This window comes from Kitasatospora sp. NPDC091276, assembly GCF_040684355.1.
Classification (GTDB): domain Bacteria; phylum Actinomycetota; class Actinomycetes; order Streptomycetales; family Streptomycetaceae; genus Kitasatospora.
This window is the reverse complement of the sequence record NZ_JBFBFU010000042.1, coordinates 1-56,551: the sequence shown is the minus strand read 5'-3', so window position 1 is coordinate 56,551 and position 56,551 is coordinate 1. Positions and strand designations below refer to the sequence as shown.

Annotated in this window: 48 protein-coding genes (1 of these 48 cut by a window edge); 27 read left to right on the top strand and 21 right to left on the bottom strand. The window is 74.1% G+C overall.

The features are described from left to right. Positions 1-463, bottom strand: the 5' portion of a protein-coding gene (locus AB0O19_RS34715; protein ID WP_363625294.1) for a LuxR C-terminal-related transcriptional regulator. It extends 320 nt beyond the left edge of the window; 463 of the gene's 783 nt are visible here — the first part of the coding sequence; it begins with the start codon at positions 461-463; its stop codon lies off the left edge, out of view. A 159-nt stretch (positions 464-622) separates the two neighbouring features. Between AB0O19_RS34715 and AB0O19_RS34710 the strand changes: the two genes are divergently transcribed. Further along, positions 623-1,450 carry a TIGR03084 family metal-binding protein gene (locus AB0O19_RS34710; RefSeq protein WP_363625292.1) on the top strand — a complete coding sequence of 276 codons (828 nt, stop codon included), beginning with the start codon at positions 623-625 and terminating at the stop codon, positions 1,448-1,450. Positions 1,451-1,515: 65 nt separating this feature from the next. Here AB0O19_RS34710 and AB0O19_RS34705 read toward each other — a convergent pair whose 3' ends face one another. The 3 genes from AB0O19_RS34705 to AB0O19_RS34695 all read right to left on the bottom strand — a co-directional run bounded on the left by AB0O19_RS34705 (position 1,516) and on the right by AB0O19_RS34695 (position 7,315). Continuing rightward, the gene (locus AB0O19_RS34705; RefSeq protein WP_363625290.1) at positions 1,516-4,776 is read right to left on the bottom strand and encodes an error-prone DNA polymerase; all 3,261 of its coding nucleotides are present in this window, start codon (positions 4,774-4,776) and stop codon (positions 1,516-1,518) included. Between the two features lie 82 nt (positions 4,777-4,858). Next, the gene (locus AB0O19_RS34700; protein WP_363625288.1) at positions 4,859-6,562 is read right to left on the bottom strand and encodes a DNA polymerase Y family protein; all 1,704 of its coding nucleotides are present in this window, start codon (positions 6,560-6,562) and stop codon (positions 4,859-4,861) included. 3 nt (positions 6,563-6,565) lie between these two features. Then, positions 6,566-7,315, bottom strand: coding sequence for a hypothetical protein (locus AB0O19_RS34695; protein WP_363625286.1), 750 nt, complete (start codon positions 7,313-7,315; stop codon positions 6,566-6,568). Between the two features lie 200 nt (positions 7,316-7,515). Here AB0O19_RS34695 and AB0O19_RS34690 point away from each other — a divergent pair, with 200 nt between their 5' ends. From AB0O19_RS34690 to AB0O19_RS34680, 3 genes are all read left to right on the top strand, one after another. After that, a complete protein-coding gene (locus AB0O19_RS34690; RefSeq protein ID WP_363625284.1) occupies positions 7,516-8,106 on the top strand; it encodes a DinB family protein in 591 nt (196 codons plus the stop codon). Between the two features lie 249 nt (positions 8,107-8,355). Then, positions 8,356-9,465, top strand: coding sequence for an SUKH-4 family immunity protein (locus AB0O19_RS34685; protein ID WP_363625282.1), 1,110 nt, complete (start codon positions 8,356-8,358; stop codon positions 9,463-9,465). 40 nt (positions 9,466-9,505) lie between these two features. Beyond that, the gene (locus tag AB0O19_RS34680; protein ID WP_159398386.1) at positions 9,506-9,880 is read left to right on the top strand and encodes a hypothetical protein; all 375 of its coding nucleotides are present in this window, start codon (positions 9,506-9,508) and stop codon (positions 9,878-9,880) included. A 3-nt stretch (positions 9,881-9,883) separates the two neighbouring features. Here AB0O19_RS34680 and AB0O19_RS34675 read toward each other — a convergent pair whose 3' ends face one another. Together AB0O19_RS34675 and AB0O19_RS34670 are read right to left on the bottom strand one after the other, a co-directional pair. Next, the gene (locus AB0O19_RS34675; RefSeq protein WP_363625280.1) at positions 9,884-11,296 is read right to left on the bottom strand and encodes an MFS transporter; all 1,413 of its coding nucleotides are present in this window, start codon (positions 11,294-11,296) and stop codon (positions 9,884-9,886) included. 7 nt (positions 11,297-11,303) lie between these two features. After that, positions 11,304-12,203, bottom strand: a complete 900-nt coding sequence (locus tag AB0O19_RS34670; RefSeq protein WP_363625304.1) for a DMT family transporter — start codon at positions 12,201-12,203, stop codon at positions 11,304-11,306. A 211-nt stretch (positions 12,204-12,414) separates the two neighbouring features. Between AB0O19_RS34670 and AB0O19_RS34665 the strand changes: the two genes are divergently transcribed. From AB0O19_RS34665 to AB0O19_RS34655, 3 genes are all read left to right on the top strand, one after another. Next, the gene (locus AB0O19_RS34665) at positions 12,415-13,287 is read left to right on the top strand and encodes a LysR family transcriptional regulator (protein WP_363625302.1); all 873 of its coding nucleotides are present in this window, start codon (positions 12,415-12,417) and stop codon (positions 13,285-13,287) included. Positions 13,288-13,378: 91 nt separating this feature from the next. Next, complete coding sequence (locus AB0O19_RS34660) at positions 13,379-14,437, top strand: DUF2332 domain-containing protein (protein ID WP_363625278.1); 1,059 nt, start codon at positions 13,379-13,381, stop codon at positions 14,435-14,437. Between the two features lie 88 nt (positions 14,438-14,525). Beyond that, positions 14,526-15,293 carry a MerR family transcriptional regulator gene (locus AB0O19_RS34655; RefSeq protein ID WP_363625276.1) on the top strand — a complete coding sequence of 256 codons (768 nt, stop codon included), beginning with the start codon at positions 14,526-14,528 and terminating at the stop codon, positions 15,291-15,293. A gap of 42 nt (positions 15,294-15,335) precedes the next feature. Here the strand turns inward: AB0O19_RS34655 and AB0O19_RS34650 are convergent, their stop codons facing one another. Beyond that, positions 15,336-17,729 (bottom strand): FtsX-like permease family protein, encoded by a 2,394-nt coding sequence (locus tag AB0O19_RS34650; protein ID WP_363625274.1) that lies wholly within the window; start codon positions 17,727-17,729, stop codon positions 15,336-15,338. Positions 17,730-17,847: 118 nt separating this feature from the next. Next, positions 17,848-18,561, bottom strand: coding sequence for an ABC transporter ATP-binding protein (locus AB0O19_RS34645; RefSeq protein ID WP_363625272.1), 714 nt, complete (start codon positions 18,559-18,561; stop codon positions 17,848-17,850). 233 nt (positions 18,562-18,794) lie between these two features. Here AB0O19_RS34645 and AB0O19_RS34640 point away from each other — a divergent pair, with 233 nt between their 5' ends. The 4 genes from AB0O19_RS34640 to AB0O19_RS34625 all read left to right on the top strand — a co-directional run bounded on the left by AB0O19_RS34640 (position 18,795) and on the right by AB0O19_RS34625 (position 23,234). Continuing rightward, the gene (locus AB0O19_RS34640) at positions 18,795-20,246 is read left to right on the top strand and encodes a sensor domain-containing protein (RefSeq protein ID WP_363625270.1); all 1,452 of its coding nucleotides are present in this window, start codon (positions 18,795-18,797) and stop codon (positions 20,244-20,246) included. Continuing rightward, positions 20,198-20,845: a response regulator transcription factor gene (locus AB0O19_RS34635; RefSeq protein ID WP_363625268.1), complete on the top strand. Its 648-nt coding sequence runs from the start codon at positions 20,198-20,200 to the stop codon at positions 20,843-20,845. The genes AB0O19_RS34640 and AB0O19_RS34635 overlap by 49 nt, the downstream gene beginning before the upstream one ends. A gap of 326 nt (positions 20,846-21,171) precedes the next feature. Continuing rightward, a complete protein-coding gene (locus tag AB0O19_RS34630; protein ID WP_363625266.1) occupies positions 21,172-22,212 on the top strand; it encodes a 2-oxoglutarate and iron-dependent oxygenase domain-containing protein in 1,041 nt (346 codons plus the stop codon). 266 nt (positions 22,213-22,478) lie between these two features. Next, entirely contained in the window at positions 22,479-23,234 is a 756-nt protein-coding gene (locus AB0O19_RS34625) for a MerR family transcriptional regulator (RefSeq protein ID WP_363625264.1), read from the top strand. Positions 23,235-23,374: 140 nt separating this feature from the next. On the opposite strand, the gene AB0O19_RS34620 is transcribed toward AB0O19_RS34625, so the two are convergent. From AB0O19_RS34620 to AB0O19_RS34605, 4 genes are read right to left on the bottom strand one after another with little or no spacing between them, the layout of a single operon-like run. Further along, positions 23,375-25,567 carry a 3-hydroxyacyl-CoA dehydrogenase NAD-binding domain-containing protein gene (locus tag AB0O19_RS34620; protein WP_363625263.1) on the bottom strand — a complete coding sequence of 731 codons (2,193 nt, stop codon included), beginning with the start codon at positions 25,565-25,567 and terminating at the stop codon, positions 23,375-23,377. A gap of 38 nt (positions 25,568-25,605) precedes the next feature. Then, the gene (locus AB0O19_RS34615; RefSeq protein WP_363625262.1) at positions 25,606-26,820 is read right to left on the bottom strand and encodes an acetyl-CoA C-acetyltransferase; all 1,215 of its coding nucleotides are present in this window, start codon (positions 26,818-26,820) and stop codon (positions 25,606-25,608) included. A 40-nt stretch (positions 26,821-26,860) separates the two neighbouring features. Further along, entirely contained in the window at positions 26,861-28,003 is a 1,143-nt protein-coding gene (locus AB0O19_RS34610; RefSeq protein WP_363585678.1) for an acyl-CoA dehydrogenase family protein, read from the bottom strand. A gap of 2 nt (positions 28,004-28,005) precedes the next feature. After that, positions 28,006-29,178 (bottom strand): CaiB/BaiF CoA-transferase family protein, encoded by a 1,173-nt coding sequence (locus AB0O19_RS34605; protein WP_363625260.1) that lies wholly within the window; start codon positions 29,176-29,178, stop codon positions 28,006-28,008. Positions 29,179-29,390: 212 nt separating this feature from the next. On the opposite strand from AB0O19_RS34605, the gene AB0O19_RS34600 reads away from it, so the two are divergent. The 4 genes from AB0O19_RS34600 to AB0O19_RS34585 all read left to right on the top strand — a co-directional run bounded on the left by AB0O19_RS34600 (position 29,391) and on the right by AB0O19_RS34585 (position 33,783). Further along, entirely contained in the window at positions 29,391-29,852 is a 462-nt protein-coding gene (locus tag AB0O19_RS34600) for a hypothetical protein (protein WP_363625258.1), read from the top strand. A 78-nt stretch (positions 29,853-29,930) separates the two neighbouring features. Then, positions 29,931-32,057, top strand: a complete 2,127-nt coding sequence (locus AB0O19_RS34595; RefSeq protein ID WP_363625256.1) for a hypothetical protein — start codon at positions 29,931-29,933, stop codon at positions 32,055-32,057. A gap of 9 nt (positions 32,058-32,066) precedes the next feature. Beyond that, complete coding sequence (locus tag AB0O19_RS34590) at positions 32,067-33,146, top strand: hypothetical protein (RefSeq protein WP_363625254.1); 1,080 nt, start codon at positions 32,067-32,069, stop codon at positions 33,144-33,146. A 91-nt stretch (positions 33,147-33,237) separates the two neighbouring features. Further along, positions 33,238-33,783: a GNAT family N-acetyltransferase gene (locus tag AB0O19_RS34585; RefSeq protein ID WP_363625252.1), complete on the top strand. Its 546-nt coding sequence runs from the start codon at positions 33,238-33,240 to the stop codon at positions 33,781-33,783. Between the two features lie 106 nt (positions 33,784-33,889). On the opposite strand, the gene AB0O19_RS34580 is transcribed toward AB0O19_RS34585, so the two are convergent. Both AB0O19_RS34580 and AB0O19_RS34575 read right to left on the bottom strand, forming a co-directional pair. Next, a complete protein-coding gene (locus AB0O19_RS34580; RefSeq protein WP_363625250.1) occupies positions 33,890-34,273 on the bottom strand; it encodes a DUF5955 family protein in 384 nt (127 codons plus the stop codon). Positions 34,274-34,298: 25 nt separating this feature from the next. Beyond that, positions 34,299-36,098 carry a hypothetical protein gene (locus tag AB0O19_RS34575; RefSeq protein WP_363625248.1) on the bottom strand — a complete coding sequence of 600 codons (1,800 nt, stop codon included), beginning with the start codon at positions 36,096-36,098 and terminating at the stop codon, positions 34,299-34,301. Between the two features lie 377 nt (positions 36,099-36,475). Here AB0O19_RS34575 and AB0O19_RS34570 point away from each other — a divergent pair, with 377 nt between their 5' ends. The 3 genes from AB0O19_RS34570 to AB0O19_RS34560 all read left to right on the top strand — a co-directional run bounded on the left by AB0O19_RS34570 (position 36,476) and on the right by AB0O19_RS34560 (position 38,642). Next, complete coding sequence (locus AB0O19_RS34570; protein ID WP_363625246.1) at positions 36,476-37,675, top strand: histidine kinase; 1,200 nt, start codon at positions 36,476-36,478, stop codon at positions 37,673-37,675. Next, positions 37,672-37,815, top strand: coding sequence for a hypothetical protein (locus AB0O19_RS34565; protein ID WP_363625244.1), 144 nt, complete (start codon positions 37,672-37,674; stop codon positions 37,813-37,815). The genes AB0O19_RS34570 and AB0O19_RS34565 overlap by 4 nt, the downstream gene beginning before the upstream one ends. Before the next feature lie 179 nt (positions 37,816-37,994). Continuing rightward, the gene (locus tag AB0O19_RS34560; RefSeq protein WP_363371201.1) at positions 37,995-38,642 is read left to right on the top strand and encodes a Pr6Pr family membrane protein; all 648 of its coding nucleotides are present in this window, start codon (positions 37,995-37,997) and stop codon (positions 38,640-38,642) included. A gap of 86 nt (positions 38,643-38,728) precedes the next feature. Here AB0O19_RS34560 and AB0O19_RS34555 read toward each other — a convergent pair whose 3' ends face one another. Together AB0O19_RS34555 and AB0O19_RS34550 are read right to left on the bottom strand one after the other, a co-directional pair. Next, positions 38,729-39,103 carry a toxin Doc gene (locus AB0O19_RS34555; RefSeq protein ID WP_363625242.1) on the bottom strand — a complete coding sequence of 125 codons (375 nt, stop codon included), beginning with the start codon at positions 39,101-39,103 and terminating at the stop codon, positions 38,729-38,731. Between the two features lie 22 nt (positions 39,104-39,125). Further along, on the bottom strand, positions 39,126-39,338 hold the full coding sequence (locus tag AB0O19_RS34550; protein WP_063351004.1) for a hypothetical protein: 213 nt from the start codon (positions 39,336-39,338) through the stop codon (positions 39,126-39,128). A gap of 320 nt (positions 39,339-39,658) precedes the next feature. Between AB0O19_RS34550 and AB0O19_RS34545 the strand changes: the two genes are divergently transcribed. Further along, positions 39,659-41,092, top strand: a complete 1,434-nt coding sequence (locus AB0O19_RS34545) for a S41 family peptidase (protein ID WP_363625240.1) — start codon at positions 39,659-39,661, stop codon at positions 41,090-41,092. A 42-nt stretch (positions 41,093-41,134) separates the two neighbouring features. Here the strand turns inward: AB0O19_RS34545 and AB0O19_RS34540 are convergent, their stop codons facing one another. Continuing rightward, positions 41,135-42,742, bottom strand: a complete 1,608-nt coding sequence (locus AB0O19_RS34540) for an ABC-F family ATP-binding cassette domain-containing protein (protein ID WP_363585689.1) — start codon at positions 42,740-42,742, stop codon at positions 41,135-41,137. 528 nt (positions 42,743-43,270) lie between these two features. On the opposite strand from AB0O19_RS34540, the gene AB0O19_RS34535 reads away from it, so the two are divergent. From AB0O19_RS34535 to AB0O19_RS34520, 4 genes are all read left to right on the top strand, one after another. After that, positions 43,271-44,503, top strand: coding sequence for a hypothetical protein (locus AB0O19_RS34535; protein WP_363625238.1), 1,233 nt, complete (start codon positions 43,271-43,273; stop codon positions 44,501-44,503). 104 nt (positions 44,504-44,607) lie between these two features. Further along, positions 44,608-46,245: an ABC-F family ATP-binding cassette domain-containing protein gene (locus tag AB0O19_RS34530; protein ID WP_363625236.1), complete on the top strand. Its 1,638-nt coding sequence runs from the start codon at positions 44,608-44,610 to the stop codon at positions 46,243-46,245. Positions 46,246-46,366: 121 nt separating this feature from the next. Continuing rightward, on the top strand, positions 46,367-47,041 hold the full coding sequence (locus AB0O19_RS34525) for a nitroreductase family protein (RefSeq protein WP_363625235.1): 675 nt from the start codon (positions 46,367-46,369) through the stop codon (positions 47,039-47,041). A 140-nt stretch (positions 47,042-47,181) separates the two neighbouring features. Continuing rightward, positions 47,182-47,802 carry a GNAT family N-acetyltransferase gene (locus AB0O19_RS34520; RefSeq protein ID WP_363625233.1) on the top strand — a complete coding sequence of 207 codons (621 nt, stop codon included), beginning with the start codon at positions 47,182-47,184 and terminating at the stop codon, positions 47,800-47,802. A gap of 95 nt (positions 47,803-47,897) precedes the next feature. Here the strand turns inward: AB0O19_RS34520 and AB0O19_RS34515 are convergent, their stop codons facing one another. After that, complete coding sequence (locus AB0O19_RS34515; protein ID WP_363625232.1) at positions 47,898-48,851, bottom strand: aldo/keto reductase; 954 nt, start codon at positions 48,849-48,851, stop codon at positions 47,898-47,900. 507 nt (positions 48,852-49,358) lie between these two features. Here AB0O19_RS34515 and AB0O19_RS34510 point away from each other — a divergent pair. Further along, positions 49,359-49,955, top strand: a complete 597-nt coding sequence (locus AB0O19_RS34510; RefSeq protein WP_363625230.1) for a choice-of-anchor C family protein — start codon at positions 49,359-49,361, stop codon at positions 49,953-49,955. Positions 49,956-50,552: 597 nt separating this feature from the next. Further along, complete coding sequence (locus AB0O19_RS34505) at positions 50,553-52,070, top strand: carbohydrate binding domain-containing protein (RefSeq protein WP_363625228.1); 1,518 nt, start codon at positions 50,553-50,555, stop codon at positions 52,068-52,070. A 102-nt stretch (positions 52,071-52,172) separates the two neighbouring features. On the opposite strand, the gene AB0O19_RS34500 is transcribed toward AB0O19_RS34505, so the two are convergent. After that, a complete protein-coding gene (locus AB0O19_RS34500) occupies positions 52,173-52,679 on the bottom strand; it encodes a hypothetical protein (protein ID WP_363625226.1) in 507 nt (168 codons plus the stop codon). Positions 52,680-52,793: 114 nt separating this feature from the next. Then, positions 52,794-53,537 carry an SDR family oxidoreductase gene (locus AB0O19_RS34495; protein WP_363625224.1) on the bottom strand — a complete coding sequence of 248 codons (744 nt, stop codon included), beginning with the start codon at positions 53,535-53,537 and terminating at the stop codon, positions 52,794-52,796. A 98-nt stretch (positions 53,538-53,635) separates the two neighbouring features. Between AB0O19_RS34495 and AB0O19_RS34490 the strand changes: the two genes are divergently transcribed. After that, positions 53,636-54,217: a TetR/AcrR family transcriptional regulator gene (locus tag AB0O19_RS34490; RefSeq protein ID WP_363625222.1), complete on the top strand. Its 582-nt coding sequence runs from the start codon at positions 53,636-53,638 to the stop codon at positions 54,215-54,217. Between the two features lie 381 nt (positions 54,218-54,598). Here AB0O19_RS34490 and AB0O19_RS34485 read toward each other — a convergent pair whose 3' ends face one another. Beyond that, positions 54,599-55,192, bottom strand: coding sequence for a TetR/AcrR family transcriptional regulator (locus tag AB0O19_RS34485; protein ID WP_363625220.1), 594 nt, complete (start codon positions 55,190-55,192; stop codon positions 54,599-54,601). Positions 55,193-55,356: 164 nt separating this feature from the next. Between AB0O19_RS34485 and AB0O19_RS34480 the strand changes: the two genes are divergently transcribed. Next, on the top strand, positions 55,357-56,376 hold the full coding sequence (locus AB0O19_RS34480) for a hypothetical protein (RefSeq protein WP_363625218.1): 1,020 nt from the start codon (positions 55,357-55,359) through the stop codon (positions 56,374-56,376). Positions 56,377-56,551 lie beyond the last annotated feature (175 nt).

Sequence of the window (56,551 nt, the reverse complement as noted above, 5' to 3'; positions counted from 1 at the left end):
CGCGCAGCGACGCGTACACCACGCCGTACACGGTGTCGCCGTGCAGCAGCGGCACGGTGAGCATCGCGTACAGGTCCTCGGCGCTGACGGCGGCGTCGTGGTCGTGCGAGATCGTGGTGGCGGCACGGTAGTCGGGCACCCAGCTGGGCGCCCGCTCGGCCAGTGCCCGCCCGCCCAGGCCGGTGCCGGTCGGGACGGCCCGGTCGTGCAGCAGGTCGGCCCGGGTGCCGGCCCAGTGGCGCAGCACCATGCCCGCGTCGCTCTCCCGGGGCCCGGACGACGGCTGCGGCACGCCGACCAGTCCGACGTCGGCCCCGCACTCGGCCACCACCCGCCGCGCGAGGTCGCCGAGCACGGCGTCCCGCACCAACTCGGCGGCGCGGGCGGCGAGCCCGGGATCGTCCGGGTGCGCCGGGGTGGTGAGGGTGTCCGCGGCCCCGGGGCCCGTCTTCGCCCTTGTCATCGCGAGATTGTCACACGCGGCACGGCCGCTGGCGAGAGTGCTGACGTGGGTGTTCCCCGCGTCTTCGACGGAGTGGCGGGCGCGGCGGCCGGTCCGGGCGTAGGGTGCGGCCGTGGCTTACCGGCGGGTAACGCGCCGGACCCGGAAGGAGGGAAACCGATGACGGACCCGAACGCCCCGACGACGCCCGCGGCGGACGTCCTGACCGCGCTGCTGGACGACCTGCGGGCCGAGAGCGCGGCGCTGGACGCCCTGGTGGCCGGGCTGGACCCGGCCGGCTGGGCGCGCCCGACGCCCGCCGAGGGCTGGACGATCGCGCACCAGATCGCCCACCTCGCCTGGACCGACGACTGGACGGCGCTGGCCGCGCGCGACGCGGACGGCTTCGCCGCCGCTCGCGACGAGCGTTTCGGCACGCTGCCGGCCGCCGGCGTCGACCCGGTGGACGAGGGCGCGGCCGGCGGCGCGGCCGCCGCACCCGCGGACCTGCTCGCCCGCTGGCGCGCCGGCCGGGAGGAGGTGTCGGCCGCACTGGCCGCCACCCCGGCCGGCACCCGGCTGCCGTGGTTCGGCCCGCCGATGAAGCCCGCCTCGATGGCCACCGCCCGGCTGATGGAGACCTGGGCGCACGGCCAGGACGTCGCCGACGCGCTCGGCGCCGCCCGCGAGCCCACCACCCGGCTGCGGCACATCGCCCACCTGGGGCTGCGCACCCTCGGCTTCGCGTTCACCCTGCACGGGCTGCCCGCCCCCGAGTCGCCCGTCCGGCTCGAACTGACCGCGCCCGACGGCGGCCTGTGGACCTTCGGGCCGGACGGCGCCACGGACCGGGTGACGGGCCCGGCCCTGGACTTCTGCCTCCTGGTGACCCAGCGCCGCCACCGCGACGACCTCGCCCTCACCGCCACCGGCCCCACCGCGACCGCCTGGCTCCCCATCGCCCAGGTCTTCGCCGGCGCCCCGGGCAAGGGGCGGACGCCCGCCTGAGCTGACCGGGTCGCCATCTGCGGCGGTGCGGACGGCAGGCCTGGAGGCCACCCCCCCTGCCCCGCTCAGAGTCCGATCCGCAGCGGGGTGAGCCGGGTGGCGATCAGGTTGGTGGCGCCGCGGTCGCGCTCGATGCGGCCGTGGACCAGCAGGCCGGCCCGGTCGAGGGCCGTGCGGCGCTGGGACTCCCAGACCGGGCGGTTGCAGACCACGTTGATCAGGCCGGTCTCGTCCTCCAGGCTGAGGAAGAGCACCCCGCCGGCCGTCGGCGGCCGCTGCCGGTGGGTGACCAGGCCGCCGACCACCACCTCCGATCCCGGTGCCGCGTCCGGGAGTTCGGCGGCGGACAGGGCGCCGCCGCGCTCCAGGCGGGCGCGCAGGTGCTGGAGCGGGTGGCTGGTGGCGGAGGTTCCGGTGGCCCACAGGTCGGCGATGGTCTCCTCGACCGGGCTCATGCCGGGCAGCGGCGGCGCCTCCGTCCCGGGGGTGGTCCCCGGGATCAGTGCGGCCGAGATACCGGCGAACGCACCGGCGGTCCACAGTGCCTGACGTCTCGTCAACCCGAAGCAGTCGAAGGCGCCCGCCGTCGCCAGCGCCTCCAGCGCCGGCGCGGGCAGACCGGTACGGCGCGCGAAGTCCTCCAGGTCGGCGTACGGTTGACCGGCCGCGATCGCCGCGGCCTGCGGGGCGCCGATGCCGCGCACCGTCTCCAGGCCCAGCCGGATCGCCGGCTGCGGGCGGCCCGCGGTCAGCGGCGGCTCCGGCGTCGGCCCCCGGTACGGCTCCAGGGTGGGGCGCGGCGCGCTGGCGTTGACGTCCACCCCGCGCACCCGCACGCCGTGCCGCCGGGCGTCCGCGACCAGGCTCAGCGGCGAGTAGAAGCCCATCGGCTGGTTGGCCAGCAGGGCGCAGGTGAAGGCCGCCGGGAAGTGGTACTTGAGCCAGGCGCTGGCGTACACCAGGTAGGCGAAGCTGATCGCGTGGCTCTCCGGGAAGCCGTAGTTGGAGAACGCCTCGATCTTGCCGTAGACGTCCTCGGCGACCTCCTCGGGGATGCCGCGCTCGGCCATCCCGCCGAGCAGCCGCTCGCGCAGCCGGGCGACCCGCTCGTGCGAGCGCTTGGCGCCCATCGCCTGCCGCAGCCGGTCCGCCTCGGCGGGCGTGAACCCGGCGCAGTCGATGGCGAGTTGCATCATCTGCTCCTGGAACAGCGGCACCCCGAGGGTCTTGCCGAGCGCGTTCTCCATCAACGGGTGCGGGCAGCCGGCCGGTTCGGCGCCCGCCCGGCGGCGCAGGTACGGGTGGACGGAGCCGCCCTGGATCGGGCCGGGCCGGATCAGCGCGACCTCGACCACCAGGTCGTAGAAGTGGTCCGGCTTGAGCCGGGGCAGCGTCGCCATCTGGGCCCGCGACTCGACCTGGAACACGCCGACGGTGTCCGCCCGGCGCAGCATCGCGTACACGCCCGCGTCGCCGTCCGGGATGGTGGCCAGGTCGTAGCGCAGGCCGTGGTGCTCGGCGACCAGGTCGCAGGCGTCGTGCAGCGCGGCGAGCATGCCGAGGCCGAGCAGGTCGATCTTCACCAGCCCGGCGCCGGCCGTGGACTCCTTGTCCCACTGCAGCACCGAGCGCCCGGGCATCCGGGCCCACTCGGTCGGGCAGATCTCGCCGATCGGCTCCCTGGTGAGCACCATGCCGCCCGAGTGGATGCCCAGGTGGCGCGGCAGGCCGTGGAGTTGGCCGGCGAGCGAGAGCACGTCGGCGGGGATCACGGCGTCCGCGCCGGGCGCGGAGCGGAAGTCGGTCTGCCGGCTGAACGCGTCCACCTGGCCCTGCGGGTAGCCGAGCACCCTGGCCGCGTCGCGGATCGCCAGCCGGGGCCGGTAGGTGATCACGTTGGCGACCTGCGCGGCGTGCTCGCGGCCGTAGCGGCGGTAGACGTACTGGATGACCTCCTCGCGGCGGCGGTTCTCGATGTCCAGGTCGATGTCGGGCGGCCCGTCCCGGGCGGTGGACAGGAAGCGTTCGAACAGCAGCTTGTAGTGGACCGGGTCGACGGCGGTGATCCCCAGGGCGTAGCAGACCGCCGAGTTGGCGGCCGAGCCGCGGCCCTGGCACCAGATGTCCTGGCTCCGGCAGAAGTCGACGATGTCGTGCACGATCAGGAAGTAGCCGGCCAGGTCGAGGTCCTCGATGACGTCCAGCTCCAGGGCCAGCTGGCGTCGGGCGGCGGCGTTGCCGGGCCCGAAGCGGGCCGGGCCGTCGGCGGCGACCAGGGCGCGCAGGTGGCTGATCTCGCTCTCGCCCTCCGGGACGGGGAAGCCCGGGAGCTCCGGGTCCAGCCTGGTGAAGTCGAAGGCGCAGGAACGGCCGAGTTCGGCGGTGGCCCGCCGCACCCCCGGGAAGCGGGCCAGCCGGGCGGCCATCTCCCGGCCGGAGCGCAGGTGCGCGGTGCCCGCGGCCCGCGTCCAGCCGACCGCGTCCTGGAGGGTGCGGCGCCCGCGCAGCGCGGCCAGGCTCTGTGCCAGCCGGCCCTGGGCCGGGCCGGCGTGGTGGGCGTTGGTGGAGGCGACCACCGGGAGGCCCTGCTCGGCGGCGAGCGCGGCGAGGGCGTCATTGCGCCGGTCGTCGCCGGGAAGCCACTGGTCGATCAGCTCCACGTGGACGTTGTCGCGGCCGAACGCCTCGGTCAGGGTGCGGAGTTGGTGCCCAGCCGTGCCGTCATCGAGTTTTGCCGGGACGCGGCCGAGGCGGCAGCCGGTGAGCACCGCCCAGTGCCCGTCGTGCGCCCCGGCCAGTGCCGCGAGGTCGTACGCCGGGCGGCCCTTCGCGCCGCCGGCCAGCTGGGCGGCGGCGATCGCGGCGGACAGCCGGCGGTAGCCGGCCGGGTCGCGGGCCAGCACCAGCAAGTGTTCCACCTCTGAACTGTTATGACGGATCGTCAGTTCGGCTCCGAACGCGGTGGCCACGCCCGTCCCCCGGGCCGCCTCGGCCAGCCGGACCGCGCCGTACAGGCCGTCGTGGTCGGTGATCGCCAGCGTCTCCACGCCCAGCCGGGCCGCCTCGGCGACCAGGTCCTCCGGGTCGCTGGCGCCGTCCAGGAAGCTGAAGGCGGAGTGGACGTGCAGTTCGGCCCAGGGCTCGCCGCCGTCGCCGGGGGCTCCGGGGGCGGGCTCCTCCTGGGCGGGGGCGGGGGCTCCGGGGGTGGGGGCGGGCTCCTCCTGGGCGGGGCGGCGCAGGGGGACGACCGTACGGTCCGGCGCGGCGCCGGTCAGGCGGCGGTGCAGCTCGCTCCAGGGGAGGGTGGGGTGGCTGGTGAAGCCCATCGGGGGTCGCCTTCGTTCTCGCGGTTCGTCACCTCTCCCCCCTCGGATCCCCCCCTCGGATCCCCCCTCGGGCCGGCGGCCGTCAGTCGTAGCCGGCCTCCAGGTACCACGCGCCCCCCTCCACCGTGAGCAGCAGCGCCCGGCCACCGCCCAGCACGACCTGGAACCGGGCCCGGCGGCGGGCGAGCGACTGGTCCCACCAGTACTCGACCGCCGGCCAGGGGCCGGTCCAGCCGTCCACCCGCTCCTGTCGCCCCTGCTGCCCCTGCCCCTCCCGGCCCGACGGACCCTCCTGGAACACCACCAGGGCCGGCCGGGCCGACACCCCCGCCCGGCCGTCCACCGTGACCGGCAGCCCGGCCTCGTCCAGCACCCGCACCGGCACCGGTTCCCGCAGCACCACCGCCGGCCACACGTCCGGCAGCCGCCCGGGCCAGGGCGCGCCGGCCGGCCCCGCCGCCTCGTACGGCTCGCCCCACGGCACCTTGACCGCCTGCTCACCCGGACCGCGCCCGCCGGCCGGCTCGATCCGGCGCAGCCCGGCGTGTCCGAGCACCGCCTGCACCCGGGCCACCGCCCGCTCCACCCGGTCGTCCGCGACCGCCTGGCCCCACAGCGCCAACTGACGGCCCTGGTCCGGGGAGAGGCCGTCGGGGGCCAGCCGGAGCCGGGCGAACCCGGCGTCGGGCGCCTCCCCGGACGCGGCGAACGTGCCCGCGCCCTGCCAGGCCTGGAGCTGCCAGCGGACCCGCTCGGCCAGCGCCGTCGCCGACAGCCCGCCCTCGTGCCGCCACAGCCGCGAGGCCGTCCGCCCGTCCGCGCAGGCCACCTCGACGGCCACCCGGCGGCAGGTCAGCCCGGCCCCGGCCAGCCGCTGGTGCAGCTGCTCGGCCAGTGTGCGGGCGACGAACACCAGCGGCTCCGCCAGCGGCTCGGGCGGGTCGAAGCGCTGCTCGACGGCGAGGTCCGGCTCCTGGTCGCGCGGCACCAGCGGACGCGGCTGCAAGCCCCGGGCCAGCCGGTGCGCCACCGCCCCGGCCGGGCCGAAGCGGTCCACGACCGCCTCGGGCGGCAGCGCGGCGAACGCCCCGACGGTCGGCAGGCCGAGCCGCCCCAGCACCTCCGCCAGCGTCTCGTCGCCGAGCACGCCCACCGGGTACGGCGCGAGGAACTCCGCCGTCCGCCCGGCCGGCACCAGCACTCCGGCGCGGGCGGCGAGCACGGCGGCGAACAGGCCGTCGGCGACCCCGACCTGGGCGGGCGGGGGCGGGGGGTGCTCGGTCGCGGTGGGGGCGGGGGGCGTGGCGGCAGGGGTCGCGGGGGGTGTGGTGGCGGGGGTGGCGTCCGTGCCGGGCACGGAGACCGCGCCGGGGGCGGCGTCCGGGACCGGCTCCCGCGCCAGCGCGTCCGCCACCGCCGTCCGGACCTTGGCCGCCAGCGCCTCCTCACCGCCGAAGTAGCGGCCCGGCCCCTTCACCGGGATCGCGCACTGGCCCGGGCGGACCACCTCCACCCGGGGCGTGAACGCCTCCACCGCCGCGACCACCGGCTCGAAGCGGCCGGTCTCCGCCTCCGGGTCGCGGTCGCGCAGCTCCAGCGCCGGGCAGAGCCGCTGGGCCAGCTTGAGCCGCTGCCCCTGCCGCACCCCGGCCGCCCGGGCACCCGCCGAGCAGGCGAGGATCCGCCCGCCCTCGGTCACCGCCACCGGGTCGTCGCCGGTGACGGCCGCCACCGGCCAGTCCGGGCACCAGACCACCAGCACCCGCGGTGTCCTGTCGTCCGCCATCGCTCACACCACCGCTACCCGTTCGAGCGGCTGCCCGACGACCCCGGGCCGCCCCGGAACGGGGCGCTCCAGGACGGGACGCTCCAGGACGGGGCGCTCCAGGACGGGGCGCTCCAGGGTCGGCCGGTCCAGGACCGGTCTGTCCGGGACCGCCCGTACCGCGCCGTGCTCGTCCGGCAGCCAGAGCCGGGCGGTCCGCCCGCGCACCGCCGAACCGCGCCCCTCGGCCACCACCTCCACCTGCCGCCGGGCGAGCTGCCCGTAACCGTCCCCCAGCCCGAACCAGCGCCCGGACCGGACCCCGAGCCGCAGGGCCGCCCCCGGCCACGGCCCGGCCACCAGCAGCACGCAGCCGCTGCGCCGCAACACCGCCGCCAGCCGGGTGGCCAGCTTCGGCGGCACCGGGCCGTCCGGGCGCAGCATGACCAGTTCGACCGCGCCGGTCAGCACCGACACCACCTCGGCCCAGTGCGGCCCCGGGTCGTCCGCGACCAGCAGCCGCCGCAGGTCCAGCCCGTATCCCTCGGCCGCGGCCAGCCCCAGGTCCGGCAACCCGACGGCCGCCGCCCAGCCGCCCTCGGTCTCCTTCACCCCGGCTGCCAGCGCCAGCAGCAGCCCGGTGTCCCCGCCCGCCACCGACACCGCCGTCCCCCGCCGCAGCCCGCCGTCCGGCAGCACCTCCCGCAGCGCCGGCACCACCGGCACCACGCCCCGCCCGGCCCGCCCTTCCGCCGGCACGGCGGCCGACGCCACCGGCCGGAGCGTCGGTCGCTCGGCGATGGAATCGAAAGCAGGTTCGAAAACGGACACAACCCCAGGATCGAACATTCGTTCGTAAAGATTCAAGTCCACACCCTCCCCGCCCCACCCGTCACACTCCGTAGTTCCCCTTGCCGGCCCCTGGGTGCGCGGAATTCGGTGGACAGGTCCGACGCGATCAACAGACTGATGCCATGACGGCAACCGATCCCAGGACCGACCTCCGGATCTATCTCCAGGACGCCCGCGACGTCCTGCTGTGGAAGCTCGACGGCCTCTCCGAATACGACCTCCGGCGCCCGCTGACCCCGACCGGGACCAATCTGCTGGGGCTGGTCAAACACGTCACCGGGGCCGAGGCGATGTACTTCGGCGACACCTTCGGGCGGCCGTTCCCCGAACCGACGCCGCTGTGGTTCACCGGCGACGCCGAGCCGAACGCCGACCTGTGGGCGCGGGCGGACGAGACCACGGAGGAGATCACCGGACGCTACCGCCGGGTCTGGGCGCACACCGACGCCACCATCGAGGCGCTGCCGCTGGACGCGATCGGCCGGATACCGTTCGGCCGGCGGGCCGAGCAGACCTTGCACCGGGTCCTCGTCCACATGATCGCCGAGACCCACCGCCACGCCGGCCACGCCGACCTCCTCCGCGAACTCGTCGACGACACCACCGGCCAGCGCCCGGACGGGATCAACACCGCCCCCGGCGACGCGGCCTGGTGGCAGGCCCACCACGCCCGCGTGGAGCGGGCCGCCCGGGAGGCCGGCGGGCTCGTCTGACCCGCCCCGTACGGCGCCCGGGTGGGGTGGGGGCGGATCCGGGAAACCGGCTCGCCCTGGTCCGCCCTGGTACGGCTGGAGCCCTGCGGTGGCTTGCGGCGGCTTGCGGCGGCTTGCCCGCTCTGGTGTCGGACGGGGCGACTAGGGTCTGGGGGTCAAGGGTCGGGGCGGTGGAGGGCGGGGGACGTGGGGGGCATGGGGGACGCGGGGTGTGCGCGGGTGGCGGCGGACGGGTTGCCGAGTGGGGTGGTGCATCCGGGGAGCCGGGAGTTCCTGATCCGGGAGGGGCTGCCGCTCTCGGGTGCGTTCCTGGACTTCGGGGTGCTCGGCGACGGGCCGCCTCCGGCGTTGCCGGAGGCGGAGCGGCTGTTCGTCCTGGGCGAGACGGAGTACTGCGCGCCGTTCGCCGCGGCCGGCGGCCTGGTGCTGCTCGACGGAACGACCGGCGAGGTGTTCCTCGGCGAACCCGGCCCGCGGCGGGACCTGTTGGCCTCCGGCCTGCCCGCGCTGGCCGGGCTGGTGCGGGAGGTGGAGGCGGTCGCCGAGTCGGCCCGGCGGGCGGACGCGCTGGACGGGCGGCGCGGCCCCGCGGTGGTCGCCGAGGTGACGGCCGGGGCCGAACGGCGGATGCGGGAGATCGACCCCGGGCTGTTCGGACGGTCCGCGACGCCGCCCGCGCACTGGGGCACGGCGCTGCTCGTGCGAGCACTGGGCTGGGGCGCGCTGCCGGGCGGTCCGGGCGGTCCGGCGTACGAGGTCGGCCCGGAGCTGGTGGCGGAGCTCGCCGCGCTGACGGGCCAGGAGGGCGGCCCGGGCCTGGTGCACCGCTACCGGGCGCAGGAGCTCCCCGCCGGGCTGGTGCACGAGCCGACCCGACGGCTGCTGACCGAGATCGGACTGCCGCTGGGCGGGGCGATGTTCGGGGTCTGCGAGGAACCGCTGGTCACGATGGCGGAGGCGTACCCGGAGTACTTCGACGGCGAGGAGGAGCGCCCGTACCAGCGGGAGTTCCTGGCCCTCGGGGACTGGCCGACGGATCTGACGATCGCCCTGGACGGTGTCACCGGCCGCCTGGAGCTGCCGGACTGGTACGACGACGGCCAGCCGGAGGCCTACCTCAACCGCGACCTGTCCGCCCTGCTGTACGCGCTGTGGACGTACGAGCGGCTGCGCGCCGAGTGGGAGCGCTGGGACTGCGGGCGGGGCCGGGACACCTGGGCGGTGTTCGACCCGCAGTCGCTGCTGAGCACCGTGGTGGACCGGCTCGTCGAGGCCGTCGACCCGGAGGCGTTCGCCTCGCCCGGGTGCTCGTGGCGGCTGCTCGCCGAGGACGCGCACATGGGCGGCCTGCTCGGGTGATCACCGGGCGCCCCGGCTGGGGCGCCGGTACGCTGCCCCGGTGACGAACATCCGTACGGCGACCGGGCGACGGCGGGCGGTGCTGCTCACCTTCGGCGCCGTCCTGTCCCTCGCGGCGGCGGGCTCGCTGTACGGGCTGCTGTACGTGCGGTCACTGGACTTCGGCGAGCGCTGCGAACAGGGCCTGGTACCCGGCGGCGGACGGCTGCTGGAGACGGGCGCGTCCTGGCTGCCGCCGGACGCGTGGTGCCGGTTCGAGGACGGGAGCATGTCCACCACGCCGTTCTGGGCGCTGCTGCTGTTCTACGCCCTGCTGACCCTGGTCGTCTGGTCGGTGACCGCGCTGCTGCGGATCCACCGCCCGCGCCCGCACCTGGGGCTGGACTGGCAGCCGGGGCACGGGCCGGGCTGGTAGGTCTCAGGCCTGTCGAGGCTGCGCGGGGAGCTGGGTGGGGAGCTGGGTGGGGAGCTGGGTGGGAGTCTGCGCGGGGACGGGGCCTTCGGAGGCTTCGGCTTCGGCTTCGGCTTCGGGGAGCCGGCGGCGGGTGCGGATCGGGGAGAGGAAGACCGGCAGGAAGGCCACCGCGAGGACGGCTCCGCCGCACCAGAGGGTGGCCCGCAGGCCGACGAGTTCGCCGAGCAGCCCGGACAGCGCGGAGCCGATCGCGAGCGCTCCGGTGAGCAGGAAGCGGAAGGTGGCATTCATCCGGCCGAGGAGCGCGTCCGGGGTCATCCGCTGGCGCAGGCTCACCCCGAGGACGTTGTCCATCCCGGTCTTGAGCGAGACCAGCAGCCAGCCCGCCCCCGCCGCGAACAGCCAGGGGCCGTGCCCGATCAGCGGCACCAGCAGCCCGGCGGGCGCCACGCAGCCGCCGGCCAGGCCGAGCGTGCGCCCGTAGCCGAGTCGGGCGGCGATCGGGCGGGCGCAGCGCGAGCCGAGCAGGATGCCGACCCCGCCGACCGCCCAGAACAGGCCCAACGCCCAGGCGGAAAGGCCCAGTTCCCGCACGAACAGCACCGGGAGCAGCGTGTTGACGAGTTGGAAGCCCAGGTTGGTGAGGGCCGCGGTGAGGGCGAGCGCGCGCAGTTCCCGGTTGCCGAGGACGTGCCGCAGCCCCTCGGCGATCTGCGCTCCGAGCCCGCCGCCCCTGCCCCTGCCCCTGCCCTTGCCCCTGCCCTTGCCCCTGTCGGCGTCCCCGCCCTCGCCCCTGCCCCTATGCCTGTCTCTGTCGGCGATCGGTTCGGGGGCGGGGGTGCGGCGCAGCCCGATCAGGCGAAGCGCCGAGCCGAGGTGGCTGAGCGCGGTCGCGACGATCGCGAACGGCGCGGTGAGCAGTTGGACCAGCAGGCCGCCCGCGCCGCGCCCGGCGACGTTGCCGACCGCCATCAGGCCGACGACGGCGGCGTTCGCCTGCACCAGGTGCCCGCGGCCGACCAACCGGGGCAGCACGCTCTGCGAGCCGACGTCGAAGAAGACCGTCGCGCAGCCGGTGAGCAGCGCGACCGTGTACAGCTGCCAGAGGGTGAGCCCGCCCAGCCACCAGGCGAGCGGGATGGAGGCGTACAGCGCGGCCTTCACCAGGTCGGCGACGATCAGCACGCGGCGGTGGCGCATCCGGTCCACCCAGGCGCCGGCGGGCAGGCCGATGAGCAGGAAGGCGAGGGTGCTCAGGGTGGCGAGGACGCCGACCCGCCCCGGGCTCGCGTCGAGCGCCTCGACGGCGATCAGCGGGACGGCGACGTAGCCGACGTTGGTGCCGAGTTGGGCGAGGGCGGTCGCGGTGAAGAGGGTGCGGAAGTCGGCGGTTCGCCAGAGGGAGTGGGGGTGCATGGTCCGTTCAGTCGCGGGAAGCGGTGGGGGTCGGCATGAGGGCGGGGGCCTGGGCCCTGTGATGTTTCGTCAGGAAAACACCGGCGAGTACGACGATCATTCCGGCGACGGTCCGGATCGTCAGCTCCTCGCCGAGGACGAGCGCGCCGAGCGCGGTGGAGACCACCGGCAGCAGATAGCCGACGGTGGCCGCACTGGTGGGGCCCTCCGTGGCGATGAGGCGGTAGTTTAGGTGGAACGTGAGCCCGGTGCAGGCGACGCCGAGGACGGCGACGGCGACGAGTCCGAGCGGATCGGCGCCCGCTACCGGGTCGAGCGAGCCGCCGACCGGCAGCGCGAGCGTGCTCAGCCCGGCCGCGGCGGTGAGCTGGGCGGCGGAGAGGGCCAACGGGGCCGCCCCCGTGCCGGTGAGGGCACGGGCCATGTAGGCGAAGGCGATGGCGTAGCTGGCCGCCGCACCGAGCAGGGCGAGTGCGGGCAGGGCGGGGAGGCCACCGCCGTCCCGCCACGGGGAGAAGATCAGCAGCACGCCCGCGAAGCCGAGCACCAGACCACCTGACCGCAGCGGGCCGCGGGCACGTTCGGCGCCGAGGGCGAGACCGACCAGCAGGGACCAGAGCGGGGTGGTCGCGTGCAGCACCCCGGCCAGGCCGGAACCTACGCCGCGCTCGCCGTACGCGGTCAGGAGGAACGGCAGCGCGTTGCAGAGCAGCGCCGCCAGCGTGAGCCGGCGCCAGACGGCGGCACCGCGCGGCAGGCGCTGCCGGGCGGAACGGGCGAGCAGCAGCAGGACGGTGGCGCCGAGGACCGAGCGGAGCACGGTGATCTGCACGGGGGTGAGCCCGTGCTGGAGCGCGAGCCGGATCCAGAGGAAGCCCGAGCCCCAGAACAGGGCGAGAACGGCCATCCGCAGCACGGGCGGTGCTCCTTCTGTCGAGGTGACGGTTTCGGGGGGGCGGGGAGCCGTGTCGGGGGGTGTCGGGGGGCGGTGTCGGGGGGCGGGGTCGGGGGGCGGGGTGTTCAACGACGGTCCCGCGACGGGATCCGGTAGCACAAGCGAAATGTTCTTCACCACCTTTAAGCTGAGCTACATGACTGAGGTGCTCGACGTCCGACGGATGCAGGTCCTGCGGGCCGTGGTCGACCACGGCTCGGTGAGCGCGGCGGCCGGTGCGCTCGGCTACACCCCGTCCGCCGTCAGCCAGCAGGTGGCGGCGCTGGAGCGGGAGACCGGGACGGCCCTGCTGGAACGCGTCGGGCGCGGCGTTCGGCCGACCGCCGCCGGACTGCTGCTCGCCGGGCACGCCGCCGTCATCGAGCGGCAGGTCGCGGAGGCCGGCGCGGCGCTGGCCGACCTGCGGGCCGGGCGCAGCGGCAGCCTGACCGTGCGCTACTTCGCCACGGCCGGCGCCGCGTTGGTGGCCCCGGCGGTGGCCGCGTTCCGCCGGACGCACCCGGGCGTACGGCTCGACCTCGGCATGACCGACCCGGAGGACCCGCTCACCAAGGTGCTGGACGGCCGGGCCGACCTCGCGGTGGTGGTCCGGTCCGACGGCGCCGCGCACCCGGGCCTGCGGCTGGTCCACCTGCGCGACGACCCGTACCGGGCGGTGCTGCCCAAGGGCCACCGGCTCGCCGCGAAACGCGTCCTGGACCTCGCCGAGCTCGCGGACGAGCCCTGGGTGGGGGCCGAGCCGCCCGGCCCGTGCCGGGAGGTCGTCCGGGGGGCCTGCGACGCGGCCGGGTTCGGGCCGTCCGTCGCGGTGGACAGCGCCGACTACGCGACGGCGCAGGGCTTCGTCGCGGCCGGACTGGGCGTCGCCCTGGTCCCCGCCCTCGGGCTCGCCCAGCGCCACCCGGGCGTCACCGTGCGCCGGCTCCGTGGCCCGGAGCCGGTCCGTGCGCTGCACGCCGCAGTGCGCGAGGGCGCCTGGGGACAGCCGGTGCTCGGCGCGCTGGTGTCCGCGCTACGGGCGGCGGCGCAGCCGTAGGACCACCGGCCTGACCGGAAAGGCACGGACAGGGCTGCGCCAATTCGTTGAAGAGAGCTGAAGAGAGCTGAAGAGAAAGGAAGTACGGAACGTGGACAGTGCTATCGGGGACCTCTACCGGGCCTTCGCGGAGCGGGAGGCGCGCGGCAACTCGGCGAGCTACCAGGGCCTCGCCGAACGCGCCGCCGGGGACGACGAGTTGTGCGCCCTGCTGGACGGTCTGCCGGCCCCGAAGCGGCAGCCGAACCTGCTGTTCGGCTCGGTCCGCCACCTCGGTGGGCCGGTGACGGCCGGCTATCCGGCCTTCCGCACCTGGGTGTCGGCGCACTGGGACGAGGTTGCGGCGACGATGCTGCGACGGCGGACGCAGACCAACGAGGCCGGCCGGTGCGCCACCCTGCTGCCGCTGCTGGCGGCGCTGCCGCAGCCGCTCGCGCTGATCGAGGTGGGGGCCTCGGCGGGGCTCTGCCTCTACCCCGACCGGTATCGGTACCGATACACGGTTGAGGTGGGCGAAGCAGGTGAAGCAGGCGAAGCGGGTGAAGCGGGTGAAGCGGGCGGCCCGGCGATCGAGTTCGGCGCCCAGGAGAGCCCGGTGACGCTGGAGTGCGCGGTGCGCGGGCCGGTACCGCTGCCGGCGTCGTTGCGGGAGCGGCTGCCCGAGGTGGTGTGGCGCGCCGGGATCGACCTCAACCCGCTGGACGTCCGGGACGAGGAGGACATGCGCTGGCTGGAGTCGCTGGTCTGGCCCGAGCAGGCCCACCGGCTGGAGCGGCTGCGCGGCGCCGTCCAGGTCGCCCGGGCCGAGCCGCCGCACCTGGTGCGCGGCGACCTCAACGCGACGGTGAGGGAGTTGGTGGCACAGGTGCCCGCCGGTGCCACGCCGGTGGTGTTCCACAGCGCGGTGCTCGCCTACCTACCCCCGGAGGCACGGGAGGAGTTCGCGGTGACCATGCGCGGTCTGCCCGGGCACTGGATCTCCAACGAGGCCGTCTCGGTGCTGCCGACCGTCGAGCGACGTCTCCCCCACCCCGCGCCCGTCGGATCCGGGCTGTTCGCGCTCGCCCTGGACGAGCGGCCGGTGGCCTTCACCGGACCGCACGGGCAGTCCCTCGACTGGTTCCAGCCCCGGGACGGTCTCGGGGCTTGAAGCTGCCGCAGCGTCAGCTTCTACCGTCGCGACCAGGGCCGGAGGAACCGGCCCTGGTCCAAGCGAACGTGAACGAGGGAGACGGCGCATGGCAGCGGCCTGGCCGATCGCGGAAGTCGTCCGGATGTCGGGCGTGACCGCCCGGACCCTGCGGCACTACGACGAGATCGGGCTGCTGCCCCCGTCCTGGATCGGCTCCAACGGCCACCGCTACTACGAGGAACGGCAGTTGCTCCAGCTGCAACAGATCCTCGTACTGCGGGCGCTGGGGGTCGGGCTGACCGAGATCGCCCGGATCCTGGGCGACCAGGTGGACGAGCTGGAGGCCCTGCGGGACCACCGGCACCGGCTGCTCGCCGAGCGCGACCGGCTGGACACCCTGGCCGCCACCGTCTCCCGCACGATCGCCGACCTGGAACGTTCCCGAGAGGACGGCACACCCATGACCAGCATCAACCGACCGGAGAACCTGTTCGAGGGCATCCAGCCCGGCGACGTCGAGGAGAGCCTGCGGGACTTCCCCGAGCACGCCGAGGCGGCGCGGCGCGCCACCGCCGCGATGGGCCAGGCCGACGTCGAGGCCGGACAGCGCGAGCGGACGGCGCGGATGATCCGCCTGGCGGAGCTGCTGGCGGCCGGCCACCCGGCGGACGCCGAGCCCGTGCAGAACCACATCGACGCCGAGTACCGGGCGCTCAGCGCGCTCCGGACGGTCTCCGTCGAGGAGTTCCGCGCGATCGCGCGCTCCTGCACGGAGAACGCCCAGTGGAGCGCCGCGTACGAGGCCATCACCCCGGGCCTGGCCGCGTACCAGCGGGCCGCCTTGGAGGCGTACGCGGCGGCACGGCTGGTCTGAGTCACCGGCGGGGCGGGCCTTCCCTACCGCCCCGCCCCGCCGTCACTCGGTGCGCAGCGCCGTGACCGTCCGGGTGCGGGCGGTCCAGGCGGCGGGGAGGAGGGCGCCGAGCAGCGCCAGCACCAGGCCGCCGAGTATCAGCGGCCCCACCACCGAGGGGTGGAACACGGTGAGGTCCGCCTCCGGCACCCCGACCCCGGCGGCGCGGGCCATCGCCGGCATCACCTGGTGGTGCAGCAGGATCCCGATCGGTACCCCGATCAGCCCGGCCGTCAGCCCGCTGCCGCAGACCGAGGTGAGCACCATGCCGACCGTCTGCCGGGGCGACATCCCCAGCGCCTTGAGCACCCCGAGGTCGTGCACCCGCTCCCGGGTGTCCAGCAGCACCGTGTTGAGCACGCCCAGGCCGGCCACCACGGCCAGCAGCAGGGTGAGCGTCCCGGCGAGGGTGTTCATGGCCAGCATCACGATGCTGATCTGCTGCCCGCCCGCTTCGGCGCTCAGGCCCAGCGGCCGGACGGCGTCGTCGAGCCCGTCCGCGTACGCCTGCGCGTCCGTGCCCGGGGTGAGGTCGATCTGGAAGGCGACCGCGTCGGCCTGGACGGCGGTGCCGAGCGGGGCCAGCGCGGCCCGGTCGACGAACACCTGGTCGCTGGTGGTCAGGACCTCACCGCTGATCCGCACCGGGGTGCTGCGCCCGTGGTCGGTGAGGGTGACGGTGTCGCCGACGCGCACCTGGTTGGCGCGCAGGAAGGCGGTGGCGACGACCACTTCGCCGGGGCCCTGGAACCACCGTCCGGAGATCAGCTGGTAGCCGCCCCAGGAGGCGTCCCCGGTGAAGGCGATCACCGCGGTGCGCCCGGTGTTCCCGGCCACGGCGACCGGCGTCGGAGCGGTGCTGTACCAGGCCCGGGTACCGGGGCGGTCGGTGATCGCCCTGGTCGCGGCGCCCTCGTCCACGTGGTCGGAGGCCTTCGTCGAGCTCTCGATCGGGGTCTGGACCACGACCTCGCCGGAGCGCCCGGCCTGGAGGCCGTCCTGGAAGGAGCCGAGCGAGAGCGTCAGGCCGACGCACAGGGTGACTCCGGCCGTGCCGAGCACCACCGCGGCGGCCGTGGTCGCCGAGCGGCCCGGCCGGGTGAGCGGGGTCGCCAGCCCGAGGCTCAGGGCGCGCGGCACCGGTAGGCGGCCGATGAGCTGCTGGATCCTGGCGACCGGACCCGACGCCCCGGCCGGACCCGGGCCGCCGCGGGAGGCTGCCCGCCGGGCGCCCGGCGCCGTCCGGCCGACCGCGAGCGCCTCCACCGTGCGCAGCCGGCCGGCCCGCAGCGCGGGCACCAGGGCGGTGCCCGCCACGGCCGCCAGGGCCACCGCCGAAACGGCGACGTCCACCCAGAGCGGGATGCCGAGCAGGCCGCCGCGCAGGGCCTTGTGCGCCATCCCGAGGACGGGCACGGACAACAGGTTTCCGCCGAGCACGCCGAGCACCGTGCCGGCCCCGGCCGGGATCAGTGCCTGGCCGACGTAGGCGCGCGCCACCTGGGACGGGGTGAAGCCGAGGGATTTGAGGATGCCGATCCGCCGGGTGGCGGCGCTGACTGCGCCGCTGACCACGACGCCGATGATCAGCACCGACATGGCCAAGCCGAGCACCCCGAAGGCCGTCACGAACGGGACGAAGGTCGCGGCCGTCCGGTTGGCCTCCGCCTGGGCCGGCCGGTACGAGGTGGCCCTGGCAAGGGCGCCGCCCGGCACCGCGGCGGCGAGCGCGGCGCGGTCCGCCTCCACCTCGGCGTCGGTGCCGGCGTGGGCGAAGCGGTAGAGGTACTGGGCGGCGGGCGCCGCACCGGGCGCGGTGAGCCCGGCGACCTGTTCGGGGGCGATCCAGCCGTCCGCGCTCCAGGAGGGGGAGGCGGCCAGGCCGACGACCTTGAGGACCGGGTGCCCGGGGAGGTCGGGGAACTGCATGCTGTCGCCGACGCCCAGCGGCGAGTGGCCGTCCAGGAACACCACCTCGCCGGGGCCGGCGAGCCAGCGGCCCATGGTGATCCGCAGGCCGTCCAGCGGGCCGTCCTTCGCCCGGCCGACCAGCGTCACCGGCGGGAGCAGGCTGCCGGCCGGCGGGATCCGCAGCTCGTCACCGGCGCGCGGCTGGACGGTGAGCGCCGGGTAGGGGCCGGCCGAAGCCGTCACGCCGGGGGCGTGCGCGGTCGCGGCGAGTTGGGCGGGGCTCGCCCTGGCCGGGTCGTACAGCGCGTTGAGGTGCGCGCCGCGCTGGTCGGCGAAGGTGCGCTGGTACGGGCCCTGGGAGGCGACCAGCAGGCCCGTGGCGAGGATGCACGCCGTCACGGCCGCCATCGTGGTGAGCACCATGACCAGGGTCTGCACCCGCTTGCGGCCGACCCCGGCGCGAACCACCTTGCCCAGTACGCTCATGCGCCCGCCTCCCTTCGCCCGGCGGGGGCGTTCGCCCGCACGCGCCCTCCCGTGATCCGCTCTCCCCCAGCCTCCGGCCGGGGGCACCCCCGCCACTCGCTCATCGCGCACCGCTCGCTCATCGCGCACCGCCGGGGGCCGGCACGGCCGCGGTGTCCCGGACCAGCCGGCCGTCGAGCAGTTCGATGGTCCGGTCGGCGCAGGCCTCGGCGAGCGCGGTGTCGTGGGTGACCAGCAGGATCGTCTGGCCCTCCGCGTTGAGCCCCCGGAGCAGGTCGCGGACGTCCGCGGCCGAGGCGGTGTCCAGCGCCCCGGTCGGCTCGTCGGCGAGCAGCAGCGGCGGGCGGTTCATCAAGGCCCGCGCCACCGCGACGCGTTGGCGCTCGCCGCCGGAGAGCCGCCCGGGGAAGGCCTTGGCGTGCCGGGCCACCCCGAGCCGCTCCAGCAGCTCGCCGGCCCGGACCCGGGCCCGCTCCCGCCGCATCCCGGCGAGCTGGGCCGGGAGCAGCACGTTGTCCTCGACGTTCAGGTCGTCCAGCAGGTTGAAGAACTGGAACACCATGCCGATCCGCTTCCGCCGGTACTCGGCCAGGGCGGCCTCGCCGAGCTCGTGGACGGCCACGCCGTCCACCTCGACGGCGCCCTCGCTCGGGCGGTCGAGGCCGGCGACCAGGTTCAGCAGGGTGGACTTGCCGCTGCCCGAGCGGCCGAGCACGGCCAGCGCCTCGCCGGCCCGGACCTCCAGGTCGAGCCCGGCCAGCGCGGGGTGGGCGGCGTCGGATCGGTCGTACGTCTTGCTGACGCCGCGGATCCGGATGATCGGCGCGTTCACGGGCCCTCCACGATTCGAGGTCCGGCACCGGAAGTCCGGTCCGGCTGACGGGACATGACGCTACGAATCCGGGGCGGGGCGCGGACAGCCGTCTGGACGGCCTCTCGGGGGTGTATCCAGGTACACCCCGGATTGGGGGCGCAGACCTAGAGCGCCGCACGTCACGGCGCGGCAGACTGACGCCGGATGATCAACCGGGGCCGCGGGGCCACCGACCGGAGGGGAGGCGCGGGATGAGGACGAGCGCAGTGTCCAGGGCCGTCGCGCAGCTGGAGGGTGCCGTCGTGGCCGGCGTGCGGGCGCTCTACATGGTCACGTTGGCCGTCACGGGGCTGATGGCGCTGCTGGCCGGGCCGGTCCTGCTGGCCGCCGCCCTGCTCGGCCCCGACGACACCGAGCCGTTCACCCACGGTCCGGGCGGGCCGCTGATCCTGCTGGTGCCGCTGGCGCCGGTCGCCCTCTGGGCGCTCTGCTGGGCCACCGGGGGCGGCGGCCGGGCGGCCGGGGCCGTCCTGTTCGCGCCGGGCTCGCTCGCGCTGATGGCCACCGACCTCTACGGCGGCGCCCCGCCCGGCGGCCGGTCCGGATCGCTCTGCCTGGGGCCGGCGATGCTGGTGCTCGGCCTGCTCGGCACGCGCTGGATCGCGACGGAGAACCGGCGGATCGTCGGCCGGTGGAGCGGCCGGCCGATCCCGGTGCCGTACCACCGCGTCGACGCCGGGCCGTGGCAGCGGCTGCGCGCCGGCGGCTGGCTGGCCGATCCGGCGACGTGGCGGGACCTCCTCTGGGTGCTCGTCTCCGGCTGCGCCATCCCGATCACCGCCGTGATCGTCGTGCTGACCCCGACCGCCCTCCAGGTGCTCGGCCGGAACGGGCCGTTCCTCCCGCTGGGGCCCGTCTACCTGATGGGGCTCTACATCTCCCCGCTGGCCGCCCTGTGGGCCGCGCCGGTGGTCCTGCGGGTGCACGAGCGGGCCGCCCGCGCCCTGCTCGGCCCGTCCCGACGGAGCGAACTCGCCCGCCAGGTCAGTCATCTGGCCCGGACCAGGGCGGACACCATCGACGCCGGGGCGGCCGAGCTGCGCCGGATCGAGCGGGACCTGCACGACGGGGCGCAGGCCCGGCTGGTCGCCCTGGGCATGCTGCTGACCGTGGCCGAGCAGGTGAAGGACGACCCGAAGGCCCTGCAACCCCTGCTGGTCGAGGCCCGGATGTCCTCGGTCAAGGCCCTGAGCGAGCTGCGCGACCTGGTCCGGGGCATCCATCCGCCGGTGCTCGCCGACCGAGGCCTGGCCGACGCGGTCGAGGCGACCGCGCTGGACCTCCCGCTACCGGTCACCTTCACCGGCGGGCTGCCCGGCCGGGCGCCCGCTCCGGTGGAGTCCGCCGTCTACTTCGCGGTGAGCGAGCTGCTGGCCAACGTGGTGAAACACGCCGACGCCTCGCACGTGTGGATCGAGATAGGGCACAGTGACGGGCTGCTGCGGATATCGGTCACCGATGACGGGCGCGGTGGCGCCAACCCGTCGCGGGGGACCGGCCTCAGCGGAACCGAACGCCGACTGGCCGCCTTCGACGGGGTGCTCGCGATCAGCAGCCCATCCGGTGGCCCGACCATTGTGAACCTGGAGATCCCGTGCGCGTTGTCATCGCCGAAGACCTCTTCCTCCTCCGGGACGGCCTGACTCGGCTGCTGGAGGCCAGCGGCATGGAGGTCACCGCGGCGGTCGAGACCGGCGACGAACTGCTCACCGCGGTGGCCGCCGACCGGCCGGACATCGCCGTGGTCGACGTCCGGCTGCCGCCCGGCTTCACCGACGAGGGGCTGCGGGCGGCGCTGGCCGCCCGCCAGGCGCACCCCGGTCTGCCCGTCCTGGTGCTGTCGCAGTTCGTGGAGCAGTTGTACGCGCGCGAGCTGCTGGCCGGCAGCACCGGCGGGATCGGCTACCTGCTGAAGGACCGGGTGCTGGACGGCGCCCAGTTCATCGACGCGGTGCAGCGGGTCTCCCGGGGCGGCACCGTGATGGACCCGGAGGTGATCACCCGGCTGCTCGCCCACAACTCCTCGGCCGGCCCGGTCTCCACCCTCTCCCCGCGCGAGCGGCAGGTGCTGGCGCTGATGGCCGAGGGGCGCTCCAACGCGGCGATCGCCCAGCAGTTGGTGATCACCGAGCGGGCCGTCGCCAAGCACACCGCGTCGATCTTCGTCCGGCTCGACCTCCAGCCCTCCGACGACGACAACCGCCGTGTCCTGGCCGTGCTGGCCTACCTCAACAACGGCTGAGAGGGGCGACACACGAAGGCTTTCCACCCTTGAAGGGCCACTGCCAAGTGAGAGGCAGCCCTCCGCCGCAGGGGGCTCGCCCGCTCCGGTCAAGGTCATCTACGCTGGTGACGTGCTCATCCTTGTTCGCCGTCGCCACGTGGACCTGCTCCGCGTGACAAGCATGTCCTGTCGACGCTCCAGCTGAACCTCGCGCCACCACCCTCAAGGGCAGCCTCCACCCGGCCGCCTCCACCTCCCGGCTCCCGGAGCACCCGCCGCACCAGGCGGCCACTCCGGTCTTCCCCCCGGTCGATCACCGGGACCGGCCGGGACGAGACCAGCGGATGTCACACATGTCGCAGCAGTACACCCCCATATCCGACTCCCTCCCGGTGATCGACCTCTCGCTCGCCGACGGCGGCCCGGACGACCGCCGCCGGCTGCACGACGAACTCCGTGCCGCGGCCACCGACGTCGGGTTCTTCCAGCTCGTCGGCCACGGCATCACCCCGGAGGAGACGGCCGCGCTCACCGACGCGATGCGCGCCTTCTTCGCCCTCCCCGAGGCCGACCGGCTCGCCGTGAGCAACCTCAACTCCCCCCACTACCGCGGCTACACCCGCACCGGCGACGAGCGCACCGGCGGCAGCCGGGACTGGCGCGACCAGCTGGACATCGGCGCCGAGCTGCCCCCGCACGTCCCCGGCACCGACGAGCCCCCGTACTGGTGGCTGGAGGGCCCCAACCAGTGGCCCGCTGCGCTCCCCGAGCTGCGCACCGCCGCGCTCGGCTGGATCGACCACCTCAGCGACACCGCCCGCCGGCTGCTGCACGAGCTCCTCACCGCGATCGGCGCCCGCCCCGACTTCTACGACGAGGCCTTCGCCGGCCACCCCCACCTGCGGCTCAAGCTGGTCCGCTACCCCGGCACCGCTCCGGACGGCGCCGGCCAGGGCGTCGGCGCCCACAAGGACTACGGCTTCATCACGCTGCTGCTCCAGGACACCGTCGGCGGCCTCCAGGTCGAGCGCCCGGACGGCACCTTCCTGGAGGTCCCGCCGATGCCGGGCGCCTTCGTCGTCAACCTCGGCGAGCTGCTGGAGGTGGCCACCGACGGCTACCTCAAGGCCACCAACCACCGCGTGGTCAGCCCGGTCGGCGCCCGCGAGCGCTTCTCCGTCCCGTTCTTCTACAACCCCCGTCTCGACGCCCACATCGAGCCGCTGGACTTCCCGTTCGCCCGGCACGCCCCCGGCGCCACCGAGGATCCGGACAACCCGCTGTTCGCCGAGTTCGGCCTCAACGAGTGGAAGGGCTACACGAGGGCCCATCCCGAGGTCACCCGCCGCCACCACGCCGACCTGGCCGACACCGCCTCCCGGTAGCCCCACGCCGCGGAGACCGGGACCAGCCGCGCCACAGCGCGGGAGCAGCGCCGGTCAGAGCAGGCTCCGGCCAGAAGCAGCGCCGCCAGAGGCACCAGCACCCCGAGTCCGCCCCCGCCGCTCCCCAGCGGCGGGGGCGGACTCACGTGCGCGGCGGGCCGCCGTCGCCGGTGGAGCAGCCGGTGGAGCAGCCGGTGGACCAGGGGGACGGGCACTGTCACACTGCTGCTGTCACAGTGGAAGTGTGCCAGTGCAGGAGGCGGCAGATGGGGGAGCGCGGGGCCGTGGGAGACGGGGGCGGTGTGCGGCTGACGGTCGACGAACTGGCGGCGCGGGCCGGGGTGACGGTCCGGACGGTGCGGTTCTACGGGACGAAGGGCCTGCTGCCACCACCGGAGTTGGGGCCGCGCCGGGTCGGGCTGTACGGGGCGGCGCACCTGGACCGGCTGGAGCTGATCGAGGAGTTGCAGCGCCAGGGGCTGACGTTGGCCGCGATCGAGCGGTACCTGTCCCGGCTGCCGGAGGACAGCACGCCGCTGGACCTGGCGATCCACCGGGCGCTGGTGGCCTCCTGGACGCCCGAGGCGGCGGAGGAACTGGGCCGGGCGCAGTTGGAGCGGCGGGCCGGGCGGGGGCTGTCGGAGGAACAGGTGCAACGCCTGGTCGCGATGGGGGCGTTGGAGCGGACGGCCGATCCGGAGCTGTTCCGGGTGGATCCGGGCCTGCTGCCGCTGGGGGTGCGGATCCTGGACGTGCCGATCCCGCTGGAGACGCTGCTGGCCGCGCGGGCGGTGGTGCTGGAGCACAGCCGGGCGACGGCCCGGGAGTTGCAGCGGCTGTTCCGGGAGACGGTGTGGCGGCCCTACCGGGAGAGCGAGCCGGCGCCGGACGAACTGGCCCGGATGAGGGCGTTGACGGACCACATCCAGCCGATGGTGGCGCAGGCGCTGGTCACGGCGTTCCAGCGCTCGCTGCGGGAGGAACTCGGCGAGGAACTGCGGGAGGACTCGGCGGGGAGCTGAGCGGGGAGCTGAGCAAGGAACTCGGCGGGGAGCTGGGCAAGGAACTCGGCGGGGAGCTGGGCAAGGAACTCGGCGGGCAACCGCAGGAGGAGCCGGGTGGGGCCGTCCGGCACCCGGCCCCACCCGCTCAGGCCTGACGGTCAGTCGGTGAAGGTGCGCCCCTCCGCCGCGATCCGCTCCAGCAGCGCCGGCGGCGCGAACCGTTCGCCGTAGGCGGCGGCGAGTTCGCGGGCCCGGGCCGCGAAGCCGGCCGGGCCGCCCTCGTACCCGTTGATGTACTGGAACACGCCGCCCGTCCAGGCCGGGAAGCCGATGCCCAGGATGGAGCCCACGTTGGCGTCGGCGACCGAGGTCAGCACGCCCTCCTCCAGGCAGCGCACCGAGTCCAGCGCCTCGCTGAACAGCATCCGCTCCTTGAGGTCCTCGAAGGGGAGGTCCTCGAAGGGGACGTCCGCGGCCGGCTCGCCGAAGTGCTCGCGCAGCCCCGGCCAGAGCCGCCCGCGCTTGCCGTCCTCGCCGTACTCGTAGAAGCCGGCGCCGCCGCTGCGCCCGGGGCGGCCGAACTCGTCGACCATCCGGTCGACCACCGCGTCGGCCGGGTGGGGCGTCCAGCCGCCGCCGGCGGCCTCGACCGCGCGCCGGTACTCGTCGCGGATCTTGCGCGGCAGGGTGAGGGTGAGCTCGTCCATCAGCGAGAGCACCTTGGCCGGGTAGCCGGCCTGGGCGGCGGCCTGCTCGATGCTGGCCGGGGGGACGCCCTCGCCGACCATGGCGACGCCCTCGTTGAGGAACTGGCCGATGACCCGCGAGGTGAAGAAGCCGCGCGAGTCGTTGACCACGATCGGGGTCCGATCGATCTGCCGGACCAGGTCGAAGGCGCGGGCGAGGGCCTCGTCGCCGGTCTGCGGGCCGCGGATGATCTCGACCAGGCGCATCTTGTCGACCGGGGAGAAGAAGTGCAGCCCGATGAAGTCCGCGGTGCGCTCGACGCCTTCGGCGAGCAGCCCGATCGGCAGGGTGGAGGTGTTGGAGCAGAGCAGCGCGTCGGGGGCGAGGACGCCCTCGACCTCCTGGAACACCTTGTGCTTGAGCTCGGTGTTCTCGAAGACGGCCTCGATCACCGCGTCGCAGCCGGCCAGGTCCGCGGCCTCGGCGGTGGGGGTGATCCGGGCGAGCAGCGCGTCCCGCTTGGCCTCGGTGGATCGGCCGCGGGCGATCGCCTTGTCCAGCAGCCCGGCGGAGTAGGCCTTGCCGCGTTCGGCGGCGGCCATGCTCACGTCCTTGAGCACGACCTCGATGCCGGCCTTGGCGCAGGTGTAGGCGATGCCCGCGCCCATCATCCCGGCGCCGAGCACGGCGACCTTGCGGACGAGTCGCTTCTCGACGCCCTGCGGGCGGCCGGCGCCGGAGTTGACCGCCTGGAGGTCGAAGAACAGCGCCTGGATCATGTTCTTGCTGGTCTGTCCGCAGGCGAGCTCGGTGAAGTAGCGGGCCTCGATCGCCATCGCGGTGTCGATGTCGACCTGGGCGCTCTCCACGGCGGCGGCCAGGATGTTGCGCGGGGCCGGGTAGGGCGCGCCGTTCAGCTGCTTGCGCAGGTTGGCCGGGAAGGCGGGCAGGTTGGCGGCGAACGCCGGGTTCGCCGGGGTGCCGCCGGGGATCTTGTGGCCCTTGACGTCCCAGGGCTGGACGGCGGTCGGGTTGGCCTCGATCCAGGCCCGCGCCCGGGCGGTCAACTCCTCCGGAGTGGCGACGAGTTCGTGGACCAGCCCGTGTTCCAGGGCCTGCGCCGGGCGGTACTGGCGGCCCTCCAGGAGGAACTTCAGCAGGGCGTCGGTGATGCCGAACAGCCGTACCGTGCGGACCACTCCGCCGCCGCCCGGCAGCAGGCCGAGGGTGACCTCGGGCAGGCCGAGCCGGCTGGCGGGGTCGTCCAGGGCGATCCGGTGGTGGCAGGCGAGGGCGATCTCCAGGCCGCCGCCGAGCGCGCTGCCGTTGACGGCGGCGACGACCGGCTTGCCGAGGGTCTCCAGCCTGCGCAGCGCGCGCTTGATCCGCTGGGACTTCTCGAAGACGGCGGCGGCGTCCTCGGGGCGGGCGGCGGAGAGCAGCCGGAGGTCTCCCCCGGCGAAGAAGGTCTTCTTCCCGGAGGTGACGACGACGCCGCGCAGCCCGTCGGCGGCGGCGAGGCCGGCCAGCCGGTCGACGACGGCGTCGAGGTCGGCGGTGAAGGCCTCGTTCATGGTGTTGACGGACTGGGCCGGGTCGTCGAGGACGAGGGTGACCACGCCGTCCTGGTCCTGCTCCCAGCGGATGGTGGTGGTGTCGCTCATGAGTTCAGGGTCTCCGAGGGGATCCGAGGGACAGTGGGTCAGATGCGCTCGACGATGGTGGCGACGCCCATGCCGCCGCCCACGCAGAGGGTGATCAGGCCGTAGCGCAGGTCGCGCCGCTCCAACTCGTCGATCACGGTGCCGAGCAGCATCGCGCCGGTGGCGCCGAGCGGGTGGCCGAGGGCGATCGCGCCGCCGTTGACGTTGACCTGCTCGGGCCGGAAGCCCAGTTCGCGGATGAAGCGCAGGGCGACCGCCGCGAAGGCCTCGTTGATCTCGACCAGGTCGATGTCGGCGGCGGTGAGCCCGGCCTTGGCGAGCGCCTTGCGGGTGGCCGGGGCGGGGCCGGTGAGCATGATGGTGGGCTCGGAGCCGGAGACGGCGGCGGAGACGATCCGGGCGCGCGGGCGCAGCCCGTACCGCTCGCCGATCTCCCGGCTGCCGATGGCGACGAGCGCGGCGCCGTCGACGATGCCGGAGGAGTTGCCGGCGTGGTGGACGTGGTCGATGGCCTCGACCCAGTGGTACTTCTGCAGGGCGACGGCGTCGAAGCCGCCGGCCTCGCCGATGCCGGCGAAGGAGGGTTTGAGGCCGGCCAGGGTCTCGACGGTGGTGCCGGGGCGGATGAACTCGTCGCGCTCCAGCACGACCAGGCCGTTGCGGTCGCGGACCGGGACCACCGAGCGGTCGAACAGGCCGTCCGCCTGCGCCTTGGCGGCGCGGGCCTGGGATTCGGCGGCGAAGGCGTCCACGTCGGCGCGGGAGAATCCCTCGATGGTGGCGATCAGGTCGGCGCCGATGCCCTGCGGGACGAAGTTGGTCTCGTACGCGGTCATCGGGTCCGCGAACCAGGCGCCACCGTCGGAGGCCATCTTGACCCGGGACATCGACTCGACGCCGCCGGCCAGGATGAGGTCCTCCCAGCCCGAACGGACCTTGGCGGCAGCCAGGTTGACGGCCTCCAGGCCGGAGGCGCAGAAGCGGTTCTCCTGGACGCCGGCCACCGTGTCGGGCAGGCCGGCCGCGATGGCCGCGATCCGGGCGATGTCGGAGCCCTGGTCACCGACCGGGCTGACCACGCCGAGCACGATGTCGTCGATCGCCGCCGGGTCCAACTCCGGGTGCCGGTTGCGCAGTTCGTGGATCAGGCCGACGACGAGGTCGATCGGCTTGGTGCCGTGCAGCGAGCCGGTGGCCTTGCCCCGGCCGCGCGGGGTGCGGATCGCGTCGTAGACGTACGCTTCGGTGGTCACGGTCAAACGCCTTTCGGGGCAGGGGGTTTCGCGGGAGGTCTCAGCCGAGGACGGACCGGCCGACGATCTCCTTCATGATCTCGGTGGTGCCGCCGTAGATGGTCTGGATCCGGCCGTCGGTGAACGCCCGGGCGACCGGGAACTCGCTCATGTACCCGTAACCGCCGTGCAGTTGGAGGCAGCGGTCGGCGGTGCGCTTCTGCAGTTCGGTGGCCCACCACTTGGCCATCGAGGCGTCCACCGGGGTGAGCGCGTAGCGGTTGTGCTCGGTGATGCAGCGGTCGACGAAGGCCCGGGTGACGGCGCACTCGGTGGCGAGTTCGGCGATCTCGAAGCGCACGTGCTGGAGTTTGGCCAACGGGCGGCCGAAGGCCTCGCGCTGCTTGACGTAGTCGGTGGTGATCTCGACCAGGTACTCGGCGCCGGCGATCGCCGCGGCCGCGATGGTCAGCCGCTCCTGGGCGAGGTTCTGCATCAGGTGCACGAAGCCGCCGTTGAGCTCGCCGAGCAGGTTCGCCTTCGGCACCCGGACGTCCTCGAAGAACAACTCGGCGGTGTCCTGGGCCTTCTGGCCGATCTTGTCCAGGTTGCGGCCGCGCTCGAAGCCGGGCGTGCCGCGCTCGACCACCAGCAGGCTCAGCCCGTGCGCGCCGCCCTCGGGGGTGGTGCGGGCGACCACGACCACCAGGTCGGCGAGGATGCCGTTGGAGATGAAGGTCTTGGCGCCGTTGAGCAGGTAGTGGTCGCCCCGGTCGACGGCCTGGGTGCGGATGCCCTGGAGGTCGGAGCCGGTGCCGGGCTCGGTCATCGCGATCGCGGTGATCAGCTCGCCGCTGCAGAAGCCGGGCAGCCAGCGGCGCTTCTGCTCCTCGGTGGCGAGCGAGGTGAGGTAGGGGCCGATGATGTCGTTGTGCAGGCCGACGGCCAGCCCGGAGGCGCCGGCCCGGGCGAACTCCTCGGCCAGCACGGCGGCGTAGCGGAAGTCCGGGGCGCCCCCGCCGCCGTACTCCTCGGGGACGGCCATCCCGAGCAGGCCCTGGCGGCCGGCCGCCAGCCAGGCGGAGCGGTCGACGATACCGGCCTTCTCCCAGCGGTCGTAGTGCGGCAGCACCTCCTTGGCGAGGAAGGCCCGCACGGCGGCCCGGAAGTCCTCGTGCTGCTCGGTGAAGATCTCGCGCTGCAACGCTACGCTCCTTGTCCTGCATCGGAGTTGAGGGACGGGACGGCCCAGTCACGGGCCACTTCGGCGGTGTCCGCGCCCGGCCGGGCCGGCGGGCGGCGCAGCGTGCCGGGGGTGGCGGAGAAGCGCGGGGCCGGGGCGGGCTGGGTGACGCCGCCCGCCTCGACATAGGTGCCGCGCGCCAACAGGTGTTCCTCTCTGGCCGCCTGACGCATCGTCAGCACCGGCTCCACGCAGGCGTCGGACCCGGCGAAGACGGCCTCCCACTCGGCCCTGGTCCGGGTGGCGAAGCGGTCGGCGATCAGGGCCCGCAGTTCGGGCCAGCGGGCCAGGTCGTACTGCCCGGGCGCCTGCGGGCCGAGGTCCAGCAGGCGGGCGAACTCGGCGTAGAACTGCGGCTCCAGCGCCCCCACGGCCAGGTGTCCGCCGTCGGCCGCCCGGTAGACCGCGTAGAACGGCGCGCCGCCGTCCAGCAGGTTGGCGCCCCGGCGGTCCTGCCAGTGGCCGGCCGCGAGCAGCCCCCACAGCATGCTGGACAGGTGCGCCGCGCCGTCCACGATCGCGGCGTCGACGACCTGGCCGGCACCGGTGCACCTGGCGTGGTGCAGCCCGGCGAGCAGGCCGACGACCAGGTAGAGCGAGCCGCCCGCGTAGTCGCCCAGCAGGTTGGCCGGGATGCCGGGCGCCTCCTCGGGCCCGCCCGGCCCCGCGACCAGGCCGAGCACCCCGGCCACCGCCGCGTACCCGAGGTCGTGCCCGGCGCTGGCGGCGCGCGGCCCCTGCTGCCCCCACCCGGTCATCCGCCCGTACACCAGCGCCGGGTTGCGGGCCAGGCAGTCCTGCGGCCCGACCCCGAGCCGCTCCGCGACCCCGGGCCGGTAGCCCTCGATCAGCAGGTCCGCCCGCTCGACCAGGTCCAGCACCAGGCCGGGCCCCGCCGGGGACTTGAGGTCGACCAGCACCGACCGCTTGTTCCGGTTGGTCACGTCGTACGCCGGGTCGATGCCCAGCGGCGACGGATCCGGCCGGTCCACCCGCACCACGTCGGCGCCCAGGTCGGCCAGCAGCATCGCCGCGAACGGCCCCGGCCCGATCCCCGCGAGCTCGACCGCCCGCACCCCCGCCAACGGGCCGGGGCCGGCGGCCGTGGCGCCCGGCGGACTGCTCGTGTCACGCACTGGCTGCAGAACCCTTCTGGGTTTGACAGTAAAGCTGTAACACCCGTGATGATAGGGAAGCGACCCGCCGGTAACAAGACCTCCTCCCCCATCCACCCGCCGTGCGACCGCGAACACGGAGGGTGCGTCAGTGCACTGACGGAGGGCCCCTGTACCGTCGTCATGCCACAGGGGGGATTGACCCCTTCTCGACGAGAAGGAGTTGCACACACATGGTTAGCCCGTACTTCACCACCGGGCCGGTCTCGCCGGCCTCGGCTCCGGCACCCGGCTCGGCCAGGACCGCGCCGTACGCCCCACCCGTCCAGTCCGGTGGCGGCAACGTGCCCGCGCCCGTCCTCGCCCCGGGTCTGGTGACCACCCGGCTGGACGTCCCGCACGAACTCAACGCCTCGGCCGGGATGGCCCGACAGATCGCCACCGACCTCGACAACGCGAACGGCAAGGCCGGGCCCGGCGCACACAGCCTCACCGAGTACGCGAGCACCGCGTCGACCAGGATCCGCGGCTTCTCCTTCGGCGGCGCCCTCACCGGCTGCACCGAGCGCTGGATGCAGCAGTGCAAGGCCCTGCACGACACGCTCGGCAAGGCCGCCGGCAACCTCGACAGGACCCAGCAGTCCTACGGCGCCAACGAAGCCGCGACCGCCGCCGACCTCCGCGCGGGCCGCTAGGCCCCGCTAGGCCCTGTTTGGCCCTGTTTGGCCCCAGAAGAACAGCAGTTGGAAGACCAGAAGGGGGAACCCGGACACATGGTGTCCTTCAAGGAACTGCACGAGGCCGACTTCTCCGGGATCACCGACGCCGCCGAAGCCTGGGCCGGCGTCGCCAAGGCCCTCACCGCCCTGGACGGCCGGGTCGCCAAGGACCTCACCAGCACCGCGCAGCGGGCCGGTTGGAAGGGCGCGGCGGCCGACGACGCGACCAAGGTGCTCCAGACCGTCGACGGCGACTTCAAGCAGGCCTCGGCCGTCGCCACCGCCCTCGCCGCGATCATGAAGACCGCCGCCGAGGACTTCGCCGCCGCCCGCCGCGACCTCGACACGGCGATCCACGACGCCCAGAGCGACAACATGACCGTCGCCGCGGACGGCCAGGTCAACTGGACCCTGCCGAAGGAGACGAGGAACGACCCCGACGCCGAGAAGCTGGCTCAGACGCTCGCAGCCAAGGCCGAGGCCATCGCGGCCCGGCTGACGAAGGCCGTCGAGAAGGCCGACTCCGCCGACCAGCGGGCCACCGCCGCACTCCAGGGCGACATCGGCACCAGCACCACGGCCTTCAACCCCACGCCCTACGGCGGCGGCCCGGTCGCCGACGCCAACCGGGCCAAGGACCTGATGGCCAAGGCCGGCAGCCTCAGCGATCCGCAGCTGAAGCAGCTGCAGGACATCATGGCCGCCAACGCGGGCAACAAGGACTTCTCCACCACGCTGCTCAACGGCCTCGACTACGGCGGGAAGACCGGCCCGGACGCCCTGCTGGAGTACAGCAAGGTCTACGACGGCCTCGCCCACGGCAACCACAACGCCAAGGACTACCAGGACGTCTACGGCAACCTGTCGGTGGTGCTCGCCACGGCCACCCATGACGGAGGAATGGGCAAGGCCTGGGAGGACGGCCTGCTGGCCGCCGCCCGCCGCCCGGGAGGCTCGGCGGCGGGGTTCAACGACAACTACCCGGCGCTGACGGCGCTGATGGGGGCGAAGGGGACGTACGACAAGGCGTTCCTGCTCAAGGTCGGCAACGACCTGGTCGACTACGAGCGCACCAGCAAGACCAAGGGCGAGGACCTCTGGGGCCGCAACTGGGAGACCCTAGCCGACCAGACCGACCCCATGGGCGGTCTGATGAAGGCTCTGAGCCGCGCCCCCGATGCCTCGAAGGACTTCTTCGACCCCGGGAAGAGCAGGAACCTGGACTACCTCCTGCACGACCGGAAGTGGCCGTTCCAGGGATCCGAGCAGAACCTCGACAGCGGCCTCGCCCGCGACATCTCCCGCGCCGCGTTCGGTGACGCCCTGGAGGCCGCCACGACAGGTCGGGACCCCCATGGCAACCAGCCTCCGGTCCGCCCGCACGACGCGGCGATGGCGCGCATCATGTCCGAGGCCATCGCCTCGTTCGGCGGCGACACCGCAGGTCACGCGGCCGAACTGCCGTCCGTGATGCGTCGTCCGCTCGCCAACATGATCGCCGACTACGCGCCCGACACGTACGAGGTCCTCGGGAAGAAGCTCGGCGGACACTCCGAGACCAGCGGACTGGCCATCGACCGGGACCAGATGATCCGAGCCATCCGAGGAGTGGCCGAGGACCCGGAGGCGTTCCAGACCATCCACTACGCCGAGAGCCAGGAACTGGCCCGGCGGCTCGACACCTTCCCGACCGATGCGTTCAGGCCGGACAGCGCCGGGCGGCCCAACCCCAGGATCGAGGGGTTCGTCCACGAGGCCGGACAGGTCCTGGGCGTCCTCAGCGGCACCCAGTCGGATGTCATCACCCACCACCACGACGACGCGGTGTTCAAGAACAACTGGGCGGCGAAGGTGAACTACCACCTCATCGGCGCTCCGCTGACCCCCATCCCGGTCGTGGGGGACTACGTCCAGCGGCTCGTCGACGTCGGCACGTCGGAATGGGCGAACGGGCTCAACGCCGAGGAGGACAAGTCAACGCAGGAGCAGATGGCGAGGATGTTCTCCGCAGGTGAGAACCAACTCGACACCATGATCAGGAAGCGGGCCGAACTGGCCGGCCTCACCGACAAACAGATCGGCGACAGCGGCGGCGTGATGCAGAACCTGCTGTTCCAGGTGTCCAGCAGTTACAGCACCGGGGTCAACGGGACCTACCGCAATGCGCTGGGCGGACGCTGAGAGGGCGATATGAAGCAGGGAACGCAACAAGCGGACGAGGAGCCCGGGCACACGCAGGGCGCGGGCAAGCGCCTGGACGCCGCGCTGACTGCGCGTGGGTTCACCACCTGGCGGCTGCGAGTGCGGGCAGCAGCGGTGCTGTCCGTCTTCGTGGTGGGGGTGTCGTGGTTCCTGCTGTACCGGCTGACGAACGTCGGCGGGCCGGACAGCGTGTGCGACGGGGCGGCCACGGCGGGCCAGGTGCACGATGTGCTGGGGTCCGGGCGGATCAGTGAACACAAGCGCGAGAAGCACTCGACGATGGCGGCCTCCTCCGGCTACAGCTGCTCCGCCACGGTCAACTCCGGTCTGTTCGAGACGACCAAGAGGACCGTGTGGTTCACCATCGCACTCGACACCAAGGGCCCGCACGGCCTGGCCGCGCCGGATGCCCGACTGTTCTCCGGCGGCTCGGTCGGCTCGGTGACCCCGCAAAAGGCGTGGGCCCTGCTCCCCGAGGGGTGCGACAAGGGCCTGCGCGCCGAGGTGGAGACCATCGAGGAGGGCCGGGACGAGACCAGGGCCCGGCTGGCCGTGGCCTTCGCCAACAGGGCCGCCAAGGCGAACCGGTGCGCGGACCAGAAGCTGCCGATGCCGAAGAGCCTGTCGGCCAAGGGGGCCGAGGCGGCGCCGAACTGGGCCGAGCTCTGCGGCCTGCCCGGGTTCGCGCCCGCGAAGGACCCCGAGGCCCAATGGCCGTACCAGCAGCAGGTGACCACCGCGTCCGACCCGATCTGGTCCTGCACGATCACCAGGCGGTCATTGGGCACTCTGCCGCAGACCTTCGCGATCACGACGGAGCCACGGACCACCGCCCTGGACCAGAAGGAAGGCGCACGTCCGTCCGAATTCGGGCGGGCCCATCAGATCGGCAAGGAAACACCCGCCGAGCTGGTCGTCGCCTGCCACGGCAGGGACGTCTTCTTCTCCGTCGACGGCGGGTACGAACCCACCCTCGACAAGCACTACTTGTTCCCCGACCAGAAGGACCTGATGCGCCAGTTCCTGACCGCCGGGGGCAAGGCCATCGGGTGTGAGCCGATCCTGTAGCCGGGGCGGGTGGGCGGAAATGGTCGGGCGACTGTCGGGGTAATGGCCTATGGTGCGGTAGACCTATTACGCACGACACGGGGGAAGCGCCATGACCACCACCGGACCCGCCACCGGACCCGCCACCCGCACGATCGTCACCGCCTCCGAGCGGCTGGTCCTCGGCCGGCCCCAGGAGGGGGACGTGGAGGCGGTGTTCGCGATCCACGGGGATCCGGAGACCAACCGCTACAACCCCAACGGGCCCCACCGCGACCGGACGGCGAGCCGGGAGATGCTGGACGGCTTCGTCGCCGACTGGGCGCGGGACGGGGTGGGGTACTGCACCGTGTCCACCCGGGAGGAGCCGGAGGCCGTCATCGGGTTCGCCGGGCTCTACCTGCACACGCTGGACGGCGAGCGGGTGTTCAACCTCTACTACCGCTTCCGGCCGTCCGCCTGGGGCCTGGGCTACGCCGCCGAGGCGGCCCGGGCGGCGATGGCGGAGGCGCTGCCGCGCTTCCCCGGCGTGCCAGTGGTCGCCCTGATCCACCCGGACAACGTGCCGTCCCGCCGGCTCGCCGAGCGGCTCGGGCTGCTGCCGGACCCGGACGGCCGCACCGACGACGAGGGCCGGCTGATCCACCGGACGGCCTGAGCCCAGGGGCCGGGCCGAGGAGCCGGGCGAGCGGGCGAGCGGACGGGCGAGAGGCCAGAGGACGGGCGAGAGGCCAGAGGACGGGCGAGAGGCCAGAGGGCTGGCCTCAGAACCAGGGGGCGGCGGCCGAGGTCAGGGCCCGCAGGGCCTCGGTGAGGGCCGCCGCGGCCCCGAGGGCGCCGGTGAGCGTGAAGACGGCGCGCCTGACTCGGCCGCCGTCCGGCTGCCGGCCCTCAGGGGCGGCAGCCGCCAGCTCGTCGAGCGCCTGCCCGGCCACCTCCGCGGCGGCGGGCGGCAGTTCGTCCGGGGCGAGCGCCCGCAGCCGCTCGCGCAGCGCGTCCGCCGCCGCGAGCAGGGCGCGCAGTTCGGGTGCCTCGCCCGGGGTGGGGGCGGTCTGCCGGTGGGTGTACTCGGCGCGGGCGTGGCTGCCGCTCTGCACGATGCCCGTGACGTTCCCGGTGATGCTGATCCCGTGGCCGTCGTCGTTCACGCTGTTCCCCTGTTCCTGGTGCCGTTCAGTCCTGCCGGGTGCCGCCGACGCGCGGCGCCGGGGTGGTGAGCGTCCGGTACGAGGCGTTGGCCGCGTCCCCGGTCTGTACGACGCCGTGGACGTCGCCGTGCACCTGCACGCCGTTGTTGATCACCACGTGCTGCAACCGCTCCGCCCCGTCCGTCCGGTAGCCGTGGTCCCGCAGGCAGTCGCGGACGGCCGACACGATCCGGGCCCTGACGCACTTCACGTACCGCTGGACGTCCATCTCCTGGAACAGTTGCTGGTACGCGCGCTCCGCTCCCAGCTCCCGGACGGACAGCGTGGGGCCGTGGTCGACCAGCCGGTTCTCCCGGCACATCCGGGCGTAGCGGAGCGCGTTGCGCCCGACGGCGCGCCGGCTGCGCGCGGCGCGGCGCAGCACGCCGACCGAGCCCGCCACCAGAGCGGGCAGCGCCGCGAGGGACGCCGCGCAGAGGCCGAGCCAGTCGCCGAGATCGGCGGGCGGGGCCGCGGTGTCGATCGCGTGGTAGGCCCGCGCGATCGGCGGCAGCACGAAGGCCCTGCTCTCCAGGAACAGCTGCCCGCCCTGGAGTTGGGCCCGCACGAACACGGTGACGACGATCTCCTCGCGCCAGCCCGCGACCCGCACCGCCAGGTAGTGCCGCAGCCGTTCCTCGGCGGCGAGGTCGACGCTCTCCACCCACCAGTGCTCCGGGTCCGGCCCGCCCCCGTTCAGCGCGGCGGCGCAGTGGGCCGCGTACGGGGCGAGGGCGGCGAACGCGGTGCCGGGGCCGTGGCCGCACCAGTCGGCGGCGGGGCCGAGGCGCTTGCCGCTCTTGAACACGAGGTCGTGCACGGCGATCCCGTGCAGGCGGTCGCCCGGGTAGGCGGGTGTGTCGGCGGCGCCGAGGCGGGCGAGTTCGGTGCGCAGCCGGGCGTGGACGGCCGGAACGGTCAACGCCCGTGCGGTGGCCGCCGGTTCCGCCTGGGCCTCGGGCAGCGGGTCGTCGGGCAGCAGGTCGTCGGCGAAGGACCAGTGGTCGATCTCGATCCCGGCGCCGACGAAGGGCGCGTAGTCGCTGTAGACGACGTCGGGGTCGGCCTGCTGCCGCGCGAGCCGCCGGTACAGGTCCTTGCGGAGGGGGTCCTCGGGGGCGGCGGCCCGGCCGGTGCCGAGCTCGTACAGCGTCTGTTCGAGCCGCCGCCGGCCGGCCAGGGACACCGCGAACCAGACGGCCAGCAGGGCGGCGATCCAGTGCCACCCGAGCACCTCGACCGCGCCGAGCAGGCAGCCGACGGCCAGCCAGTTGCCGGTCCGGCGGCGCCGGGGCCGGTCGGACCGGATCAGCCAGGCCGCCACGAACACCAGGGGGACGGTCAGTTGCAGCAGCCAGAGCCGCAGCAGCACATCGAGCGCGTGCGGCACGTCGGTCTGACCGGACGCCATGAGGGAGACGGCGCCGCACACCGCGAGCACGGGCAGCACGGCCGCGGTCAGCAGGACCAGCACCGCCCGCCCCACCGCCTGCCGCCGCGCCGCGTAGCACTCCTTGAGCACCGCCGCCAGGTCGACCCCGGGGGTCGGCGGCGGTACCCGGTACGGGTGTTCGGCGAGTTCCTCGATCACCGCGTCCCGGAAGGCCGGGTCGAGGTGCGCTCCCGCCCGCAGGTAGGCGGTGGCGTCGCCGCGCGGCGCGCCGGTCTGGGCCTGGATGAGCTGCTGCAGCGAGTCGGGCACCGTCGGGGCGACCGGTGGCAGGGGCGGGTGCGGGTGCGGGTGCGGGTACCGAGGCGGCGGTACCGGTACGGACGGTTCGGCCATGGCGGTGTCCTCTCCCGTCCACCCGCGTGTCTCGTGAGGCGTGTGTCCGGGTCAACGACGCTCCCCCGGCCCGGGAGGAGGGTCGCAGGGCAAGATCCCCCTGGAGGGGGAGGGGGACCGTTCGCCGGGTTGACGCGTCGGCCCGGGGGGCGGCGGGACCGTGGACGGCATGAGGACCAGGGAGGACGCGCGGCGCCGGCCCGGGCTACTGCCAGCCCCGTCGGCGGGCGCGGTGGCGCCGGCCGGACGGGCGGCCGCGGGCCGCACCCCCGCTGACGCAGGGTCACCCGGGTGAACACGGGGGCGGGCGGCCGGATGCGGCGGGCGGCGGGGGCGCTGCTGGGGCGGCGGGCCCGGCTGCGCTGGGTGCACCCCTGGTGCTGGGCGGCGCGCCGCTGATGCCGTACTGGCTGCTCTCGGTGGTGATGCTCGGGGCGCTCAACCCGGACCAGGGGCAACTGCGCCAGACGCTCCTGCAGCTCACCGCGCTGTTCACCTCCCTGCCGATGGCCGCCGCCACCGCGCTGGTGCCGACCGGACGGGCACTGGAGGGGGCCGCGGCCCGGGCGCTGTGCGCGGCGCAGCGGCCCGAGGAACTGGCCGCTGGGCCGGCCCGCTCGTGGGCGGCGCGCCGACGCACCGCGCTCTGGTACGCGCTGCACCTCTTCTTCGGCGGTGTGGTGGCCGGGATGACGCTCGGCGGGACGCCGTTCGCGGTGGTGCTGCTGTTCTCCTTCACCGGCACCGAGGATCTCGCGAGGTACTGGGAGGGCCGCTTCCCCGGCTGGATGCTCACCGGCCCGGCGCTGGGCCTCGCCCTCCTGCTGCTGATCGTCGCCACCAACGCCAGCTGCGGCGCCCTGCTGGCCCGCTGGGCGCCGGCCCTGCTCGGCCCGACCCCGGAGGAGCGGCTGGCCGCCGCCGAACGCCGGGCCACCGTGCTCGCCCAGCGCAACCGGCTGGCCCGCGAACTGCACGACTCGGTCGGGCACGCGCTCAGCGCGGTCGGCATCCAGGCCTCGGCGGCCGCCCGGGTGCTGCGCACCGACCCGGACTTCGCCGCCGAGGCACTCCAGGCGATCGAGCGGACCACGCGAGCGGCCGTCGCCGAACTGGACGCCGTGCTCGGGCTGTTGCGCGAGGAGGAGGCCGACGCCGACCGGCCCGCCGGGCCGACGCTCGGCGGGCCGGACGACCTGCTGCGCCAACTCGCCCGCACCGGCGTGACGGTGGACGCCGAGCTGGCCCCGGGCCTGGCCCGGCTGCCCGCCGGGGTCTCCCGGGAGGCGTACCGGATCGTGCAGGAGGGCCTGACCAACGTGCTGCGGCACGCCGGGCCCGCGCCGGCCGGGCTGCGGGTCGTCCTGGCCGGGGGCCGGTTGGAGATCGAACTGATCAACCCGCTGGGCCCCGCCCGCCCGAGCCGCCCTGGCGGCGGGCGCGGGCTGCGCGGGATCGGGGAGCGCGGGATCGGGGAGCGCGCGACCGCCCTGCGCGGCGGAAGCACGGCGGGGCCGAGCGAGTGCGGGACGACGTGGCGGCTGGCCGTCTGGCTACCGGTGGGAGGGACACGATGAACGAGGACGACCACGGCGGGAGCGTGCACGGCGAGAGCGCGCACGGCGAAAGCGTGCACGGCGAGAGCCGCGACGGGGCCCGCGACGGCATCCGCGTGGTGATCGCGGCGTACGAGTCGGGCTTCGTCCTGCCGGGTTGAGCCGAGGGGGCCTCAGGGGCCGACGGGGCCGTTGGAGTCCAGCCGGGCTGCGGAGTCCGGCGGGTCCGGCCCCGAGCAGGACCGTTTCTTCCGTCCCCCCGCTACCTGCGAGTAGAGTGCGACGTTCCCCCTTAGCCGTCCGATACCTCCCGTATCGCCTGAAACGAACTGGTGGCCGCATGACAGTCCGGACCCGCCCCGCGCTGTGGTGGCGCATGGGCATCGTGCTCTCGGCGGGCCTCGGCCTGACCCTCGGAACCGCGCCGCTGGTGTTCTTCACCGTGCAGAGCAACGTCATCGTGCTCGGCTACTTCATCGGCGCCGTGTACTGGATGCTCAAGCGCGACACCGTGGACGCGCCCGCGCCCCGGCTGCGCGGCGCCGCCACCCTGTACATACTGATCACCGGGCTGGTCTCGCACGTCCTGCTCCAGCACGGCGCCAACCCGCTGCCCGGGCTGGTCAGCGGGCCGGACAAGCTCGCGCACTGGTCGTCGTTCTTCCTGCACTACGTGACGCCGGTGATGGTGATCGCCGACTGGCTGGTGCTGAAGCCGCGCAACGCGGCGGCCTGGAAGGACATCCCGCTCTGGCTGGCCTTCCCGCTCGGCTACGCGGCGATCGTGCTCGCCCGGAACGCGCTGTTCGACGACTACCCGACGCCCTACCCCTACTTCTTCTTCGACCCCACCACCAAGGGCTACGGCTACGTCTGGGGCCAGATAGCCCTGCTGACGGTCGAGTTCGTGGTGCTGGCCGCCGCCGTGGTCGGCCTGGACCGGCTGGGCACGCTGGTCGCGGGCAAGCTGAGGTCCGCCAAGTCCTGAATGCCCGGGCGCAGATGGCGCCCTTCCCGGGGTCGCCCTCTCCCGGGGGCTCCCTTCCCGGGCGACCGTCCGCGCGGCGGCCGGCCTCAGATCCGCCAGGAGCGGATCCGGTCGGCCGCCGCGAACACGTCCGCCCCGCCCGCCGCGATGTCGCGGGCCAGCTCGACCAGCGCCCCGTACGGCGGGTCGATGCCCTCCTTGGCCGCGTGCATGTACGCGGCCGTCGTCATGCAGGCGTACAGGTTGTTGCGCACCGGCAAGGGGCGCAGCAGCACGATGGTGTGCATCAGGGTGGCCGCGCACCAGGCGGCGTCGGCGTCGTGGCCGAGTTGCGCGGTGTTCACCCGGTGCCGGGCGACGGCGGCCTGGAGCGCGGAGTAGTCCCGCACGCTGAGGTCCTCCGGCGAGGCCAGCTCCTGCACGTCGAGCAGCCAGCGCAGGTCGACGTGGAGCGGCATCATCCCCGCACCCCCGCCGCGCCGTTCACGCCGCCGGCGCGTCCTCCGGGAACGCGGCGTCGAACTCCGCCCGGTGCGACTTCCAGAACGCCACCGCGTGGTCCACGAACACCCGCCGCTGCTGCTCCCGCACGCTCAGGTCGTGGATGTACGCCTTGATGCTCTTGCCGTCCGCGGCGGCGGCCTCGCGGATCGCGGCGAGCTCGTGCTCCGTGTACTCGATGTTGAGCGCAGGCATGGCGCCGATGGTACTGGAGCGCACCGGAGTTGGGACCACCGACGGAGGATTTTCACCCACCGTCAAAAGGGTTTGCTGTCGATACCCCCACGGAGTGGTTTCGGCGGAGCCGCGGGTAGCCCCGAAGTCGGGCGGGGGTCGGGCGCGCGGGATGACGCCGGGGCGGTGGGGGCCGCCGTAGCGTCGGGGGCAAGGCGGCGGAGCGGTTCCGCGGGGGAGGCCGGGCGGTTCGGCGGAGGCCGGAGATGACGCGCAGGGCAGTGGGCAGGGCCGCAGCGAGCAGGACGACGCCGAGCCGGGCGACGGCGAGCGGGGCGGCAGTGGGCAGAACAGCGGTCGGCAGGGCGGTGGCGGCCACGGCGGTGGCGCTCGCGACGACGGTCACGGTGGCGGCGCCGGGGGTGGCCGCGACGCGGGCCGACGGCCAGGACAGGCGGGGCAGGTCCCTCCAGGGGGTCTGGCAGATGGACGGGTACGGCCTGGTGGCCGTGGTCTCCGGGAGCAGCCTGGCCACCTACGACGTGACGACGCACAGCTGCGTGCCGGGGTGGATCACCGGGACGCAGGACGGCGCCCCCGGCCGGGACGGCACCGTCCGGTACGTCCTGGGCGACAACGCCCTCACCCTCACCCCGCAGCCGGGCGGGCGCCGGGCGATCGACGTCGAGGAGGGCGGGACGGGCACCAAGACGCTGCGTCGTCTGGACGCGCTGCCGGCGCTGTGCACCCGGCCCTCCCCCAACGACCCGCTCGCGGTCTTCGACCGGTTCTGGGAGACCTTCGAGGAGAACTACCCCTTCTTCGCCGCCAAGGGGATCGACTGGCACGCGGCCCGCGACGAGCAGCGCGCGAAGATCACTCCGGCGACCACCACCGACCAGCTCCAGCAGATCTTCATCGACCTGCTGACCCCGCTCAAGGACGCGCACACCAGTCTGGCCCGGGTGACCGGCACCGGCCCGACCGGCGTCTACTCCGGCCGGCGCGACGGCTCGCTGAAGTCGACGCCCGCCCTGCGGGACGCGGCCCGCAAGGCCGTCGACGCACAACTGACCGGCACCGAACAGGAGTTCGGCGTCAACGCGCAGGGGGTGAGTCGGCTGGGCGTGGGCCGGCTCCCGGACGGCGTCGGCTACCTGCGGGTGAGCGGCTTCGACGGTTACGCGACCGGCGGATTCGCCGCCCAGGCCAAGGAGCTCGACCGGGCCCTGGACGCCCTGCTCGCCGACCCCGACCGGCTCAACGGCCTGGTGATCGACGTCCGGCTGAACGGCGGCGGCTCGGACGCGCTCGGGCAGCAGATCGCCGCCCGGCTCACCGACCGCCCGTACGTCGCCTACCGCAAGGTGGCCCGCGACGACCCGGCCGACCCCACGAAGTTCACCCGGCCACAGCCGGTCGTGGTGCGGCCCGCGCGCACCGAGCACTTCACCGGCCCCGTCGCCCTGCTCACCTCCTCGCTGTCGATCAGCGCCGCCGAGACCTTCACCCAGACCCTGATGGGCCGCTCCCCGCACGTCGTCCGGATCGGCGAGAACACCCAGGGCGTCTTCTCCGACGTGCTGGTCAAGACCCTCTCGCCGGACTTCATGGTGGTGCTGCCGAACGAGAAGTACCTCACGCCCGACGGCAGCACCTTCGACGGCCCCGGCATCCCGCCGGACATCCGCACACCGGTGTTCACCGATGAGGAGTTGGCCGGGCTCAAGGACTCCGCCCTGAGCACGGCCCGCCGCGTCCTCGCCGAGCAGTAGCGGCCGCGTCGCGGGCGAGGCCGCCCGCGACGTACCGGTCCCCTACATCGGATCCACCCCCCGCAGTTCGCCGTCCAGCTCCAGCCACCGGGTGAGGCCCAGGCCGCGCAGGAACGGCACGTCGTGGCTGGCCACGATCAGCGCGCCCTGGTAGGCGGCGAGCGCCTGGGTGAGCTGGCGGACGCTGGCGAGGTCCAGATTGTTGGTCGGCTCGTCGAGCAGCAGCAGCTGCGGCGGCGGGTCGGCCAGCAGCAGCGCGGCCAGGGTGGCCCGGAACCGCTCGCCGCCGGAGAGGGTGGCGGCGGGCTGGTCGGCCCGGCCGCCGCGGAACAGGAAGCGGGCCAGCCGGGCACGGATCGCGTTGTCCCCGGCGGCGGGGGCGAACAGCTTGACGTTCTCCGCCACGGTCAGCTTGTCGTCCAGCAGGTCGAGCCGCTGCGGCAGGTGGCGCAACGGCACCGGCGTGCTGACCTCGCCCTCCAGCGGGGCGAGTTCGCCCGCGATGGTGCGCAGCAGGGTGGTCTTGCCGGAGCCGTTGCGGCCGACCAGGGCGATCCGCTCGGGGCCGCGCAGGTCGAGGTCGGCGGTGGTGCCGTAGGGCAGCCGGACCTTCTGCAGAGTGAGCACGGTGCGCCCGACCGGGACGGCCGTGCGCGGCAGGTCGATCCGGATCTCGGCGTCGTCGCGCACCGCCTCCTCGGCGGCGGTGAGCCGCTGCCGGGCCTCCTCCAGCCGCTCGGTGTGCATGCCCTGGAGCCGCCCGGCCGTCTCCTGGCCCTGGCGTTTGAGCTTGCCCGCGAAGATGTGCGGGTCGTTGCGGGTGACCGAGCGCTTCTTGCCGTAGCTGGCGCTGCGGTCCAGCCGGGTGCGGGCCTCGGTCAAGTCCCGTTTCTGGCGCTCGACGTCGGCCTCGGCGTTGCGCAACAGCCGCTCGGCGGTCTCCTGCTGGGCGGCGAGGGTGCGCTCGTACTCGGCGAAGTTGCCGCCGTACCAGGTGACCGCGCCGTCCCGCAGGTCGGCGATCTGGTCGACGTGCTGGAGCAGTTCGCGGTCGTGGCTGACGATCAGCATGACGCCGTGCCAGCCGGCGACCGTCTCGTAGAGCCGCTCCCGGGCCGTCCGGTCCAGGTTGTTGGTGGGCTCGTCGAGCAGCAGGACGTCGGGGCGGCGCAGCAGCAGGGCGGCGAGGCGCAGCAGGACGGCCTCGCCGCCGGAGAGCTCCCCGGTGGTGCGGTCGAGGCCGAGGCGGTGCAGGCCGAGCCGGTCGAGGGTGGCGCGGGCGCGCTCCTCGACGTCCCAGTCGTCGCCGACGGCGTCGAAGTGGCGCTGGTCGGAGTCCCCGGACTCGATGGCGTGCAGTGCCTCACGGGTGGCCCGGATGCCGAGCGCCTCGTCCACCCGCACGGTGGTGTCCAGCGTCAACCCCTGGGGCAGGTAGCCGAGTTCGCCGTCGACCCGGACGGTGCCGCCGGTCGGGGTCAGCTCGCCGGCGATCAGCCGCAGCAGGGTGGACTTGCCGGCGCCGTTGAGCCCGATCAGGCCGGTGCGGCCGGGGCCGACGGCGAGGTGGAAGCCGTCGAGGACGGGCTTGCCGTCGGGCCACTCGAAGGTGAGATCGGTGCAGAGGACGGCGGTGGTGGGTTGTGCCATGGAAGGCCTCCCGGGTGGTTGCCGAAGGGAACGATGAGCAACACGGGGAGACACCGCGGGTGCGGGCCGGTACGGCCGGGGGAGGGCGGGGCGGATCCGGATCAGCCGGATCGGGCTCGCCACGGGGCCGTGACTGAGGTCGCACACTCGCACACCGCGCGGCGAAGGGCCTGCGCGGCGGGGGCGGTGTCTCGGGACCTCAGTAGAGCAACGGCCTTCTCCTTGTCTGGCGGGTGACTCCGTCCACGCTACGCACGGCGCCGGACCCGGGCAACCGAATTTCGGCGCGCCGGAAAGCACCCCTGGACACGCGTCGGGAAGCGGCTCGCCCGACCGGATTCCGGGCGCCCGGAGGAGGGCGGGTGCCGGTCCGGTGCCGATCCGGTGACGGCCCCGCCCCAGTCCGGGGGCGTGCGTAAGAGGCCTTTATCCGCATGGCAGACTCCTCCCCTGCCACGCCTGCGGCTCCCCGGAGCCGTACCCGAGGAAGGGGTCGCGTGGCGGTTATTCACAGGGGGATTTGAACTCATGTCACCGATGTACCGGCCGAACCGTGCCGTCCTGGGCGCCTCCGTCGCCGCGCTGACCGTGCTGGCCGCGACCGCGTGCGGCCCGGACAACAGCGACCCGGTCACGGCCCGGACCACGGCTCCGACGGTCGCGGCCGGCGCCACCGGCAAGCCGGGCGCGGCGCCGATCAAGCTGCCGACCGCCGAAGAGCTGAAGACCTGGAAGTTCGAGGACTGGGACAAGTGGGCCCAGCAGAACGTGATCACTCCGGCGGTCAAGGGCTACTGGACCCTGCAGCGGATCCTGAACGCCAAGCCCAAGCCGATGCCGCAGCCGCAGCCCGACCCGGCGCAGCCGCCCGCCCAGCCGACCGGCGCGGCCCCGGCCCAGCCGACCTCGAAGCCGGCCGCCCCGGCCCCGGCGCAGCCCACCACCGCCCAGCCCCCGAGCACCGGCGACGCGCTGCCCACCGTCATCGAGGCCAAGCCGACCCAGCACCCGTTCGCGAAGAACCTGCACGTCAACGGCAAGCTCTTCTTCAAGGACGGGAACGAGGACTACGTGTGCTCCGGCACCGTCGTCTCCGACCCGGCCAACCCCGGCAAGAGCAACCTGGTCTGGACCGCCAGCCACTGCCTGAACGGCGGCAAGGGCGGCACGTACTACACCAACATCTCCTTCGCCCCGGCCTACAACAGCAACGGCCTGCTGAGCGGCGGCAAGCAGGCCAACGAGACCGACGCCGAGCCGTACGGCGAGTGGGGCGCGACCGCCGGCATGGTCTCGCCGCAGTGGTCGGCCGAGGCCGACCCGGAGCACGGCGGCCCGTGGAGCCAGTACGACTTCGGGATCATCAAGGTCGCCAACCCGAGCGGCGACGGCAAGTCGCTGGAGGAGACCGTCGGCGGCTCCGTGCCGATCTGGTTCAACGCCCCGCGTGAGCAGCTCAGCAGCGTCAGCGCCTACGGCTACCCGGCCGGCAAGCCGTTCGACGGCGTCGAGCTGGACCACTGCGACAGCGGGAAGCCGGTGAAGAAGACCGGCGACCCGAGCCGCCCGGCGATGCTGATGATCGGCTGCAACATGACCGGCGGCAGCAGCGGCGGCGGCTGGGTCGCCGCCAAGGACGGCAAGCCGGCCCTGGTCAGCGACACCTCGATCGGCAACGGCGCCAGCACCTGGGAGGCCGGCCCGTACCTGGACGACGTGGCGGCCCGGATGTTCGACTACTTCTCGAAGAAGTCCAAGTGACCTCCTGACCGGCCCGCGCGGCCGGTCCCCGGGGTCGCGGCAGCCGCGCCGCGGCCCCGGGCTTTTCCGCCACCCGGCCCGCTCCTCCTACAATCGGGCTCATCATGAGCGCCACACTCGTAGTCAAGGACCTCGCCGCCGGTCACGGCGAACGCACCCTCTTCTCCGGCCTGGACCTGGTCGTCGCCCCCGGTGACGTGATCGGCCTGGTCGGCGTGAACGGCGCCGGCAAGTCGACGCTGCTGCGGCTGCTGGCCGGGCTGGACACCCCCGAGGGCGGTTCGCTGCGGCTCAGCCCGGCGAGCGCCAACATCGGCCACCTGCCGCAGGAGCCGGAGCGGCGCGAGGGCGAGTCGGTGCGCGACTTCCTGGCCCGCCGCACCGGCGTGGCGGCCGCACAGACCGCGCTGGACGAGGCCACCGAGGACCTGGTCGAGGGCCGCCCGGGCGCCGACGACGCGTACGCGGCGAGCCTGGACCGCTGGCTGGAGCTGGGCGGCGCCGACCTGGAGGAGCGCGCCGAGGAGGTCGCCGACTCGCTCGGCCTGAAGGTCTCGCTCGACCTGCCGATGACGGCGCTGTCCGGCGGCCAGGCCGCCCGGGCCGGCCTCGCCTCGCTGCTGCTCTCCCGCTACGACGTCTTCCTGCTGGACGAGCCCACCAACGACCTCGACCTCGACGGCCTGGAGCGGCTGGAGGCCTTCGTCAAGGGCCTGCGCGCGGGCACCGTGCTGATCAGCCACGACCGCGAGTTCCTGGCCCGCACCGTCACCAAGGTGCTGGAGCTGGACCTGCACCAGCAGCAGGTCAACCTGTACGGCGGCGGCTACGAGGCGTACCTGGAGGAGCGCGCGGTGGCCCGCCGGCACGCCCGCGAGGAGTACGACGAGTACGCCGACACCAAGGCCGGGCTGGAGGCCCGGGCCCGGATGCAGCGCGGCTGGATGGAGCACGGCGTGCGCAACGCCCGCCGCAAGTCCTCCGACAACGACAAGATCGGAAAGGCGCAGCGCGCCGAGTCGACCGAGAAGCAGGCCTCCAAGGCCCGGCAGACCCAGCGGATGATCGAGCGGCTGGACGTGGTCGAGGAGCCGCGCAAGGAGTGGGAGCTGCGGATGGAGATCGCCACCGCCCCGCGCTCCGGCTCGGTGGTCGCCACCCTGCGCGCGGCCGTCGCCCGCCGCGGCGACTTCGCCTTCGGCCCGGTGGACCTCCAGATCGACTGGGCGGACCGGGTCGCCATCACCGGCGCCAACGGCGCGGGCAAGTCGACGCTGCTGGCCGCCCTGCTCGGCCGGCTCGAACTCGACGGCGGCAGCGCCTCGTTGGGCTCCGGCGTGGTGGTCGGCGAGGTGGACCAGGCGCGCGGGCTGTTCCTCGGCGGCGAGCCGCTGGCGGACGCCTTCGCCGCCGCCGTCCCGGAGCTCACGCCGGAGGAGGTGCGCACCCTGCTGGCCAAGTTCGGCCTCAAGGCGGTGCACGTGAAGCGCCCGGCCGGCACCCTCTCCCCCGGCGAGCGCACCAGGGCCGCGCTGGCGCTGCTCCAGGCGCGCGGGGTCAACCTGCTGGTGCTGGACGAGCCCACCAACCACCTGGACCTGCCCGCGATCGAGCAGTTGGAGGCGGCGCTCGGCTCGTACACCGGGACCCTGCTGCTGGTCACCCACGACCGGCGGATGCTGGACACCGTCACGGTGAACCGGCGGATCGAGGTCCGGGACGGGCGGGTGCACGAGCTGTAGTCCCATCCGGCAGGGCGGCCCCGCCGGGCGGCCCTGCCGGATGGACCCGCCGGATGGACCTGATCTGCGGATTGGTCTCGACCTCTTCCCGGCACGGCCGTCATGTGCTGTGCTGTCGGCCATGGTTGACAGTGCAGTGGCAGGGACGCCCCACCCGACCGTCCCCCTCACCCCGATGACGGTGCCGGCCCACGAGGCCGAGGCCCGCAGCAGGTCCTTCCACGACGTGATGGCGCAGCGCCGGACCGTCCGCGACTACGCGACCCGCCCGATCCCGGACGGGGTCGTCGAGTGGGCGATCCGGACCGCCAACACCGCGCCCAGCGGTGCGCACATCCAGCCCTGGCGGTTCGTGGTGATCACCGACCCGGAGCGCAAGCGGCGGCTGCGCGAGGCCGCCGAGGCCGAGGAGCGCGAGTTCTACGCGCACCGGGCGTCGGAGGAGTGGCTGGCCGCGCTGGCGCCGATCGGCACCGACTGGCGCAAGCCGTTCCTGGAGGACGCGCCGGCGGTGATCGTGGTGTTCGAAGTGCACAAGGGGCCCGATTCGCCGCGGCCTTACTACACCAAGGAGTCGGTGGGGATCGCGGTCGGACTGCTGCTGGCCTCGCTGCACCAGGCCGGGCTGGCGACGCTGACCCACACGCCGAGCCCGATGAAGTTCCTCAACGAGGTCTGCGAGCGCCCGCTGGAGGAGCGCGCCGCGTACGTCATCCCGGTCGGCTACCCGGCCGAGGGGGCGCGGGTGCCGGATCTGCGGCGCAAGGAGCTGGACGAGGTGCTGATCCGGCTCTGACCGCCGGGCGTGTGCGCGCCCCGGTGCGCCGGGGGTGCGGCCGGGCGCGCCGGGGTGTGGCGGGGACCGGTGAGAGGCCTGGTGGGAGGCCGTCTGGAATTCATTGGTGACAGGTCCCGGCCAAGGACATAATCGCGGCCATGAGCCACCCGCAGTCACGGTCCTGCAAGTACCCGCCCGCCCCGCTCCACGTGCCCGCTCCCACCGCCGTCACCGCCGGGCGGCCGCCCGAGGAACTGCGGCTGCCCGGCGGGATCTCGCTGCTGCGCCGCCGCAGCACGCACGCGGTGGCGCTCAACAAGGCCGTCCGCGCCAACCTGGACCACCTGCGGCCCTGGATGGAGTGGGCGGCCGAGCCCCCCACCCGGGCGCAGACCGCCGAGCTGGCCCGGGCCGGTTCCCTCGCCTGGGAGGCCGGCACCGACTTCATGTACCTGGTCGGCCTGGACGCCGAACCCGGCGGCGTGGTCGGCGCCCTCGGCCTGCACGGCCGGATCGGCCCCGGCGCACTGGAGATCGGCTACTGGGTCGCCGCCCGGCACGCCGGCCGCGGCATCGCCACCACCACGGCCGGGGCGCTGACCGAGGCCGCCCTGGCGCTGCCCGGCATCGCGCGGGTGGAGATCCACTGCGACGAGGCGAACGGCGCCAGCGCGGCCGTCCCGCGCAAGCTCGGCTACCGGCTCGACCGGGTCGCCGAGGCCGCCGTCCGGGCTCCCGCCGAGACCGGGCGGCAGCTGATCTGGATCCGGGAGGCCTGACGGCGTTCCGAGGCGGGGCCGGCGACCCGGGCGGCCCGTGCCGCTCGGCACCGCTCGCCGCTCAGCACCCCTCGCCGTTGAGTACCGCTGGCCGCTCAGTACCGCTCGCCGGTCGGAGTCGGCAGCGCGTCCAGGTCGGCCAGGTCCGCAGCCGAGAGCACGACCTCGGCCGCGCCCGCGTTGTCCACCAGGTAGCGCGGCGTCTTGGTACCCGGGATCGGGAAGACGTACCGGCCCTGCGCCAGCACCCAGGCCAGCGCGACCTGCGCGGGCGTCGCGCCGATCCGCTCGGCGACCTCCTTGACCCTGCCGACCAGTGCCAGGTTCTCCTTCAGCGCGTCCTGCTGGAAGCGCGGCAGCCGGCGGCGGAAGTCGTCGGCGGGCAGTTCGTCGAAGGAGGCGATGCTGCCGGTCAGGAAGCCCCGGCCGAGCGGCGAGAACGGCAGGAAGGCGATGCCCTGCTCCTCGGTGTACGGCAGCACCTCGGCCAGCACGTCCCGGGTCCAGAGCGAGAGCTCGGACTGCACGGACGCCACCGGGTGCACCGACTGGGCCCGCTTGATCTCCTCGACGGTCACCTCGGAGAGCCCGATCCGGCGGGCCTTGCCGGCCGCGACGGTCTCGGCGAGGGCGCCCCAGGTCTCCTCGATCGGGACGGCCGGGTCGACCCGGTGCAGCTGGTAGAGGTCGACGTGGTCGGTGCCGAGGCGGCGCAGGCTGTCGTCGATCGAGCGGCGCACGTGCTCGGGGCTGCCGTCGCGGGCCGACTGGCCGGACCCGCCCGGGACGATGCCGACCTTGGTGGCGAGGAAGGCGCGTTCCCGGTACGGGCCGGCCAGCGCGGCGCCGACCACCTCCTCGTTGGTGTAGGGGCCGTACATGTCGGCGGTGTCGATCAGGGTGACACCGAGGTCCAGCGCCTGCCGGATCACCCGGACGGAGTTCTCGTCGTCCCGGTTCCGCACGTCGTAGGCCCAGGTCATCCCCATGCAGCCGAGGCCGATGACGCCGGTCTCCGGGCCGTTGGTACCGAACGTGGCGTTGCGCATGACGGTGCTCCGATCGTGGTGGTGTGCTTGGCCGCTCGCGGGGTGCTGCGGTGGATCAACGCGTCCAGCTTTCACCTTGGAGTGCACTCAAGGTCAAGCCCGTCCGGACGCGCCTCGGATCCGCCTCGGATCCGCCTCGGATCCACTTCCGATCCGCCGACCGCCAGAGGGGCCGTTGATCGTATGAGCGGCCCTCGGCTCACCCGGGGGTGGGATGCGCCCGAGGCGCAGGCGGAGCGCGTGCGACGGACCTCACCACCATGCGCGCGGACACGACCATCCGAACCGTGCGTTCGCACCACGGCCCGCCGCCGTGCGGGCGCAGGCCGGCCGCCCGGCCGACACCAGGTGATCACCCGTCAAACCGGCGCGCGGGAGCCCGTCTGCGGAACCTCCGCACCACCGGGCGCCATCCGCCCGGTCTTGGCAGGGCTCACGGCGACGGCGGACCCTCTGGGCACAGCCGATCATCGGCTCATCCAGTCGTATCCCGTTGGGGAGGAACCCATGACGTTCTCGCGCACCCGCCTCGCCGCCGTCGCCGTGATCGTGGCCGCCGCCACCGCCGTGACCGTCCCGGCGCAGGCCGCCGGCGGCCACCGCGCCCTCAGCCGCTTCGACGACGGAAGCTTCGAGTCGCCCAAGGCCCCGGCGAACAGCTTCGCCGAGTTCGGCGCCGGACAGACCATCGGCCCGTGGACGGTCACCACCGGCAGCGTCGACCTGATCGGCGCCGGGTTCTGGCAGGCCGCCGAGGGCGACCAGTCGGTGGACCTCAACGGCGCCACCACCGGCGCCGTCGCCCAGTCCTTCACCACCGTCCCGGGCGCCACCTACTCCGTGACGTACGCGCTGGCCGGCAACACGTCGGCCGCACCGACCGTGAAGACCGGCCGGGTGCTCGTCGACGGCCAGGACTTCCAGGACTTCTCCTTCGACATCACCGGCAAGACGCCGACCAACATGGGTTACGTGGGGCGCCAGTTCAGCTTCGTCGCGCGGAACGCCTCCACCACGCTGACCTTCGCCAGCACCAACGCGGGCGCGGCCGGCCCGGTCGTGGACGACGTCCAGGTCAAGGAGTGCAAGCCGTGCTGCGGGTGATCCGCTGAACCGCCAGCCCGCCCGCCGGTTCGAGACCAGCGGGCGGGCCTTCTCCTCCTTGCCGACCGTTGTTTCCCCCTCGCTTAAAGTGCTTCACCCCGCACGGCGAGCCCTGACAGGGTCAGTTACCGGAAGAGCTACGCCGAAGCCGAATGGGACGCTCAGGGTTCGCTGACCCGGACCATCGGCGCGGGCGCCATCACGGCAAGTGCCATCAGCGGCAACGGAATCGTGGGCGGGACGGCGTTCGTCGGGTCGACTCCGGGGCCCGGCCTTCACCGCCGTCGCTTTCGCGGCCGCCTCCTGCCGGGAGCCGAAAATCCTCCTGCCAGGGCGCCGGAGGTCGACAGGGGTGCCGTCCGAGGGCGCGGATCGGTGTTCCAGGAGCGGGATCCCGGAGCCTTAAACCGTTCCTAAAACCTTCCCACAGCGGGCTTCCGATGCCCCGGAAGTGCTTGACGTGCACAGCTGGTCTAGTCCAGTTTGATGCTCAGCACCGCGCTCCTCCCCCGCACCGGACCAGCCCCCCATGCTGCCGCCCGCCCCGCGTATCCCCCTTCGCGGCGCGGGCGGCCCCACGTCCCGAGAGGCACCCCCATGCCCAGCGCGCCCCAGCCCGCCCCCACGCACCGCCGCCCCGCCGGTCGCACCAAGCTGCTGAGCCTCGCCGCCGCCACCGCGCTCGCCGCCGGCGGCCTCGCCACGCTCGCCGGGAACGCCGGCGCCGCCGACGGCAACCTGCTGGCCAACCCCGGTCTGGAGAGCGGCACGCTCAGCCCGTGGAGCTGTTCCGGCGGGACCGGCAGCGTCGTCAACTCCGGTGCGCACAGCGGCAGCTACGCACTGAAGGGGGCGGTCGGCGCGAGCGACACCGCACAGTGCGGCCAGACCGTCACCGTCCAGCCCAACACCACGTACAACCTCAGCGCCTGGGTGCAGGGCCAGTACGTCTACCTGGGCGCCACCGGCAGCGGCGTCACCGACCCGGCCATCTGGACGCCGGGCGGCGCCAACTGGCAGCAGCTGTCCACCAGTTTCACCACCGGCCCGGCCACCACCAGCGTCACCGTCTACCTGCACGGCTGGTACGGGCAGGGCGCCTACCTCGCCGACGACATCACGCTCACCGGCCCCGGCGGCGGCAACCCCACCACCCCGCCGCCCACTTCGGGCACCCCGACCGGCGGCCCCACCGGCACGCCCACCGGCGGCCCGAGCACCCCGCCGCCGAACGTCGCCGTCCCCGTCGCGCCCTACATCGACATGGGCGCCTGGCCCACCCCGTCCATGCCCGACATGGCCAAGTCCGGCAACCTCAAGGCCTACACCATGGGCTTCGTCACCGGCGTCGGCTGCAAGGCCAGCTGGTTCAACGCCTACGACCCGCGCACCGGCTGGGCCAAGGACCAGATCGACGCGCTGCGCGCGGCCGGCGGCGACGTCAAGCTCTCCTTCGGCGGCGCCAGCGGCACCGAACTCGCCGCCGCCTGCACCACCGTGGACTCGCTGTTCGCCGAGTACGACGCCGTGGTCAACGCCTACAACCTGCGCTACGTCGACTTCGACATCGAGGGCGCGGCCATCGCCGACACCGCCTCCAACGACCGCCGCTCCGCCGCGCTCGCCAAGCTCCAGCAGGCCCACCCCGGCCTCAAGGTCTCCTTCACCCTGCCCGTCCTGCCCGAGGGCCTGACCGCCGAAGGCGTCGCCATCGTCAAGTCCGCCCGCGACGCCGGGGTCGCCGTCGACCTGGTGAACATCATGGCGATGGACTACTACCGGACCGGCACCGACTACGGCAACGCCGCCGTGCAGGCCGCCCAAGCCCTGTTCGGCCAGCTCAAGGCGCTCTACCCGGCGAAGACCGACGCCCAGCTGTGGGCCATGGTCGGCGTCACCCCGATGATCGGCGAGAACGACGACCACCAGATCTACAACCAGGCCGCCGCCCAGCAGTTGGTGACCTTCGCCCGGCAGAACCACCTCGGCCTGCTGGCCTTCTGGGACGCCACCCGCGACGCCAACGCCTGCACCGGCGGCTCGCTCTCCAAGTGCACCAACATCGCGCAGCAGCCGTACGAGTTCGCGAAGATCTTCGCCCAGTACGCGGGCTGACCGCGCCACCCGGGCCGACCCCCGCCTCGGCAGGGGTCGGCCCGGTGCCGAGGGCGTTCCTCAAGGGCCGCCAGGAGGCGAAGCGGTGACGGTGGCCGCGGCTCAGGTGTCGTAGCAGCCGTCCCACGGGGCGTGGAAGCCGAGGCCGTCGGGGTAGAGCTCGGCCCAGACCCCGCCCTCGCCGTCCTCGCCCTCTTCTTCCTCCTCCCCGTCCGTCTCGTCCTCCTCGTCCGTCTCGATGACCAGCCCGAACAGGGACCCCTCGACCCGGACGGCGAACGGCGCGATGGCGATGTCCCCGTACGCGCGACCGGGGAGGGCGTCGAGCCAGTCGGCGAGGAGTGCGCGGGCGGCCTCGACGGCCGCCTTCTCGCCGTCCGCCGTCGTGCCGGTCGAGTGGATGCGCGAGTCGAGGTGCCGGCCGGCGTCGTCGAAGCGGTGGAGCACCGCGAACCAGCGCTTCTGCGCCTGCCAGTTCCCGACGTCGGTCCCGACCTCCGGGAAGGCCGCCGTGACGGAGGCGAGGAACTGGCCGCCCTCGCACCGGCCGATGGTGCGGGTGCGGTAGTCGGGCTCGTACCGGATGGGGATCAGGTCGGGAACGCTCATGACCGAACCGTACGGCTGAGCTGTGACAACCCCCGGCCCGTAGCCGGCTCCGGCCCGCAGCAGTGCCCGGCCCGGAGCCGGCTGCGGGCCGGGCCCGGTCGGCCGACGGTTCGTTCAGCGCCCGGTGGGCAGGTTGGCCCCGCCCGTGCAGTCGAACACCACGCCCGTCACGAAGGTGTTGGCGGCCAGCAGGTGGATCGCCTGCGCGACGTCCTCGGCCCGGCCGACGCGGCCGACCGGGGTGGTGGCGGCGAGGCCGTCGAACAGCGCCGTCCGCTGCTCGGCCGGGACGCGGTCCCACCACGGGGTGTCGATGACGCCGGGCGAGACGGCGTTGATCCGCAGCGGGGCGAGTTCGACGGCCAGCGGCGGGACCATCGCCTCCAGCGCGCCGTTGATGGCGGCGAGTCCGGCGGTGCCGGGGAACGCGGCGCGGGCGGAGGCGGCGGTGATCAGCGTGACGGATCCGTCCGACCGCAGGTGCGGCAGCGCCGCCTGGAGGACGCGGACCTGCGGCCAGAACTTGGCGTCGAACCCGGTGGCGAGGTCGGCCAGGTCGAGCTGGGCGAACGGACCGCTGCCGGCCGCGCCGCTGACCGCGACGACCAGGTGGTCGACGGTGCCGGACTGGGCGAAGAAGGCCGCGACGGCCTCGGGGTCGGCCGCGTCCAGCTGGTGGCCGGTGGTCCTGCCGCCGATCCGGGCGACGGCGGCGTCCAGCCGGTCCCGGCCGCGGCCGGTGATCACGACCTCGGCGCCGTCCGCGGCGAAGGCGGTGGCCGCGGCCTCGCCGATGCCCGAGCTGCCGCCCATCACGACGACGCGCTGTCCGGTGAAGAGGTTTGACGTGGTGCTCATGGTGGCGTGTCCTTCATATTGTCGAGACCGCTAGTTCCGTCAATAATGTTATCGAGACTGATAGTCTTGTCAAGCGGGGGAAGAGGAAAGGGAACACGATGACCGAAGCCCGCCCGCACACCGGACGCCGCCGCAACGAGGCCGCCCACCAGGCGATCCTCGACGCGGCCCTGCACCTGCTCGCCGAGTCCGACGGCACCCCCGTCACCATCGACGCCATCGCCCGCAGCGCCGGCGTCGGCAAGCAGACCGTCTACCGCTGGTGGCCCTCCAAGGGTGCCGTCCTGCTCGACGCCCTCACCGACCGGGCCGACCAGGACGTCCCCGGCCCCGACACCGGCACCCTGCGCACCGACCTCCACGCCTTCATCGCCACCACCTTCGACGGCTCCCAGCGCGACACCACCGCCCCCGCCCTGCGCACCCTCGTCCGCGAAGCCGCCCGCGACCCCCACCTCGCCGACCTCATGCAGACCTTCACCGCCACCCGCCGCACCGCCCTGCGCGACCTCCTCGCCCGCGGCCGCGAACGCGGCGAACTCGCCGACGACACCGACCTCGACCTGATCGTCGACCAGGTCTACGGCGTCTTCTGGTACCGCTTCCTCCTCGGCCACGCCCCCCTCGACGCCACCGTCGCCGACCGGCTCACCAACTCCCTGGTCGCCGGGAACAGTTAGGCCCCGCTAGGCGGATCCTGCCGGACACGGACCCGAGGGCGTACCCGGGCAGCCCGGAGGGGCGGACCCTCGAAAAGGTGACGAAGGCGTTCGGGCTGGACCTGCCCGCGCGCGACCTTCAGGGCGTCGGGTTCCACGGATCGACGAAGCACCCCGGGGAGGTCCTGAACCTGAGCTTTCGGGCACCGAAGGACTGCCTGGACCGCTTCCTCGCCGACCCGGGGGCAGACCGAGCGGACGGTGTACCTGGAGGCCCGCCACCTCGGCGGTTCCTGAACCCGGAGGCCCGCGCCCGCCCTCGGCCCGCCCTCGACCCGCCCTCGGCCCGCCCTCAGCCCGACCGACGAGTCCCGCTGGGCGCCGCTCCAGGGCCGTGTCCGTTCAGACGTCCGACGGCCCGCGGCGCCGGATCAGCGGCAGGTAGACCTCGTCCACGATCTCGACCAGGACGTCGTCGGGCGCGGTCGGCACGCCCCGCACCACGAACTCGTTGCGCAGCAGCACCACCGCCACCGTGGCGACCCTGGGGTGGAGCGCCTCGGGGGCCGCTTCGCCGCGGGCGACCGCGCGCCCCAGGACGGTGAGCCAGGGGGCGGCCGCGGCCTCGCCGGACTGGTCCTGGAGCTGCGCCAGGAACTCCGCCGCGCCACCGGCGGCGGCCAGGAGTTCGCGCAGGATCGCGCCGAGCGGGGAGCTCCAGTGCCGGTTCGCCTGGCGGAGCAACTCCAGGGCGTCCCCACGTAGTTCACCGGTGTCGGGGGGCACGGCGGCGGTGGCCAGCTGCTTGTAGGCGGCGATGCCGAGGGCCAGGCGGTTGGGCCAACGGCGGTAGAGGGCGTTCTTGTTGGTGCCGGCGCGGGCGGCGACCTTGTCCATGGTCAGCCCGGCGAATCCGGACTCGGTGAGCTCCGCCACCGCCGCCCGGAGGATCGCCTCCTCCAGCGCCGCCCCGCGCCGCCGCGTCTGCCCGGCCATGGCCCTCGTCCCGTCCGATCCAGTCCGGCCCCGTCGCCGGTACCGCCGTCGATACCGCCCCCTACCCTCCCATCCTTCTTGTCCTCTCCGGCCCGCGCCAACTAGGGTACTGGCCGTACCGTATTTGCCTGCTCCCCGCCCCACCCCCAGGAAGGCAGGACACCGTGCGCGCCAAAGGCATCAGCTACGACACCGGATTCGTCAGGAACGGGTCGTACTCCCGCAGCCGGTTCGACCCGAAGGAGGTCGAACGCGAACTGCGCATCATCCGCGACGACCTGCACTGCAACGCGGTCCGCATCATGGGCGGCGACCCCGACCGGATCGAACTCGCCGCCGGACTCGCCGCCGACCTCGGACTGGAGGTCTGGTACTCCCCGTACCCGCTGGAACTCGCCACCGACGAACTGCTGGCCCTGTTCGCCGACTGTGCCGAGCGCGCGGAACGGCTGCGGCGGCGCAGGGCCGAGGTGGTGTTCGTCACCGGGGCCGAACTCAGCCTGATGAACCCGGGGTTCCTGCCCGGCGACACCACGGACGAACGCATCGCCCTGCTCGGCCGACCCGAGCTCGTCCGCGAACACCTCGGACCGGTCAGCGGCCGGGTCAACACGTTCCTCGACCAGGCCGTGGCCACCGTCCGCGAACACTTCGGCGGACGCGTCACCTACGCCGCCGTACCGCTGGAGCGCGTCGACTGGACGCCCTTCGACCTCGTCTCCCTCGACCTCTACCGCTCCGCCGAGACCGCCGACCGGTTCGCCGACGGCGTCCACGACCTGGCCGCGCAGGGAAAACCCGTCGCCATCACCGAGTTCGGCTCCGCCGGCTACCGCGGCGCGGGCAACCGGGGCGCGCTCGGCCTGGACATCGTCGAGTACGACGCCGAGGGCCCCGTCCGCCTGAAAGCCGCGTACGAGCGCGACGAGGCCGGCCAGGCCGCCTACCTGCGCGAACTGCTGGAGGCCTTCGACGCCGGCGGCATCGACGCCACCTTCGTCTTCACCTTCGCCCTCTACGACCACGTGCACCGCCCCGACGCCGACCCCCGCGACGACCTCGACCTCGCCAGCTACGGCATCGTCAAGGTCTACGAGGACCGCCCCGGGACCACCTACCCCGACCTCCCCTGGGACCCCAAGGCCGCCTTCACCACCCTCGCCACCTACCACCACACCCACTGACCAGGCCCCGCCCGCGCACCGCCCGCGCACCGCCCGCAGGAAAATATGCAGACCGGTCTACTGATCCCCACCCTCACGCGCCGCCCACCCACCCCGCCTCGCGCAGGAAGTCGGCCGGCGAGCCAGGCCAGCCGGTGCGCCGGGTCGGGCAGGGGCAGCACGCCCAGGGTGAGGC

What these genes read in the sequence shown, in the direction of transcription:
- AB0O19_RS34710 (WP_363625292.1), top strand. Translation starts at nt 623, where the DNA reads ATGACGGACCCGAACGCCCCGACGACGCCCGCGGCGGACGTCCTGACC.
- AB0O19_RS34705 (WP_363625290.1), bottom strand. Translation starts at nt 4,776, where the DNA reads ATGGGCTTCACCAGCCACCCCACCCTCCCCTGGAGCGAGCTGCACCGC.
- AB0O19_RS34700 (WP_363625288.1), bottom strand. Translation starts at nt 6,562, where the DNA reads ATGGCGGACGACAGGACACCGCGGGTGCTGGTGGTCTGGTGCCCGGAC.
- AB0O19_RS34690 (WP_363625284.1), top strand. Translation starts at nt 7,516, where the DNA reads ATGACGGCAACCGATCCCAGGACCGACCTCCGGATCTATCTCCAGGAC.
- AB0O19_RS34675 (WP_363625280.1), bottom strand. Translation starts at nt 11,296, where the DNA reads ATGCACCCCCACTCCCTCTGGCGAACCGCCGACTTCCGCACCCTCTTC.
- AB0O19_RS34670 (WP_363625304.1), bottom strand. Translation starts at nt 12,203, where the DNA reads ATGGCCGTTCTCGCCCTGTTCTGGGGCTCGGGCTTCCTCTGGATCCGG.
- AB0O19_RS34665 (WP_363625302.1), top strand. Translation starts at nt 12,415, where the DNA reads ATGCAGGTCCTGCGGGCCGTGGTCGACCACGGCTCGGTGAGCGCGGCG.
- AB0O19_RS34655 (WP_363625276.1), top strand. Translation starts at nt 14,526, where the DNA reads ATGGCAGCGGCCTGGCCGATCGCGGAAGTCGTCCGGATGTCGGGCGTG.
- AB0O19_RS34650 (WP_363625274.1), bottom strand. Translation starts at nt 17,729, where the DNA reads ATGAGCGTACTGGGCAAGGTGGTTCGCGCCGGGGTCGGCCGCAAGCGG.
- AB0O19_RS34640 (WP_363625270.1), top strand. Translation starts at nt 18,795, where the DNA reads ATGAGGACGAGCGCAGTGTCCAGGGCCGTCGCGCAGCTGGAGGGTGCC.
- AB0O19_RS34630 (WP_363625266.1), top strand. Translation starts at nt 21,172, where the DNA reads ATGTCACACATGTCGCAGCAGTACACCCCCATATCCGACTCCCTCCCG.
- AB0O19_RS34625 (WP_363625264.1), top strand. Translation starts at nt 22,479, where the DNA reads ATGGGGGAGCGCGGGGCCGTGGGAGACGGGGGCGGTGTGCGGCTGACG.
- AB0O19_RS34620 (WP_363625263.1), bottom strand. Translation starts at nt 25,567, where the DNA reads ATGAGCGACACCACCACCATCCGCTGGGAGCAGGACCAGGACGGCGTG.
- AB0O19_RS34600 (WP_363625258.1), top strand. Translation starts at nt 29,391, where the DNA reads ATGGTTAGCCCGTACTTCACCACCGGGCCGGTCTCGCCGGCCTCGGCT.
- AB0O19_RS34595 (WP_363625256.1), top strand. Translation starts at nt 29,931, where the DNA reads ATGGTGTCCTTCAAGGAACTGCACGAGGCCGACTTCTCCGGGATCACC.
- AB0O19_RS34590 (WP_363625254.1), top strand. Translation starts at nt 32,067, where the DNA reads ATGAAGCAGGGAACGCAACAAGCGGACGAGGAGCCCGGGCACACGCAG.
- AB0O19_RS34585 (WP_363625252.1), top strand. Translation starts at nt 33,238, where the DNA reads ATGACCACCACCGGACCCGCCACCGGACCCGCCACCCGCACGATCGTC.
- AB0O19_RS34575 (WP_363625248.1), bottom strand. Translation starts at nt 36,098, where the DNA reads ATGGCCGAACCGTCCGTACCGGTACCGCCGCCTCGGTACCCGCACCCG.
- AB0O19_RS34565 (WP_363625244.1), top strand. Translation starts at nt 37,672, where the DNA reads ATGAACGAGGACGACCACGGCGGGAGCGTGCACGGCGAGAGCGCGCAC.
- AB0O19_RS34560 (WP_363371201.1), top strand. Translation starts at nt 37,995, where the DNA reads ATGACAGTCCGGACCCGCCCCGCGCTGTGGTGGCGCATGGGCATCGTG.
- AB0O19_RS34555 (WP_363625242.1), bottom strand. Translation starts at nt 39,103, where the DNA reads ATGATGCCGCTCCACGTCGACCTGCGCTGGCTGCTCGACGTGCAGGAG.
- AB0O19_RS34550 (WP_063351004.1), bottom strand. Translation starts at nt 39,338, where the DNA reads ATGCCTGCGCTCAACATCGAGTACACGGAGCACGAGCTCGCCGCGATC.
- AB0O19_RS34540 (WP_363585689.1), bottom strand. Translation starts at nt 42,742, where the DNA reads ATGGCACAACCCACCACCGCCGTCCTCTGCACCGATCTCACCTTCGAG.
- AB0O19_RS34535 (WP_363625238.1), top strand. Translation starts at nt 43,271, where the DNA reads ATGTCACCGATGTACCGGCCGAACCGTGCCGTCCTGGGCGCCTCCGTC.
- AB0O19_RS34530 (WP_363625236.1), top strand. Translation starts at nt 44,608, where the DNA reads ATGAGCGCCACACTCGTAGTCAAGGACCTCGCCGCCGGTCACGGCGAA.
- AB0O19_RS34525 (WP_363625235.1), top strand. Translation starts at nt 46,367, where the DNA reads ATGGTTGACAGTGCAGTGGCAGGGACGCCCCACCCGACCGTCCCCCTC.
- AB0O19_RS34520 (WP_363625233.1), top strand. Translation starts at nt 47,182, where the DNA reads ATGAGCCACCCGCAGTCACGGTCCTGCAAGTACCCGCCCGCCCCGCTC.
- AB0O19_RS34515 (WP_363625232.1), bottom strand. Translation starts at nt 48,851, where the DNA reads ATGCGCAACGCCACGTTCGGTACCAACGGCCCGGAGACCGGCGTCATC.
- AB0O19_RS34510 (WP_363625230.1), top strand. Translation starts at nt 49,359, where the DNA reads ATGACGTTCTCGCGCACCCGCCTCGCCGCCGTCGCCGTGATCGTGGCC.
- AB0O19_RS34505 (WP_363625228.1), top strand. Translation starts at nt 50,553, where the DNA reads ATGCCCAGCGCGCCCCAGCCCGCCCCCACGCACCGCCGCCCCGCCGGT.
- AB0O19_RS34500 (WP_363625226.1), bottom strand. Translation starts at nt 52,679, where the DNA reads ATGAGCGTTCCCGACCTGATCCCCATCCGGTACGAGCCCGACTACCGC.
- AB0O19_RS34495 (WP_363625224.1), bottom strand. Translation starts at nt 53,537, where the DNA reads ATGAGCACCACGTCAAACCTCTTCACCGGACAGCGCGTCGTCGTGATG.
- AB0O19_RS34490 (WP_363625222.1), top strand. Translation starts at nt 53,636, where the DNA reads ATGACCGAAGCCCGCCCGCACACCGGACGCCGCCGCAACGAGGCCGCC.
- AB0O19_RS34485 (WP_363625220.1), bottom strand. Translation starts at nt 55,192, where the DNA reads ATGGCCGGGCAGACGCGGCGGCGCGGGGCGGCGCTGGAGGAGGCGATC.